Source organism: Sphingopyxis sp. BE235 (assembly GCF_031457175.1).
GTDB lineage: Bacteria > Pseudomonadota > Alphaproteobacteria > Sphingomonadales > Sphingomonadaceae > Sphingopyxis.
Genome location: NZ_JAVDWC010000005.1, coordinates 336,094 through 386,470, shown reverse-complemented (window position 1 = coordinate 386,470; position 50,377 = coordinate 336,094). Strand labels below are relative to the sequence as shown.

Below are 50,377 nucleotides of genomic sequence, written 5' to 3'. Positions count from 1 at the left end.
GCCACACGCTACGACAAGCTCGCCGCCAACTTCCTGTCAGCCGTCGCGCTGGTCACTACCTTGGCCTTCTGGCTCTGAATGAGTCTCAGCCCTAGAAATATCGAATACGCCCTTGAACGAATCCGAGAATCGTTTGGAATTAAAAACCAATCGGTTGCTGTTTGATAAACGGTGAAAGATAGTGGCTTGCCCCGATAATCCAGCATCAAGGATTTCTTCTTGGACAAGTCAAGTGAACCTGGTGCAGCAATACGATAAAAGCCCGGCAAATTTTTGGCAGCAACAATATCGGTCAGACATTCGCTGGCAGGGTGTGGCAGTCCATCGCCAATGAGGAAGATGTCGCGGTTATTTTCGGAACGGAAGATATTCATTACGCAAAAATGGACGTCTTCATTCCGCAGCGCGATCTCCCATTGAGAGTCATGCCGGTTGCTGATCACAACGACGTCGGGCTGTTTTGCGCGCACCATGTCACCAAGACGATCTCCATCGAGCGACGGGTCCGCCTTCATCATTGCGGCGATATGGGCGCTGCCGTATCGACCCTCGACAAAGGTCCGCACCTGAGGAAGCACATGATGGTTGAGGTTGTGACCGACTAGCTCGACTTCAATCACCCACCAGAAGCGATATTGCGCGTCGATTAATGCGAGATCGGCGCGTCTTGGCGGCAGATCGTCTGCCAGAATCGTCTCACGAAAGGGAATGACCACTGCGTCCGGCCGAAGCAAAGCCGCATTTTGAACAATCAGCGCCTCAAATTCGGCCTCGAAATTCGCATCATCTGAGAGCAGATGGTACCAGTCATTCCGATGTCGTGCCTTGTTCATTGCCCACGAACGATAACTGTCGCCAGCTAATCTGGCTAATGTTTTTAAGGCGGCCAGCTTCCTGCAAGAGGCGGGTCTGCTCGTCGTCCGTCGCGAACAGCGTGTAGACGGTCGCCTTTTCTTTTCCTTTGGCGGGACGCAATATTCTCCCTAGGCGCTGGACGCGTTGGCGATGGCTGGCAGTCGAACTAGCAACCACAGCCACAGCGGTCTCTGGCGCATTCATGCCTTCGTCGAGCGCTCTGCAGCAAACGAGTACATCGTGGACGCCGCGGCGGAATTGGCGCAGATGTTCTCTCCGAACGCTCGGATCAATGGCCGAATGATACAATATGGCATTGTGACCCCGGCGCTTGAGCACCGAATAGATTTCTTCAGCAGCGGTAACTCGCTCATGAAACACGATTGCGCGTTCGCCTTTGTGTCTATCGAGTAGTTTTACCGCCGCGGGGACACGATAGGCCAGTGTGTTTACGACTGCCGCCCGTGCGACAAGCGCACGACGTAAAGCCTCTTCATCCGCATTGATCCGCACCAGCTGGCCAATTCTCTTGCTGAGCTTTGCGTAGTTTTTCTGTTCGCTGTCGATCATCGGAATTCTAACGTTGATCAAATCGAAGTTTGTGATCACCTCATCCGCCGCCGCCTCAACATAGTCGTACCGATAAATGATCGGGCCGAGGGCGGGCTCGAGAATATCTGAAAAGCCGCTGTCGTATTCGCGTTCCGGTGTTGCGGAAAGTCCTAGGGTTGCCGTGAAATCGCCTCTCAACGCCTTCGCGTTCTCAGGGGAACCTGCACGGTGGCATTCATCGACAATCAGCATTGCCGGGCCTCCCGCGGCAAACTGGGTGCTGAATTCTCGAGCGGAGTTGATGACTGCAACGACTATCGGAGGATCGCCGGTCGGACGATCTCCGCCGCCGAGTTGAGCGATTTCTCCCGCTGACACATTTAGTTCGTCCTGAAGTGCGATAACCCACTGGTCGAGGAGCGCTACCGACGGGACGACGATGAGCGTACGTAGGCCCGGACATTCACGGCGTGCGGCAAGCATCGCGATAAATGCGAAAACGGTTTTGCCGCCTCCCGTGACGACTTCAACGATACCACGCTGCGACGTCTGCCACTCGGCCAATGCCGCTACCTGCCATTTTCTAGGCTTGTACGCGAGGCGCCAGGCAAGCTCGCTCTGATTGCCCGAACTGCCGTTCGATTGGGAGCGTTGCGTCATCGAAGCAATGCGCCACACATCTGATTTTACCTTTCTCAACCGTCGCGGTCGCTTGATCAACAGCAACAGCATGCCGTGCAGTTCGATCTGCCGATTACACGTCGCGAAAATAGATGCCAATGCTGCTTGGCTCCAGGTCGGCAATCTCCGACGCAGAGTCGTGCTAGAAGTCGGCGAGGCCTAAGGGCATGTTAAATGCGCAATGTTACGCGCGTTGCCGCGTTATCCGGCTTATCTGCCATGTCAGCACCTATTAGTATGATCCGTTTAGGCCGAATGGTTGCGCCCTGCTTGCGATCATAGCCGAGAGAGCGAACCTAGCCGGCCATCCGAAAAAGAAGCGCGGCCGGAAACCGAAGGTGCTTTCGAGCCCGGCATTGTCATCTCCCTTTTTGCGCAAGGCTTCTGCCACGCTCTTTGTTGCAGAACCAAGTGTGCCCGAGTAACTCTTCGCTGGTTCGGAGTGGCGACGACTTCGTCTTCGACAGGATCATCTCGTCCCCGAGTGGACCGGAGATCAACCCGTTTGCGCGCTCGCGCGTCGCAAATTCCGACAGCATCGTCAGAAGAGATGCCAGATTACCACCAGACGAGTTTTCTACAAAAGCATTGTATGGCACGGCTGCGGAAGGTATAAGATCAAGTGAGATATCGTGTTGATAATTGGTAATCGCATCACTTCATCTCTGAATTTAGGATGTCATCATTGGGGCCATCCTGTATTTTAATAATAGTTTAATTTTTATTATCAAAATCATGGGAGTTTTCTTAGTTTCCTCTTCTGGGCACCATTTTCCCTTCCCGACATCCGGAAACCATCGCCACGGCTAAATGCCGTTGTTGCCGCCTGATCCTTGGCCGCAACGCATCCGGACTGGGCGCGTCAATCGGCCGAGATTTTCGATGTCCTGCAGTCCCGATAGGCTCACGCGCCGTGCGCGGCGCCGCGTCCCATTTGCGCGATCGTGCGAACATATAGGAGTTCGAACAGCAGCTCGAAGAGCGTCTGCGTGACGATGATGGCGGGCAGCACCGGCATGGCACCGGGCACGGCCAACGCCAACGGCAACACGACGAGCGAATTGCGCGTGCCGGCGCTGAACGCGACCGCGCGGCCGCCGGGCGCATCGAGCCGTGCGGCGCGGGCGACGAGCCATCCCGCGACGGGAGCGATCACCGCGAAGGCGATATAGAGCGGCAAGACGCTGAGTGCCGCCGGGATCGCGGCGCCAAGCTGCGGCAGGACCGCGGCGATGACGATCAAGAGCACGAGCGCGGTCGCCGGGACGGGGAGCAGGCCGAGCGCGGCGGCCGCACGCGCGCCCGCGCGGCTGCGCGCCGCCCAGAGCTGGCACAGGATCGCCAGCGCGAGCGGCAGGGCGATGAGCCAGAGGAACGCGTGGATGAACGGGCCGGGGTGGACGAGGCCGGCAGCGGTCTCGCCGAGAAACGCGGCAAGGTAGAGCGGCAGCAAGAGCATCTGCGCAATGAGCAGCGCCGGGGTGGAGGCAAGCAGCAGCCGTGCATCGGCGCGGCCGAGATGCGCGAAGGTCACGACATAGTCGATGCACGGACAAAGCAGCACGATCAGCACCCCGAGGCGGATGAGCGGATCGTCGGGCGCGAACCGGATCAGCGCGGCCACCAGCAGCGGCACGACAAGGAAGTTGACCGACAGCAGCGCGGCGAGGAACCGGAGATCGCGCAGCGCCTGGCCCAGCGCCGCCAGCGGCACCTGGAGAAAGGTCACGAACAGCATGAAGGCGAGCGCGGGGTTGATCGCCGGTTCGAGCGCTTCGGCGCCGGGGAGCAACGCGCCCGCGAGCGCGCCAAGCAGTACGGCGCCGAAGTAGATCGCGACCTGCCGCGTTTCCAAAAGGTCGCGCAGTTCGCCCGGCGTCACCGCCGGCGCCCCGCTTTGCCGATCATCATTTCACTGGCCATAGTGGAGGCTGCATCGCTGTGAAGTCTTTCAGCTGCAAGCCGGAATGGGACCATCAGCGTCTTTGCCATAAAGTTGCGACAAGTTGGTGTTGCTCTCGCCCGCGCTGTACGACGGGGCGGCAGCGCGCAACAATGAATGATCGGCTGGTTTGTATATGGTGCGCCCGTTCCGCGTCTTTCTCTGGGTACTGATCTTCGCCGCAACCGCGCTTGCGCCGGCTTCGGCGCAAACGATGTACTCGGAAAATATCGACGTATCGCTCGTCCCGATGCACCAATGGGCGGCCCCCGGTTCGACCGCGATCGTTGCGGTGCGCCAGGACATCAAACCCGGCTGGCACACCTATTGGCGTAATCCCGGCGATTCGGGCGGCGCAACCGAGCTGACATGGTCGCTGCCGCCGGGGGTTTCGGCGGGCCCGATCCTGTGGCCGCTGCCCGAACGCCAGCCGGTCAAGGGACTGATGAACTACGGCTATTCGCGCCAGGTCTATCTCCCCGTACCGATAGAAATACCCGCGTCGGCCAAGCCGGGATCGACCCTGCCGCTCAGCGTTACCGTGCTCTCGATGGTCTGCAGCGACGAGATGTGCGTCCCCGACGAGCGCGTCGTGAAGCTCGACCTGGCCATCCGCGAAGCCGTGCCGCCGCTGACGGCCGGGGAGGGCGCCGCGATCGAACGCATCGTCGACAGCGCGCCGCGTGCCGCCGACATCGATGCCCGCCTTGTCCGCGACGGTGCGGATCTCGTGCTGACCGTGCGCGGTACGGCGCTGACGCCGGGCGCTGCCGGCGGAGCTTATTTCTTCCCCTTTGACGGCGGCGTTGTCGAACATCCTGCTGCACAGCGCGCCAAATGGACCGGCGCGGATCTGGAGCTGCGAATGAAAGCCGGGGGAGCGATTGTCGCTGCCGGCCTCACCAAACCCGTCAAGGGCGTCCTGTCGACGCCCGGCGGGGCATGGGAAATCACCGCCGATCCGTCGGCCGCCTTTGCAGCGCCGACGGGCGATACGCATATCCTTGTCTTTGCCCAGGCCGCGCTGTTCGCGCTCGTCGGCGGCCTGATCCTGAACCTGATGCCGTGCGTGTTCCCGATCCTGGCGATGAAGGCCGCGTCGCTGGCCGTCTCGGCGCACGCCCCGCGCGAGGCACGGCGCGACGGTATCGCCTTTCTTTGCGGCGTCCTTGCGACCTTTGTCGTTCTGGCCGCCGCCTTGCTCGCTTTTCGCGCCGCGGGCGAAGCGGCGGGCTGGGGTTTTCATCTGCAAAATCCCGCGGTCACCGCCGCGCTCGCGCTGCTCATGCTCGCCGTCGGGCTCAATCTTTCGGGGGTTTTCGAGGTCGCCTTGCCCGCAAGCGGGGCGGGCAGCCGGTTGACGCGGCTTCCGGGCTGGTCGGGAGCCTTCTTCACCGGCGTGCTCGCGGTGGTCGTCGCCGCGCCCTGTACCGCGCCGTTCATGGCCTTCGCCCTCGGCGCCGCGCTGCTGATGCCCGCGCCGATGGCGCTGGCGATTTTCGCCATGCTGGGCTTGGGGCTCGCGCTGCCCTATCTGATCATCAGCCTCTCGCCCGCCTTGCTGCGCCGGTTTCCGAAGCCGGGGCCGTGGATGGAGCGGCTGAAATCGATCCTCGCCTTTCCGATGTACGGCGCCGCGCTCTGGCTCGTCTGGGTGTTCGCGCGCCAGACGGGCAGCGAGGCGCTGGCGCTCATTCTCGCGGCCGGCCTGCTGCTGGCGTTGGGTCTGACGCTGTGGGGCTGGCGCCAGATCGCGAAAATGTCGGGGCGCCGTGCGCTCGGCTCGACGATCGGGGCCGCGCTGTCGCTGTTCGCCGGTCTCGGCGTCGCGGCGTCGGCGACGCTACTCGCCCCCGATGCCGGACCAGAGGCAGGTTCCGAAGAAACCGCGGACACGCCGTGGACCGCTGATGCCGTCGCCGCCGCGCGGGCGCAGGGCAAGGTTGTATTCGTGAACTTCACCGCCGACTGGTGCGTCACCTGCAAGGTGAACGAGCGCGCCGCGCTGGCGAGTGCGGGGACGCGCGCGCTGCTCGCCGAAACGGGCACGCTCTATATGGTCGCCGACTGGACGCGCCGCGATGATAGGATCGCGCGGGAATTGGAGCGCTTCGGCCGCTCCGGCGTTCCGCTCTATCTCGTCTATACGCCCGGCAAGGAGGCACCCGAGATTTTACCCCAGCTGTTGACGCCGGGGATCGTCGCCGACGCGTTGAAGCGCGCGGCGGCGGGGCGCGAAGCATCATAACCGAGAGGAGATTAGCCGTGAAATATCCAGTATTTTCCTTCGCCGCCGCATCGGTCCTGCTGCTCGCCGGATGCGGCCAGCAGGCCGAGCAGAAGGCCGATCAGCCCGCCGCCAAGGAGGCGGCGGCGAACGCCGGGGGCCAGGTGGCACCAGCCTTCGAGCTCGCGAGCGCCGACGGAAAGCAGGTTTCGCTGGCCGATTTCCGCGGCAAGACCGTCGTGCTCGAATGGACGAACGAGGGCTGCCCCTATGTCAAAAAACATTATAGCGGTGCGATGCAGAAGCTGCAGAAAGAGGCGGTGGCCGACGGCGTCGTATGGTTGACAATCGTCTCTTCGGCGCCGGGCGAGCAGGGCTTCGTCGAGGGTGAGAGCGCGAAAAACTGGGGCCAGCGGTTCAACGCGGGCTTTACCCATCTGCTGCTCGATCCGACCGGCGCGACCGGCCGGGCCTATGGCGCGAAGACCACGCCCGATATGCGCGTGATCGATGGCGAGGGGCGCATCATCTATACCGGGGGCATCGACGACAAGCCGACGAACAAGGTCGAGGACCTCGCCGGCGCCAGGAATTTCGTGCGCGCCGCGCTCGACGACCATGCCGCGGGGCGTCCGGTCACCACTGCCTTTGCCCAACCATATGGCTGTGCGATCAAATATGCCGATGAGGCGGCTTCGACGAAGACCTGATCGCCGGGCTCCGTTGCCCTCGCCCCGCCGCGGTCTCTACGGATCGCGGCGGGGCGAGGGCATCCCCGCGGCGAAAATTCCCCAAGTCATTCGAGGCTGAGCAGGCGCGCTCGAATAAATATTATCCGAACTTGCGTTGAATATTAGTGGATTAGAATGCGATGAAGATTCGGTTTTGGCGCGTAATCTATTCGTGATATTTGGGCGTTGCTGTTTCTGGTCACCTTTTGGGGAAGGGGATTGTGATGCTTGGCCCATTCAAAGCCGCGGCGATAGTGGGGATCGGGATTTCGCTGACGAGCTTTGCGCCGCCGCCGGCCTTTTCGGCCGCCGCGCTCGAAGCGCTGGATCCGAGCCGTCTTGCGACCCTGTTTTGCGGCGCGAGGCGCGCGGGTTCGTCCTTGGCGCAGAATCTCCTTGTCGCGGCGGCGTTCGCGGCACCCGCCAGCGAAGGCAGGCCGATCCCGCTTTTTCCGGATCTCGCGACCTCGCCGTTTCCGGTCTCGACGAACACGGATCAGGCCCGGCGCTATTTCAGCCAGGGGCTGCTCCTGACCTATGGCTTCAATCATGCGGGCGCGGTGCGCTCGTTTCGCGAAGCGCAGCGGCTCGACCGCGATTGCGCGATGTGCTGGTGGGGCGAAGCCGTCGCGCTCGGCCCGAATATCAACGCGCCGATGGACGAGCGCGATCGCGGTGCCGCGCTGGGCGCAATGGACCGCGCGATGGCACTGCGAAGCGCCGCTACGCCGATGGAGCGGGCGCTGATCGAAGCCGTCGCCAAGCGCTATTCGCGCGATCCGGGAAGCGACCGCGCCGCGCTCGATGCCGGCTATGCCGACGCGATGCTCGATGTCGCGCGCCGGTTTCCGGGCGACGACGATGTGGCGGTGCTCACGGCCGAGGCGGTGATGAATACGAGCCCGTGGAACTATTGGGAGGCCGACAAGAAGACATCGGTCGGCCGGAGCGGCGAGGCCGTGCGGCTTGTCGAGACGGTGCTGAAGCGCAATCCCGGCCATGTCCAGGCGAACCATCTCTATATCCATCTCGTGGAAGCGAGCGACCCGCAGCGCGCCGAGGCGGCGGCCGACCGGCTGGCGAACCCGTCGGCGCCGAGCGCGGCGCATCTCGTCCACATGCCGGGGCATATCTATCAGCTGCGCGGTCGCCACGCCGATTCGATCCGCGTCAACATCGCCGCCGCGCGCGCCGACGAGGAATATATCCGCAGCGCCGGCGACAACGGCCTCGTGCGCTACGGCTATTATCCGCACAATATCCACTTCATCGTGACGTCGGCGCAAATGGCGGGTGACATGCCTACCGCTATTCGCGAGGCGCGGCGGCTGCGGACCGTCCTCGACCCGAAGACGTCAGCGCAGATCGCGTGGATCCAGTCGATCGACGCGGCGCCCTATTTTGCGATGGCGCAATTTGCCGATCCAAAAGCCATATTGGCGATGCCGGCGCCCGATCCGAGCCTCGCCTATCCGACGGCAATGCGGCATTTCGCCCGCAGTATCGCCTATGCCGGGCTTCGCGACCGCAAGGCCTTCGATCGCGAACTGGCCGCGATGACCCGGATACGGACGTCGGATGCCATGAAGTCCATGATCGACCAGGGCGTGCCGGCGGGGGATCTGGTCTCGCTGGCCGAGCTGGTGGCGCGCGGCCGGTTCGCAAGCGTGCAGGGCCGCACCGACGACGCCATCGGCTTTTACCGTCAGGCAATCGAGATCGAGGCCAGCCTTCCGTATCAGGAACCGGCCTATTGGTATTATCCGGTGAAGCAGTCGCTCGGCGCGGCGCTGTTCCGGGCGCGGCGCTATGGCGAAGCGAGCGACGCCTTTCGCGCCGCGCTGGCGCAGACGCCGAACAATGGTTGGGCGCTCTACGGGCTCGGCCGCAGCGAGGCGGCGCAGGGGAAAAGGCTGGAGGCCGCGGCTGCCGACAAAGCCTTGTCGAAGGCATGGATCGGCGACAAGGCTTGGCTCCGCATGGATCGACTATAGGTCGGCGCCCGGAAACGCGGCGCAAAGCCCTTTGGCTTTTCTCTGGTGATGTTGGGAAGATGGTGGTGCCGCTTCAGGACTCAAACCTGTGACCCCATCATTACGAATGATGTGCTCTACCAACTGAGCTAAAGCGGCAACGAGGGGCGCCACTAGCAGCGCCTCGGGATGAAAACAAGCATCCTTGCGCAGGATTCGGCGTTCGCATTTGGCACGGGCAAAGCGGGGGCGGTCCGCCGCCTAATCCTGACCCAGCGGCAGCTCGGTCGTCGCCTTGATTTCGGACAGCGCCACCGTCGAATTGATTTCCTGTATCCCCGGCAATTTGCTCAGCTGGTCGAAGAAGAAGCGTTCATAGGCGTCGATGTCCTTCGCGACGATCCGCAGCATGAAATCGGTCGTGCCCATCAGCACATAGGCGTCGAGCACCTCGGGAAATCCCTGTATCGCGGCGCTGAATTCGTCGAGGTTGGCGCGGCCATGGGCGTTGAGCTTGACCTGCGCGAACACATGCGCGTTGAGCCCGACCTTGCGCCGGTCGATGATCGCGACGCGCTTCTTGATGAAGCCCTCGCGCTCGAGCCGGTCGATGCGGCGCCAGCACGGCGAGACCGACAGCCCGACGCGCTCGGCGATCTCGGCCGTCGTTTGATTCGCGTCGCGCTGCAATTCGCGGAGAATCTTTATCTCGAATGGGTCAGGATCGGTCATTTCATTCTCATATCGTAATTATTCGGATCATAACATGCAAAATTCGGCATGGGTGGCCGATAATCGATCAAGAATGCCCAAGGCGGAAATGCGACAAGGCACGCTCAATCAAGGGAGTATGTTTCATGGTCGTCCGTCTTGCCCGTCTGGCCCCGCCGCTCGAATGCGTGCGGCTCTATGATCTCGAAGCGGGGCTCGACGGATTTATTGCGATTCACTCGACCGCCTTGGGGCCGGGGGCGGGCGGATGCCGCCTGTGGTCCTACCCCGATATGAAGCAGGCGCTGGGCGATGCCGTGCGGCTTGCCGAAGGCATGAGCTACAAGAATGCGCTCGCCGGGCTGCCGCTCGGCGGCGCGAAGGCGGTGCTGCGGCGTCCCGAAGGCGAATTCGATCGCGTGGCCCTGTTCCGCGCGTTCGGCCGCGCGGTCGAAAATCTGGGCGGGATGTATGTGACCGCTGAGGATGTCGGCACGTCGGTCGAGGACATGCAGGAGGTCGCCTCGGTCTCGCGCCATGTCGCCGGACTGCCCGCGGTGGCGGGACGCGCGGGCGGCGATCCGTCGCCGTGGACCGCCAGGGGCGTCTTCGAATCGATGCAGGTCGCCGCCGAGTTCGCACTGGGGCGCGATCTGGCGGGGCTGACGGTGGCGGTGCAGGGCACCGGCAATGTCGGCGCCGACCTGTGTCGCCGCCTCGCCGACGCCGGTGCGCGGTTGGTGATCGCCGACGTCAATCCGGCGCGCCGCGATCGGCTGAAGGCGGTGCACGGCGCCGAAGTCGTCGACGTGTCCGAGATCGCGTCGGTCGAGGCCGACATCTTTGCGCCCTGCGCGCTCGGCGGCGCGCTCGACCGCGAGACGGTCGCCCGGCTGAAGGCGAAGCTCGTCTGCGGCGCGGCGAACAACCAGCTTGCGACCCCCGACGTCGCCGCGCTGCTGCTCGAACGCGGCATCGCCTATGCCCCCGACTATGTCGTCAACGCCGGAGGTATCATCAATGTGTCGGCCGAATATCTGGGCGAGGACGAAAGCGATGTGAAACTGCGCGTCGCCGAGATCGCCCCGCGCGTCGGCGCGCTGCTCGAACGCGCCGCGCGCGAAGGGCGCTCGCCTGCGCTCGTCGCCGACGAGATGGCCGAAGAGGTGATCGCGGGCGCGCAGCGCGAGGCGGCGTGATGCATCGCTTCCGCGTCGACGCGATCCTCGACCCGCAATCGCTGCCGCGCGTCGCCAATTATTTCGCGCAGCGGTCGATCGTGCCGAGCGCGATGGCGATGCAGGTCCTGCCGACGCATATGCGGATCGAAGTGACAGTCGCGGGGCTTCCGCCCGGACAGGCGGCGATCATCGCGGCGAAGCTGGGCGAAGTCGTCGCCGTCACGGGGTCGGAGCTGGAAGAGCTTGTCGCCGAGCTGGCCTGACGAGCCAATGGCGGCCCGTAGCGAACGGAGCCAAGCTCAGCTACGGGCCGCAACAGTATCTCTACTGCTTTGGTAGAGTGACATCGGGGCGATGACTTGGCTAGACAGGGTGCGTTCGAAACAGCGCAGCAACCACTCGATTCATCGCCCGAAATGTCACCGCAGCAAAAGACCAGAACCGGACTCATCATCCGCCACGTCCCGCACGAAGGGATCGCCGGATATCGCGAACCGATCGAGGCCGCGGGATATGCGCTGGCGCGTATCGACGTTTCCGATACGAATTTCGGCACCGTCGACTTGGGCGAGCCCGACCTGCTCATCATGATGGGCGGTCCGATGGGGGTTTATGAGCAGGACGCGCATCCGTGGATCGCCTGCCAGCTCCGCCGGCTTGCGCGCCGGCTCGACGCGGGGCGGCCGACGCTCGGGGTGTGCTTCGGGGCGCAGATGATCGCCGCGGCGATGGGCGCGCGTGTCTATCCGGGGCCGGCGAAGGAGGTTGGATTTCACCCGCTGAGCTTTGTCGACACGGCCTCGCCGCTGCGCCACCTTGCCGATGTGCCCGTGCTCCATTGGCACGGCGACACCTTCGACCTTCCCGATGACGTCGAATTGCTGGCATCGACGCCCGCCTATCCGCATCAGGCATTTCGGCGCGGCAACAATATCCTCGCGCTGCAGTTTCACGGCGAAATGGGGCTCGATCCGCGGTTCGATGAATGGCTGCGCCAATGGCCCGATGCGTTGGGCGAAACCGGTGGAAGCGTGGAAGGGATGCGAGACCTCCACCGGCAGCACGGTCCGTCCGCCGTGGCGGCGGGGCGCGCGATGATCGTCGAATGGCTCGCCGGGCTGACCGACTGACCGGCCTTCGACCTTCAAGATTTTCTTTCGCCATCGCGAGGCCGCGGCGGCTTGCCTCGCCCGCGGACGCGTGCGAGGGGCACCGGCGAGCAGTCGGAGACGAAGACGATGCAGTTCGACGTGGTGATAGTGGGCGCGGGTCATGGCGGGGCGCAGGTGGCGATCATGCTGCGTACGCAGAAATTTGCAGGGACCATCGCGATCATCGGCGAAGAGCCCGAACTTCCCTACGAACGCCCGCCGCTGTCGAAAGAATATTTCGCGGGCGAGAAGGAATTCGAACGCATCCAGCTGCGCCCCGCCAAATATTGGGACGAGCGCGAAGTCACGATGCTGCTCGGCAAACGCGTCGCGCGCGTCGATCCCGCCGCGCACACCGTCACCACCGATGGCGGCGAGACGATCGGCTATGGCAAGCTTGTCTGGGCGACCGGGGGATCTCCGCGCATGCTCCCGATCCCCGGCGGCGACTTGCCCGGCGTGCAGGGCGTGCGCACGCGCGCCGATGCCGACGCGATGAAGGCGGCGTCGGAAACCGCGGGCCAGATCGTCGTGATCGGCGGCGGCTATATCGGGCTCGAAGCCGCGGCGGTGCTGAGCAAGGCGGGCAAGAAGGTCGTGCTCCTGGAAGCGCTCGACCGCGTGCTCGCGCGCGTCGCGGGCGAAGAGCTGTCGCGCTTCTACGAAAAGGAACACCGCGACCATGGCGTCGACCTCAGGCTCGGCGTGTGCGTCGATGCGATCGAGGGTGAGACGAAGGTCACCGGCGTCCGCCTCGCCGACGGCGAGGTGATCCCCGCCGATCTCGTCATCGTCGGTATCGGTATCGTGCCCGCGGTCGAGCCGTTGATCGCCGCGGGGGCCGACTGCGCCAACGGCGTGCGCGTCGACCGCCTCTGCAAGACGAGCCTGCCCGATGTCTATGCAATCGGCGACTGCGCATCGCATGCGAACGACTTCGCCGAGGGCGCCGAGATCCGGCTGGAATCGGTGCAGAATGCCAATGACCAGGCGAATGTCGTCGCAAAGGGTATCGTCGGCGACGAAGCACCCTATCATGCGATCCCCTGGTTCTGGTCGAACCAGTACGACCTCAAGCTCCAGACCGCGGGCCTCTCGACCGGCCATGACCAGGCGGTGCTGCGCGGCGATCCCGCCACGCGCAGCTTCTCGGTCATTTACCTCAAGGCGGGCAAGGTCATCGCGCTCGACTGCGTCAATGCGACCAGGGACTATGTCCAGGGCCGCATGATCGTCACCGCGGGGCTGGTGGCGACGGCCGGGCAGCTCGCCGACACCGAAACCCCGCTGAAAGCTCTGCTCCCCGCCTGACCGCTACCAGCGGATCGTCACTCCGACCGTGCCGCCGTAACGCCGGCTGCGCGGCCCGTCGGCGTCGAACGCATAATCGCCCTTCACATGCACCGCGACGCTTGTCCCGAGGCGTGCGATCAGCCCGGCGCCGACCTCCGCCTCGGTGCGGCCGAGGTCGGTGCGGATCGGATCGGTGCCGAAGCGCGTTGACTGGTCGCCCGAAAAGCCGTGCCACAGGCTGGCGTGGAGATAGGGCTGGAAGCTGCCATATTCGCCCTGGAGGCGCAGCCCGGCGCGCCCCGTAAGCGAATCGCCCGTGGCGAAATCGATCGTCGAGAAGGCGTCGGCGCGGTCGTCGAGCTTGACCTGCTGCCACAAGAGCTGCGCCTGCGGTTCGAGCGTCCACTTGCCCGAGAGCGCGATCGGATATCCGGCCTCGAGCGATGCGGTCCAGCCGGTGCCGTCGACGTCGATCGCCATGCCCGAACTGGCGGCGGCGGTGCCGTCGAACCAGCTGTGCATCGCGACCAGGTCGACGTACCAGCCGCTTGTCCCGACCAAAGTCGCATAACCGGCAAGGCTCGTCGCCTTGACGTCGATCTGGCCGACGGTCAGGTCGTTCCAGCCGAGCGCGCCGCCGCGGACGGTGCCGTCGGTCGACGATCGCCCGACAAAGGCGCCAAGGCGGATGTTCGTCCCGCCATCCTCGCCCCAGCCGGCAAAATCCTGCCCGATCTGGAAACCCGAGAGGTCGCCGTCGAGCGAGGGCGCGACGTCGCCGTCCCATTTGATGTCGCTATTCTCGGCAAAGACGCGGCCCCATGTCGCGGGCAGCACCCCGCCGCCGCGCAGCAGCGCCTGCTCGCCGCGGCGCTCGTGGAAGGTGCCGAGCGTCGCCGACGCCAGATGATGCGCGACGGGCACCGCCGCGACAAAGGCTGCGACCTCGGGGCGGAAGAGCGGAACGACTTCGCCGGCCTCGGCGACCACCGGAGTTGCGTCGGGCGTCGGCGGTTCCGCCGCCGGGTCGGGGGTCGGCGGGGGCAGCGGCGCGGGTTCGGCCGGCGGTTCGGGCGGCGGCGGCGGCGCTGCGGGCTCGGGCGCCGGGGGCGGCTCGGGCGTCGGCGGCGGCGGCGGATCGGTAACCGTCACCGGCGGCGCAGGGTCGACCGGGTCGGGATCGACCGGCGTCGGCTCGGGCGGCGGGGGCGGTGGGGGCGGGGCCGGCGGCGGCGGGGGCGCCGGCGGTTCGGGCGGCAGAGGTTCGGGCGCGGGCGCCGGTGGCGGCGGCGTCAGCACCGGCGGCGCGGGCGCGGGCTCGGGCGGCGGCGGGGCCGCGGGTGCCGGCGGGGGCGGCAGCGTCGAGCGCAGATACCAATTGTCCCCCGTGCCGGTGGTCGTGCCGCCGCGGAACAGGAAATATTCATAGGCGCCGACGGCGACGCGCTGGTTGAGCGCAAAAGCGCCGCTCGCGGTCGTTCCGCCATTGATCGCCTCGACGACAAGAATGCCGTTCTGCGCCGTGACGCCCCTGGTTCCGCCGGCGTTGAGCACGGTGATTCCCGTTGTGCCCGACGCGGCGCCCGCGTCGATGACCAGCTTGTCGGATAGCGATGCATCGTCGCCGAGCACGGTATCGATGAGCAGCAGCCCGCCGTCGCCGACATAATTGCCGCGCACGGTGAAGCTGTCGCCCGGCGTATTGCCGCCATTGGTCAGGTCGATCCGTCCGGCGTTCACCAGCGTCGCGCGCTGCCCCGCGGTAAAGGCCGTAATCCCGCCCTGAAGGCCGCCGCCGAAGATCGTGCTCGACGCGTCGAGTTCGAAACGGCCGGTGCCCGTCCCCGCATCGCCGAGCGTCAGGAAACCGTCGAAGGTCAGTTCGCTATCGTTGGTGGCCCGGATCAGTTCCCAGCCGTCGAAGCGCGCGATTCCCCCGCTTGTGACATTGTCGAAGGTGAGCGTGTCGCTGCCTTCGCCGCCGGTGATCCGCGGCGACCGGCCGAGATGCGCCGCCGTCAGGTCCACCAGCCGCGCGCTGTCATTGTCGCCGCCGAGATCGACCGTGCCGTGGACGACGCCGCCGCCGTCCCAGGTGAAGCTGTCGGTGCCGACGCTCAGCAGCACGTCGCCGCCGACCGATCCGCCGGTGATCGTCACGCTGTCGGTGCCGCCCGACACGCTGATATTGCCGCCGATCGTGCCGCCCGACAGGATGATCGTGTCGTTGCCGAAACCGGCGACGAGATTGCGGTCGATGGTGCCGCCCGACATGTCGAACAGATTGTCGGCGAGCTTCATATTCACCCGGCCGATGCGTCCGCCCGTCATCCGTGCGGTGTCGCCGTCGTCGAACGCATCGACGATGCGGCCGCCCGACATCAGGAACGTGTCCATCGAACCGCCCTGGTTGAGCGTGTTGATCTCGCCGCCGGTCATCACGAAATCGTCGATGCCTTCGCCTTGCTGCACCTGTCCGGTGACCGTCCCGGCGCTGATCTGGAAGCGATCGTTGCCGTTGCCCTGATCGACCCCGCCGTTGATACGGCCCGAATCCATCACGACCGCGTCGGTCCCGCCGCCAAAGGTCACATTGCCGGCGATGGTCCCGGTTCCGCCGGTAGGGAGCGTCAGCTGGTTGTTGCCGCCCGGGTCGTTCAGGCCGGCGGGGGAGGTGCCGCTGCTGCAGACGTGGGTGTCATTCCCGGCAGTCGGGGTGAAGACGCATTGCGCAAGCGCCGGCGACGCCTGCGTCAGCGTGAGGGCGGCGGCAGCGGTCGACAGCAGCAAATGCTTCCGGCGCGGGGCGCGTATCGGCTTCGATATGGATTTGGGGGGCATGCGTCCTCATTCCCTTTCGGGTTTGGTATGCCCCCCTGTCCGCGCAGCCTATAAACTGAATGTTGCCAAATTACTAAGCATCAATCGGCGGCGGCGTTTCGTCGCCCAAAGCGCGCTTCAACGTCGCCTTGATATTTCGCAGCAGCCGGCGCAGCGCGATGATGACGATGACCGCGGCAACCGCGAGCAGGATTGCGATGACGATGGCCAGCGGCGGATAGGCGATGGCCAGCGCCAGCAGGCCGCCCGTGGCGACATCTTCGCCGGTCGACACCACGGCGTTGCTGAACGGTTCGGGGCTGACGTTGACGACCGCGCGCGTCGTCGCCTTGGCGCCATGGCTCAGCAAGGCGCCGCCGCCGCCCAGCAGGAAGGCGATGACCTGCCACGCCGGATCCGACGAATCGACCAGCGCCAGCGCCAGCAGCGCGCCGCCGAGCGGGCGGATGATGCTGTGGACCGTATCCCAGATCGAATCGACCCAGGCGATCTTGTCGGCGAGGAACTCGGCGATGGTGCCGACCGCGGCAACGCCCAGCACCCATGGATTGGCGAGCACCTGCAAGGCGGCGAGATGTTCGGGCAGCGGCAGCCAGCCGAAATGCATCGCGGTGCCGGTTGCCAATATGGTGAGGTAGAGCCGCCAGCCGGCAAGGAGGCTGAGGCTGCCCGCGACGCCCAAAATCTCGACGATTCCCAATGCCGTGCTCCCCGTCCCGGATCCCTTGGCCGTGCGTCACCTTGCACCCGTCCGCGTGCCGCCGCAATGCCGGGATGACAAGGGGGTGCAGCACGGTTATCGCTTGCGCCATGACCGATACGCCGACGACCCCGCCCGCCGAACTGTTGCCCGACGGCGCCATTCCCGCCGCGACGCTGGTCATCATGCGGCCGGCGGACGACGGCGGCGCTGACGAGATATTGATGGTCAAGCGGTCGGTCACCATGGCCTTCGCGGCCGGGGCGGTCGTGTTTCCCGGCGGCCGCGTCGACCCCGACGATTATCGGGTGGCGCGCCTTTACGGGCCGGGCATCGACGAAGCCGACGGCGCGGCGCGGGTCGCGGCGCTGCGCGAGACGCTGGAGGAAACGGGTCTCGCGGTCGGTTGGCCGGCGCTGGCCGAAAGCGACGTTGCCGAGGTGCGGCAGGCGTTGCTCGCCGGAACGCTGCTTTCGGACATATTGGCAGCGCGCGGCGACCGAATCGCATTGGAATCCTTCGTCCCCTTCGCGCGGTGGTGCCCCAATTTCAAAGAGGCGCGAACGTTCGACACGCGATTCTATGCCGTCGCCGCGCCGCCGCACAGCCATGAACTCACGGTCGAGGAGGCCGAGCACAGCCATATTTTCTGGGCGAGCGCGAAGGCCACGCTGGCGATGGCCGACCGCGGCGACGTGTCGGTGATCTTTCCCACCCGACGCAATCTCGAACGCCTGGCACAAGTTGCAGATTTCACCAGCTTTTCCGAGCATTCCGGCCAGTTTCCGGTCGAGCTCATCACGCCATGGATCGAGGAGCGTGAGGGGCAGGCCCATCTCTGCATCCCCGGGCATCTTGGCTATCCTGTCACGAGCGAATCCTTCGAGCGTGTACGGCGCGGATAAGTAGCGTTCGATGCAACAACTTTTCCCCTATTTATGATTTACTAAGATTTACCGGGGTAGGGCAAAACGTCGTTGCAATTGCTGAACGCCGTGCCTAATAAGGCCCTGCAGAAGCAGACCGGGGGAAACTTCGCCGGTGTGATTCGACAAAAGTAATCCAGTGGACGGAGAAAATGATGAACCTGCTTAAGAAAGCTGCGATCTCTCTCGCAGCGACCTCGATGATTGCGGCGCCGGTTGCCGCGTCGGCTGCTCCCGCAGCCCGCGCAGCTTCGGCCGTTGACGGCCAGAGCGAACTCGAAGGCAGCACGAGCTGGATCATCGCTGTCCTCGCTCTCGTTGCTGTCGTTGGCGGCATCATCATCGCGTCGGACAACGACGACGACAAGCCGACCAGCCCGTAATAACGGCTGATCTGGCTAGCCAGACTTTCGCAAAGGGCTCCGAGCTTCGCTCGGGGCCCTTTGTTTATTCCGGGTGGTGATACACCCAAGCGTCGCCAGGGCGCGGCGATGCAGGGTCAGAGTGCGATGGTGCGGTTCGTCCGCGATCGCGCGAGCGGGATCGCCTGGCGGGCGCGCCCGGCCGCCGCCGCGTCGATGGGGGCCAGCGTCAGCGCATACGTCTCGGCGTGCGCATCGCCCGGCGTCGCAGCATCGGCCAGAACGATACCCCAGGGATCGACGGCAAGGCTGTGGCCAAAAGTCTGCCGGCCGTCTTCATGCGTGCCGCCCTGCGCCGCCGCCACGACATGACAACCCGTTTCGATCGCCCGCGCGCGCATCAGGACATGCCAATGCGCCTCGCCCGTCGACACGGTGAAGGCGGCGGGGATGGCGATCAATGTCGCGCCGCGATCGACCAGCGCGCGGTACAATTCGGGGAAGCGCAAATCGTAACAGACGCTGAGCCCCAAAAGCCCGAGCGGCGTATCGACCACCGCCACGGCGTCGCCGCCGGCATAGGCGGCCGATTCTTGCCAATTTTCGCCCGACGGCAGCGTGACGTCGAACATGTGGATCTTGTCGTAACGCGCACGGATGCTGCCATCGGCGGCGATGACATGGCTGCGGTTGACGCGCCGTTCGCCATCGTCGGCCAGCAGCGGCATCGATCCCGAGTGCAGCCATATCCCGTGCTTTTGCGCCATCGCCTGCAGCGCCGCGGGCCAGGGGCTGTCGGCTTCGCGGGCCATGTGCGTGCCCGATCGCGCGCGGTCGCGGTCGAGGAGCAGCGACATTTCGGGCAGGAAGACCATCGCGGCGCCGTGCGCGGCGGCTTCGCTCATCGCGCGGTCGATCGTCGCCAGATTGACGGCGGGGTCGATGCCGCTGGTCATCTGGACGAGCGCGGCGAGGGGGGCGGCTGGTGAAGGGATATCCATCGCATCTGGCTAAGCCCGTGGCGTTCGCAGGACAAGCCGCATGACAGTTCAGTGGCCAGCAAGGTTCGAAGGCGATAAGATGGGCCAATGTCCTATTTCTCCCGGCGCGCGCCGCTTCGTTTGACCCGATCCATCCTCCTTGCCGGCGCTGCCGCCGCGCTACTGCTGGCGGGGCCGTCCGTTGGCGCGCAAGGGACGGCGACGAAAACCGCCGGTGCCCAGGCGGAAAGCGGCGACTGGCTTTATGTCGGCAGCGACATTCCGCGCGATACGGCGTGGCAATTCGGCGTGCTTCCCAATGGTGTGCGCTATGCGGTCCGCAACAATGGCGTGCCCCCGGGGCAGGTGTCGATCCGCGTCCGCATGGACGTCGGCTCGATGTTCGAAACCGAACAGGAGCGCGGTTACGCCCATTTGCTCGAACATCTGACCTTCCGTGGGTCGGAGCATATCCCCGACGGCGAAGCCAAGCGCATCTGGCAGCGGTTCGGCGTCACCTTCGGCAGCGATTCGAACGCGCAGACGACCCCGACGCAGACGGTGTATCAACTCGACCTGCCGAGCGTCACGCCCGCCAATCTCGACGAAAGCATGAAATTGCTGTCGGGCATGGTCCGCGAACCGCGCATTTCCGAACTCGCGGTCGCCGCCGAGCGCGGCGTCGTGATGTCCGAGCTTCGCGAAGCCGACGGTCCGCAAAAGCGCATTGCCGACGCGACCAACGCGCATCTGTTCGCAGGGCAATTGCTCGGCGACCGCTCGCCGATCGGCACCACCGCGTCGCTGGGCAAAGCGAGCGCGACCACGGTCGCCGCCTTCCACAATCGCTGGTATCGCCCCGACCGCGCGGTCGTGGTCATCGTCGGCGATGCCGACCCAGCGGTGCTCGCCGGGCTGGTCGCGAAATATTATGGCGACTGGAAAGCCGACGGACCCAATCCCGCCAATCCCGATTTCGGCAAACCCGACCCGGCCAAACCCGCAGCGCGCGAAATCGTCGAGGCGAACCAGCCGCTCGCACTGACGCTCGCGATGGTGCGCCCGTGGAAGAAGCGCATCGACACGGTGGAAAATACGCGGCGGCTCTATCTCGAATTCATCGCGCAGGCGCTCGTCAACCGCCGGCTGGAAAACCGCGCGCGCAGCGGCGGCAGCTATCTGGTCGCGACGGTCGAGCAGCAATATGTCAGCCGCAGCGTCGACGTGACGATGGCGTCGATCGTTCCCCTGAGCGACTGGAAAGCCGCACTCGCCGACGTGCGCGGCGTGATCGCCGACGCGGTGAAAAATCCGCCGTCGCAGGCCGACATCGACCGCGAGGCGAACGAGATTCAGGCGTTCCTGGTCAAGGAACTGGAAAATGCGCGCAACGAGCCCGGCGCGCGGCTCGCCGACGACATGGTCCGCGCGGTCGACATCAACGAAACGGTGACCAGCCCGCAGGGCCAGGTCGACATGTTCAAGGCGATCCGCGCCTCGGCGACGCCGAAGGTGATGCTCGAGATCAGCAAGGCGATCTTCGCCGCGCCGGTAACCCGCGTCGTGCTGACGACGCCGACGGCGGCGGGCGGCGATGCCGCGGTGCTTGCCGCGCTCAAGGCACCGGTGACCGCGCGCGACGACCGGCTGGCGACGGTGAAGGCCGATTTCAAGCAGCTTCCGGCCATCGGCCAGCCGGGCACGATCACCGCGGCCAGCAGCCTTCTCGGGCTGCGCGCCGAGCGGCTCGAATTCGCCAATGGCGTGACCGCGCTGGTGTCGAACAACAAGGTCGAACCGGGCAAAGTGCGCGTCAATGTGCGCTTTGGCACCGGCAACCGCAGCGTTGCCGCCGACGCGCCGAACCTGCTCTGGACCGGCGATTACGCGCTGGTCGCCAGCGGGATCGGCCCGTGGGGGCAGAACGAGATCGACCAGCTGACCAACGGCCGGCAGATCCAGATGAATTTCGCGATCGACGACGATGCGTTCGAACTGTCGGCCGAAAGCCGGCCGGCCGACCTCGCCGACCAGATGCGGTTGATCGCGGGCAAACTCGCGCAGCCGCGCTGGGATGCCGCGCCGGTCGAACGGCTGCGCATCGGTTTCCTCACCGGATATGACCTCAACGACGCGACCCCCAACGCGGTGCTCGACCGCAATTTGCGCGGCTGGCTGACGAACAATGACGCGCGCTGGGCCGCGCCCGACAAGGCGCAGATCGAGGCGCTGACCCCCGCCGCCTTCCGCGCCTTCTGGGAACCGCGCCTCGCCAGCGGGCCGATCGAGGTGCAGATTTTCGGCGACCTCGAAACCGTCGACTACAAGAAGATCCTCGCCGAGACGCTCGGTGCGCTGTCGCCGCGCCAGACCCTCGCGCCGCCCGCCGGCCAGCGCGTCGATTTCGCGAAACATGTCACCGTGCCCGAGATCGCCTATCATCGCGGCGAGCAGGGGCAGGCGGCGGCGATGACCGCTTGGCCGACCGGCGGCGGCCTTGCCAGCCCGCGCGATGCGCGCGGGCTCGAAGTGCTTGCGGCGATCTTCAACGACCGCCTGTTCGACCGCCTGCGCGCCGAACAGGGGGCAAGCTATGGTCCGGTGGTCGACAGCCACTGGCCGACGGGCTTCGACACCGGCGGCTATCTGCTCGTCGGCAGCCTGCTCGCGCCGAAGGATCTCGATCGTTTCTATGGCATCGCCCGCGACATCGCCGCCGACCTCGTCGCAAAGCCGATCACCGCCGACGAGCTGGCGCGCAACGCGGGGCCGATCCGCGAACAGGTCGCGCGCGCGTCGACGGGCAACGTCTATTGGATGTTCCTGCTCGAAGGCGCGACGCGCGACCCGCGTGTCACCGCGGCCGCGCTGTCGATCCAGGACGATATTTCGGCGGTCACCGCCGCCGATATCCAGCGGCTGGCGCGGCAATATCTGACACCCGCGCGCCAATGGTCGCTGGCGATCCTGCCCAAGGGGATGACGCTGGCCGATGCATCGGCCCTGGGTGCGGCGCCTGTCCCGGCACCCGCGGCGGGCGGGCGTTAAGCCTTCTTGCTGCTCTCGATGGGGCGGCGGGTCTTGCGGATGCGCGGCTCGCGTTCCAGCTGGCCCTTGGCCATGATGTCGTGCCGCATTTTGGCACGCACGTCGTGGATCGACGCGATCACCGGCCCCATCGCGACGCCGAGGTCGATAAGCACCGCTTCGGCGAGTTGCAGCGAGCTTTCGAGCGTCTCGGGCACCGCGTCGCTCGCGCCTGCCTGATAGAGGGCGGCGGCATGGTCGGCGTCGCGCGCGCGGCTGATGATCGGCAGGTCGGGATATTTCTGGCGAAGCTGGCGCGTCATGCGCAGTTGCTGCACCGGGTCGTCCATCGTCAGCACGATCGCCAGCGCATTTTCGATGCCCAGCTTGTCGAGGCTGCCCGGCCGCGCGACGTCGGCAAAGCGGACGCTGAATCCATCGCGCCGCGCCGCGGCGACCGTATCGATGTCGGCGTCGATCGCCACATAGGGACGATCATGCTCGCGCAGCAGTTCGGCGACGGTGTGCCCGACGCGGCCGAAGCCGACGACGACGGTGCGGCCTTCGGGCGTTTCGTCGGCTTGCGCGTCGCCCGTGCGCATCTCGATCCGCCGCGCGATATCGTGGCCCACACGCGCGAGCAACGGCGTGATCGTCAGCCCGATCGCGGTGACGAGCTGCCAGAATTCGGCGGTGCTCCGGCTGATGAGCTGCGCCTGCAAGGCGGTCGTCAGCACGATCAGGGTGGTTTCCGACGGGCTCGCCATCAGTAAGCCGACCTCGGCGGCGGTGCCGCGCCGGGCCGCGCCCGAAAAGCGCAGAAGCGCGGCGGTGACGAACGCTTTGACGAGCACGACACCGACGACCGCGACGGCAAGCGCTGGCCATTGTTCGGCGATTGTCTTGAGGTTGAGTCCCATGCCGACGCTGATCAGGAACACCCCGAGCGCAAGTCCCTTGAACGGCGCAGTGATCGCTTCGACCTCGTTATGATATTCGGTTTCGGCAATCATCAGGCCCGCGAGCAGCGCCCCGACGATCGGTGACAGCCCGACCGCGGCGGTCGCGAGCGCGGCGACGATGACGACGAGCAGGCTCGCGGCAAGGAACAGCTCGGGATCCTTCGCGCGCGCGGCTTGCGCGAAGATCTTTGGCAGCAGGAACCAGCCGCCGATCGCGAGCGCGGCGACGACCACCGCGCCTTGCCACAAGGTCGTCAGCAATAGTTCTGCGCTGTCGCCCGATGCCGCGGGCGATAGCGCGGCAAGGATGAAGATGATCGGGACGAGCGCCAGATCCTCGAACAACAGCATCGAAAAGGATGCGCGGCCGACCGCGGATTTGGTGCCCGCTATCGGCAGCACCAGTGCCGTCGATGACAACGCCAGCGCGATGCCGAGGCCGTAGGCGGCGGCGGTCGAAAGATTTCCGGCGAAGAGCAGGGCGGTGCCGAGGATCGCACCGGCGAGCAGCAGCTCGGCGGCGCCGATCCCGAACACGAGCTTGCGGAGCTGCCACAGGCGGCGGAACGACAGCTCGAGCCCGATCGAGAAGAGCAGCAGGATGATCCCGAGCTCGCCGAAAAGCGCGATATCCTCGGTCGATCCGATCGTGACATGTTTCAGCCACGGGTAATCGGCCGCGAGCGCGCCGAGCCCCGACGGCCCGACGAGCAGCCCGACGAGAATGAACCCGATCACGGGCGGCAGGCGGAAGCGCGCGAACGCCGGGATCACGATGCCCGCGGCGCCGAGGACCACCAGCGCGTTGCCGATGGCGGAGGTTTCTGTTTCCGATACCATAAGGGCCGACCTTATGCAGGCCGGCCCCGATTGGCTAGAGGACTATCCCAACCTTTTTGGTTGTTATGCGCCCATCTTGGCTTCGAGGTTCTCGACGATCGCCTCGAAGAAACCTTCAGTGGTCAGCCAGTTCTGGTCGGGACCGATCAGCAGCGCCAGATCCTTGGTCATCTTGCCGCTCTCGACCGTCGCGACGCAGACCTTTTCGAGGTCGTCGGCAAATTTGATCAGCTCGGCGTTGCCGTCGAGCTTGCCGCGGTGCTTGAGCCCGCCGGTCCACGCAAAGATCGACGCGATCGGGTTGGTCGACGTCGCCTTGCCCTGCTGGTGCATGCGGTAGTGGCGCGTGACGGTGCCGTGCGCGGCTTCGGATTCGACCGTCTGGCCGTCGGGGGTCATCAGCACGCTGGTCATCAGGCCGAGCGAGCCGAAGCCCTGCGCGACGGTATCCGACTGGACGTCGCCGTCGTAATTCTTGCAGGCCCAGACGAACTTGCCGCTCCACTTGAGCGCCGAGGCGACCATGTCGTCGATCAGGCGATGTTCGTACACGATGCCGATCTCGTCGAACTGCGCCTTGAATTCGGCGTTGAACACTTCCTCGAACAGGTCCTTGAAGCGGCCGTCATAGGCTTTCAGGATCGTGTTCTTGGTCGACAGATACACGGGCCACTGGCGCGCGAGGCCATAGTTCAGGCTGGCGCGTGCGAAGTCGCGGATCGAATCGTCGAGATTGTACATGCCCATCGCGACGCCCGACGAGGGGAACTGGAACACTTCTTCGTCGATCAGCGTGCCGTCCTCGCCTTCGAACACGAGGCGCAGCTTGCCGGGGCCGGGGACGCGGAAGTCGGTCGCCTTATACTGGTCGCCGAACGCGTGGCGGCCGACGACGATCGGGTCGGTCCAGCCGGGAACGAGGCGGGGGACGTTCTTCATCACGATCGGTTCGCGGAAGACGACGCCGCCCAGGATATTGCGGATCGTGCCGTTCGGCGACTTCCACATCTTTTTCAGGCCGAACTCCTCGACGCGCGCTTCGTCGGGGGTGATCGTCGCGCACTTCACGCCGACGCCATATTTCTTGATCGCGTTCGCGGCCTCGACGGTGATCTTGTCGTCGGTCTCGTCGCGCTTCTCGATGCCGAGGTCGTAATAATGAAGGTCGATGTCGAGATAGGGGAGGATCAGCCGCTCGCGGATCCACTGCCAGATGATCCGGGTCATTTCGTCGCCGTCGAGTTCGACGACCGGGTTGGCTACCTTGATCTTGCCCATGCGTTCAGCCTTTTTCCTTGGGGAGTCGGAGTTGCGAGCGCCTTAGGCAAAGCGGGGCGATTGATCAACTGCCGGTGGAACTGGCCCTGCGCCTTATCCATTGTCAGTATAGAAGCTGCCCCCTAGAAGAACGGCCATGTCCAATATCATATCCTCGAACCGCCCCGGCGGCGGTATCAAATGGCACTGGCCGTCGATCCATCCCGAAGGCCGCAAATTCCTTTTGATCGCCGGTATCGTGACCCTCTGTTTCTGGCTGCTTGGCTGGGAAATCATCGGCTGGCTGATGCTGGGCGTGACCTTGTGGGTCGGTGCCTTCTTTCGCGACCCGGTGCGCGTGACCCCGGTGGGGAGCGATGTCATCATCGCGCCCGCCGACGGACTGATCACCCAGATCGCCGAAGTGCCGCCGCCGCCCGAAATCTCCGGCCCCGACGGGCTGGGCGCCGCGCCGATGCTGCGCGTGTCGATTTTCATGAGCGTCTTCGACGTCCATATCAACCGCACCCCCGTCGCAGGAACGCTGCGCAAGCTCGTCTATATTCCCGGTAAATTCGTGAACGCCGACCTCGACAAGGCGAGCGAGGAGAATGAGCGCCAGCATTTCGTCGTCGAGCGCGCCGATGGCGTGCGCATCGGCTTTACGCAGATCGCCGGCCTCGTCGCGCGGCGCATCATGCCCTTCGTCACGATGGGCAATGAACTCACCACCGGCCAGCGCGTCGGCCTCATTCGTTTCGGCAGCCGCGTCGATGTTTATCTGCCTGCGGGCACGACGCCGCAGGTGCTGCTCGGGCAGCGCACCCTCGCCGGCGAGACGGTCGTCGCGCGGATCGGCACCGCCGAGACGATCGACGGGATCGGTCAATAAAATGACCGAGGACGAGCAGGTCATTCCCGATGCCGCGGGTCGCCGCATCGCCGGGGTCAGCCTGCGCGCCTTTGCGCCCAATGCGATCACCATCCTCGCGCTCTGTTCGGGGCTGACGGGCGTCCGCTTCGCGATCGGCGGCGAATGGGCCGCGGCGGTGACGATGATCATCGTCGCCGGGGTGCTCGACGGCATGGACGGGCGCATCGCGCGGCTGCTGCGCGCGCAGAGCAAGTTCGGCGCCGAGCTCGATTCGCTGTCCGACGTGATCGCGTTCGGCGTCGCGCCGGCGATGATCCTGTTCCTCTGGTCGCTGGCCGACGCGCCCAAATTCGGCTGGACCGCGGCGCTGGCGCTCGCGGTGTGCTGCGCGCTGCGCCTCGCGCGCTTCAATTCGCGCATGGATGCCGATTTCCAGCCGCACAAATCGGCGGGCTTCATGACCGGCATTCCCGCGCCCGCTGGCGCGGGGCTGTCGTTCGTTCCCGTCTATCTGTGGCTGGTCACCGGGAACGACATGTTCCGCGAATGGTATGTCGTGATGCCGTGGGCGCTCGCCATCGCGATGCTGATGATCTCGGCGATCCCGACCTACAGCTGGTCGTCGATCCGCCTTCGCCGGTCGTGGCGCCTGTTCGCGCTGGCGGGGGTGGGCCTGCTCGGCGCCGCGCTTGTCACCGCGCCCTGGCAGACTTTGCTCGCGGTGTGCGCGCTCTATCTGCTGATGCTGCCCTTCGGGCTTGCCAGCTACGCGAAGGTCAAGCGGCGCGGCTGAGCGCCGGCTGCATGCGCGCCGCGGCACGGATCGGGCGCGGGGCATCGCGGCGCGCCGGCGAGCGGCGCAGCGTCATCTTCTGCTCAAGCGGGCCCGACTGCGGTGCGGTTTCGGCCGGGAAGGCGCCTTCGCCGAGCAGCGCCGAGAGAATCGCATTCTCGTTATTCTTGAGCATGGCCAGGATCACCGTGACGCCGAGACCGGCGGCGAGGGCGAAGAGGAGAGCGGCAGCGACCTGAACCATGATCTTGTCCTTTCGGCTTCTGTGTGCGAAACCTTTTGTTAACCAGCGACGGTTTCGTTGGACTTTTCGTTCCATGTTCCCGTTTTGTTCTCAACACTTTTGCGACGAACGGAGTCGCTTTGTCGCCGAGTTGAGGCTGGAGCGCCTGGCTCCTTGAGCCTCCACTGAACGCGAAAAGCCACGCAGACCCCTTGCTTTTGGCGGCCAAGGCGGCTAACGGCCCGCCCATTCCACATGGAAGGCGCACATAAACCGGTGCCGGATCGTCCGCTTGCGGGCCTTCGGTTCTTGCTTTCCAGAGGACCAACCGGAAGGAGAAAGACTATGGCGGCACCTGTCGTCACGATGCAGAATCTTATCGAAGCTGGCGCCCACTTCGGCCACCAGACCCACCGTTGGAACCCGCGCATGAAGCCGTATATCTTCGGCGCGCGCAACGGCATCCACATTCTCGACCTGTCGCAGACCGTGCCGCTCTTCGCGCGCGCCCTCGACTTCATCGCGTCCTCGTCGGCCGCCGGTGGCAAGGTCCTGTTCGTCGGCACCAAGCGCCAGGCACAGGGTCCGATCGCGGACGCCGCACGCGCTTCGGGTCAGCACTTCGTCAACCACCGCTGGCTGGGCGGCATGCTCACCAACTGGAAGACGATCTCGGGTTCGATCAAGCGTCTCAAGACGCTCGAAGAGCAGCTCTCGGGCGACACCTCGGGCCTCACCAAGAAGGAAGTGCTCAACAAGACGCGCGAACGCGACAAGCTCGAAATGAGCCTTGGCGGCATCCGCGACATGGGCGGCATTCCCGACGTGATGTTCGTGATCGACGCGAACAAGGAAGAGCTGGCGATCAAGGAAGCCAACGTCCTTGGCATCCCCGTCGTCGCGATCCTCGATTCGAACGTCTCGCCCGACGGCATCGCCTTCCCGGTTCCGGCGAACGATGACGCTGCGCGCGCCATCCGCCTCTACTGCGATGCGGTTGCTCAGGCGGCGACCCGTGGCGGCCAGCAGGCCCGCGCGAACCGCGGCGAAGATCTCGGCGCCGCTGTCGAGCCCGCCGCCGAAGCCGTGCTGGCCGAAGAAGCGACCGCTCCGGTTGCTGAAGAAGTTGCCGCTCCGGTGACTGAAGACGAACAGGTCCCGGCCGAAGCAGCCGCCGAAACCGAACGTCAGAGCGACGCCTAGTCGCTCTCGGGCATGACGGGACGGCGCGGGCAAGGCTCACGCCGTCCCTGTCATCCCTTTGACTTATCGCCCCGCCATGCGCGCGGGCGTCCCGCGGGCCAGTTGGGCTCGCCCCTTTTGAAAGGATTTTTCCATGGCTGAAATTACGGCCGCTCTCGTCAAGGAACTGCGCGACCGCACGGGCGCAGGCATGATGGACTGCAAAAAGGCGCTCGCCGAAAACAACGGTGACATCGAAGCGTCGATCGACTGGCTGCGCACCAAGGGCCTCGCCGCCGCCGCCAAGAAGGCCGGCCGCGTTGCCGCCGAAGGTCTCGTCGGCGTTGCCACCGACGGCACCCGCGGCGCGATGGTCGAAGTGAACAGCGAAACCGACTTCGTCGGCAAGAACGAGCAGTTCCAGGCATTCGTGCGCGACGTGACGCAGGTCGCGCTCGCCGGCAATATCTCGGACATCGAGGCGCTCGCCGCTGCCGCCTATCCGGGCGGCGAAACCGTCGCCGAAAAGCTGACCAGCAACATCGCGACGATCGGTGAAAACCAGTCGCTGCGCCGCAGCGTCATCGTCTCGGTGAACTCGGGCGTCGTCACGGGCTATGTCCACAACGCCGCCGCACCCGGCATGGGCAAGATCGGCGTGCTCGTCGCGCTCGAATCGACCGCCGGTGCCGACGTTCTCGAACCGCTGGGCAAGCAGTTGGCGATGCACGTCGCCGCCGCGAACCCGCTGGCGCTGAACGGCGACGATCTCGACGCCGACCTCGTCGCCCGCGAACGCGCGATCGCCGAGGAAAAGGCCGCCCAGTCGGGCAAGCCCGCCGATATCGTCTCGAAGATGGTCGACGGTTCGATCGCGAAGTTCCGCAAGGAAAACGCGCTGCTGTCGCAGCTGTTCGTGATGGACGGCAAGACTCCGGTCGCCGAAGTCGTCGCCGCCGCCGGCAAGGATGTCGGCGCCGACGTGACGCTCAAGGGCTTCGTCCGCTTCCAGCTCGGTGAAGGCATCGAGAAGGAAGAAAGCGATTTCGCGGCGGAAGTCGCAGCCGTCGCCGGCGTCTAAAAAAGAAGATTCGGATTGCCGCATTCGTCGCGGTAGTCCGCTTGGCAATGGCGCGTGCCCGAAGAGCCAGTCCCTGCCAATTGGAAGTGTCGTGACGGAGTCGAATTTGCTTCAGCGCTAGGCGCGAGGAGGGAGCGATGGAATGCCATCGTGACCGACGAGCAACGAAGCGCTGGAGCAAATTCGGCCCGCCGCTTCGCGGTCGGCGTGAGAAGCGCTCCGGAGGGCGTCGGATCACTTGCACGGGCTACCGGCCCGCGCTGCGCGTTCCTCCTACCCGGAGCGCTTCTCACGCCGATCCCGATACTTCCAATTGGCAGGGACTGGCTCTAGGGTGCGCGCCATTCGCATATTCATCGATTACATAAGGTTCCCCCGATCATGGCTCTGCCCGGCATGAAACGTATTCTGCTGAAACTGTCGGGCGAGGCGCTGATGGGCTCCAGCCCGTTCGGCATCGACCCCGAAACCGTCGCGAGCATGGCGGCCGAGGTCAAGGAAGCCAAAGACCGCGGGCTCGAAATCTGCCTCGTCATCGGCGGCGGCAATATCTTTCGCGGCATGGCGGGCGCCGCGAAGGGCATGGACCGCGCGCAGGCCGACTATATGGGCATGCTCGCCACCGTGATGAACGCGCTCGCAATGCAGAATGCGCTCGAGCAGCTGGGCGTCGAAACGCGCGTCCAGTCGGCGATCGAGATGGACAAGGTGTGCGAGCCGGTGATCCGCCGCCGCGCCGAGCGCCATATGGAAAAGGGCCGCGTCGTGATCTTCGCCGCCGGCGTCGGCGCGCCTTATTTTACCACTGACAGCGGTGCCGCGCTCCGCGCCGCCGAGATGAAGTGCGACGCGCTGCTCAAGGGCACCAGCGTCGACGGCGTCTATAACGCCGATCCCAAGAAGGACCCGACCGCGGTCCGTTACGATACGCTGAGCTATGACCGCGTGCTCGCCGACAATCTGAAGGTGATGGACGCGAGCGCGGTCGCGCTGTGCCGCGACAATCATATCCCGATCGTCGTGTTCAACATTCGCGAACCCGGCAATCTGGCGCGCGTGCTGGCGGGCGAGGGTGTTTCCACCGTCGTCGCCGACGCGGCCTGAAGACATAAGAGAGGAATAAACGATGGCGAAATATGACAAGGCCGATCTCGAACGCCGCATGCACGGCGCGGTCGAAGCGCTGAAGAGCGACCTTTCGGGCCTCCGCACCGGCCGCGCGCACACCGCGCTGCTCGATCCGGTGACGGTCGAGGTCTATGGCAGCCAGATGCCGCTGAACCAGGTCGCCTCGGTCAGTGCGCCCGAACCGCGCATGCTGTCGGTGCAGGTGTGGGACAAATCGAACGTCGGTCCGGTCGACAAGGCGATCCGCTCGGCGGGCCTCGGTCTCAACCCGATCGTCGACGGCCAGATGCTGCGCCTGCCGATCCCCGAAATGACGCAGGAGCGCCGCAAGGAGCTGTCGAAGCTCGCCGGCCAATATGCCGAAAAGGCGCGCATCGCGGTGCGCAACGTCCGCCGCGACGGCATGGACAATCTGAAAGCCGACGAGAATAAGAAGGAAATCAGCGAGGACGAGCGCAAGCGCCACGAGACCGAGGTGCAGAAGCTGACCGACGCGACGATCGCCGAACTCGACGCCGCCGCGACCGCCAAGGAAAAGGAAATCCTGGGCTAGTGGATCGCATGGTCGCATTGCACAATTTTCGTCATCCCAGCGAAAGCTGGGACCGCAGGCGTGCAGGCGCGGCGCTTGGTCGAAAGCGATCCCAGCTTTCGCTGGGATGACGGATAGACGATGACCGAAACCCATCACGGCGCGCGCCATGTCGCCATCATCATGGACGGCAATGGCCGCTGGGCCAAGAAGCGCCTGCTGCCCCGCGTCGCCGGTCACAAGGCCGGGGTCGAGGCGGTGCGCACGATCGTGCGCGCCGCGGGCGACCTCGGCATCGAGGCGATGACGCTCTACGCCTTCAGTTCCGAAAACTGGAAGCGCCCTGAGGAAGAGGTCAGCGACCTGATGGGGCTGATGAAGCGCTTCATTCTGTCCGATCTCGACGAATTCGCTGCGAACGACGTGAAGCTGAAGGTGATCGGCAACTGGCGCGCGCTCGCGCCCGATGTCGTCAAACTGATCGAAAATGCGCTCGAACGCACATCGGGCAACAAACGCACGACGCTCGCGGTCGCGCTCAACTATGGCGCGCAGGACGAGCTGGTTCGCGCCGCGACCGCTGCCGCCGCAGAGGGCCCGATCACCGAGGAGGCGATCGCCGCGCATCTCGACACCGCCGACATGCCCCCGCTCGACCTGCTCATCCGCACCTCGGGCGAGGTCCGGCTGTCGAATTTCCTGCTCTGGCAGTCGGCCTATGCCGAACTCTATTTCACCGATATCTTGTGGCCCGATTTCAAACCGGCCGACCTCAAGGCAGCGCTCGACCAATTTGCGCGGCGTGACCGCCGTTACGGGGGACTATAGGGCATGGCGACAGCGGCTAAATCGGACTTCTGGGCGCGGATCGGGTCGGCGATCGTCCTGTTCGCGATCGCGGGCACCGCGCTGTGGTTCGGCGGGCTTGCTTTCGGTCTGCTGCTGCTCGTCGGCGGGGCGCTTGTCCTCGTCGAATGGTTCGCGCTGGTTCGCGCAATGACCCTCGGCGGCGGCGCCAAGACGGGCCTCAATGTTCTCGGTCCCATTCTCGTTCTCGGCGCGATGGCGGGGCTCTGGTTCATCCGCGACCATCTCGGCATGACCGCCGCGCTGTGGGTCTTCGGCATGGTGTGGGCGACCGACATCGGTGCCTATTTCGCTGGCCGCGCCTTTGGCGGCGCGCGCCTCGCGCCCAAAATCAGCCCGTCGAAGACCTGGTCGGGCCTCATCGGCGGCATGATTGCGGCGCTGATCGCCAGCGCGACGATCGGCGACCGTGCGGGCATTATCGGCGTTCCGTTGTGGATCGGCCTGTTCATGGGCCTGCTCGCACAGCTCGGCGACCTCGCGCAAAGCTGGATGAAGCGCCGCGCGGGGGTCAAGGATTCGGGCAAGCTCATCCCTGGCCACGGCGGCCTGTTCGACCGCGTCGACGGCGTGCTGCCGGTGGCGCTGCTGCTCGGCGCGCTGGCGTTCGCCGGCCAGATCGCCGTCAGAGCCGCCGCATGACGCAGCGCCGCCTCTCGCTGTTCGGCGCCACCGGATCGGTCGGGCAATCGACCCTCGATCTGGTACGGCGCGATGGCGAGGCTTGGGCTGTCGGCGTGCTGACCGCGAACAGCGACGTTGCCGAGCTCGCGAAGCTGGCAAAGGAATTCCGTCCCGACATCGCGGTGATCGCCGACGAAGCCCGCTATGGCGAGCTCGCCGAGGCACTGACTGGCACCGGCATCGAAACCGCCGCAGGCGTCGAGGCGCTCGTCGAAGCGGCGCAGCGCCCCACCGACCTCGTCATGGCGGCGATCGTCGGCACCGCAGGACTCGCGCCGACGATGGCGGCGCTTGCCGCCGGATACGATGTCGCGCTCGCCAACAAGGAAGCCCTCGTATCGTCGGGCGAACTGATGACTGCGGTGGCGCGCACGTCGGGGGCGACGATCCTGCCCGTCGACAGCGAGCATAATGCGATCTTCCAGTGCCTCGCGGGCGGGCGCATCGATCAGGTGCGCCGCATCATCCTGACCGCGAGCGGCGGCCCGTTCCGCACGATGACCGCCGACGATATGGCGCGCGTGACCCCCAAACAGGCGGTAGCGCACCCGAACTGGTCGATGGGCGCGAAAATCAGCGTCGATTCGGCGACGATGATGAACAAGGGGCTCGAACTGATCGAGGCGCATCACCTGTTCCCCGTCGGGCTCGACCGCATCGAAATCCTCGTCCACCCGCAATCGGTGATCCACAGCCTCGTCGAATATATCGACTGTTCAACGCTCGCGCAGCTCGGCTCGCCCGACATGCGCATTCCGATCAGCAGCGCGCTCGCCTGGCCGCAGCGCATGGCGACGCCGTGCGCGCCGCTCGACCTCGCCAGCATCGCGCGGCTCGATTTCGAGGCGCCCGACGAGGTGCGTTTTCCCGCGACCGCGCTCTGCCGCGCCGCGATCGCCGAGGGCGGCGCGCGCCCGGCGCAGCTCAACGCCGCGAACGAAGTGGCGGTCGCCGCCTTCCTCGCGGGGCGCATTGCCTTCCCCGCGATCGTCGATACGGTGCGCCGCGTGATCGATGCCGACGCGCCCGCGGTGCCGACATCGCTTCAGGACATATTCAGCGTCGATGCCGCATCCCGCGCGGCTGCTCAGCGTTTTGTGGACCAATATGAACATGCCTGACATTCCGCTTTGGCTCTATCCGCTCGCGTTCCTCGCGGTGCTGGGGCCGCTCGTCTTCGTGCACGAATATGGCCATTATATCGTCGGCCGCTGGTGCGGGGTGAAGGCCGACACCTTCTCGATCGGCTTCGGGCGCAAGATCCTCGGCTGGACCGACAAGCGCGGCACCGAATGGAAGATCGGCTGGCTGCCGCTCGGCGGCTATGTCCAGTTCGCGGGCGACCGCGATGCGGTCAGCCAGCCCGATGCCGAATGGCAGCAACTGCCAGCCGACCAGAAATCGCACACATTCCCCGCGCAGCCGGTGTGGAAGCGCGCGCTCATCGTTCTCGCAGGGCCGGTGACCAACTTCCTGTTCGCAATTGCGATTTTTGCCGCGTGCAACATGACCTATGGCGTTGCCACGGTTCCGCCTGTGATCGGCGGCGTGCAGGCAGGCAGTGCGGCCGAGGCGGCGGGGCTCCGTATCGGTGACCGTATCACCGGGATCAACGGACAGTTGGTCGACAGCTTCGGCGATATCCCGAAGATTGTGGCCTATGATCTCGGCAGGCCCGCTAGCCTCGATATCGCGCGCGGCGAGCAGCGGCTCGCGATCACCCTGCGCCCGCGGGTCACGACCGAAACCGACGGTTTCGGGAACAAGGCCGAGGTGGCGATCATCGGCATCCAGTCGGGCGCGCTGACCTATGCGCGGGTCGGCCCGTTGGAGGCGGTGAGGGCGAGCGCGGGGCAGACCTGGAACATCGTTCAGCTGACCGGCAAGATATTGGGCCAGTTCGCGACCGGGCAACGTTCGGTCAAGGAAATGGGCGGGCCGATCAAGATCGCGAAGCAGTCGGGCGAACAGGCGACGCTGGGCGTCGCCGCGCTGATCTTCTTCATCGCCTTCGTTTCCATCAATCTGGGGTTCATCAACCTCTTGCCATTGCCGATGCTCGATGGCGGTCATCTGGCCTTTTACGCCTATGAAGCGATCCGGCGCCGCCCCGCGCCGCCGCAGGCGCAGGAATGGGCGTTCCGATTCGGCTTTGCGGCAATCGTGACCCTTATGCTGGTCGTGACTTTCAACGATTTGGGCTCAATTGGCGTGTGGGACAGGATCGCCCGCTTGATTGGCTAGCGAGTCTGGGGCAGGGAGTGGCGCACGAACCCGCGGTCAGGCGGGTTTGTCGCTTTTGAGTTATTTTTTCGGGATGAACAGCGTGGCTTCACACAAATTCTCGGCGCGGACGCAGCTGTCGGTACTTCTTTTGGCCGGCACGATGCTTGGCGCGCCGGTGATGGCGCAACAGGTTGCGCCGCCAGTCGTCCCGGCTCCGGCTCCCGAAGCGGCTCCCACCGCGACGACGGTCAAGTCGATCACCGTCGTCGGCAACCAGCGGCTCGAGGCGCAGACGATCCTGTCGTACCTGCGCCTGCGCGTCGGGCAGCAATATGACCGCTCGATCCTCGACCAGGCGCTGAAGGATCTGGCCGCGACCGAATTGTTCAAGGATTTCCAGATCACCGACAATGCCGGTGCGCTGACGATCCAGGTCACCGAGAACCCCGTGATCAACCGCGTCATCCTGGAGGGCAACAAGCGCCTGAAGGAAGACAAGGTCCGCCCCGAGATCAAGCTCGCGCCGCGTCAGATCTTCACCCGCTCGAAAGTCCGCGCCGACGTCGCGCGCATCATCGAGCTCTACAAGCGTCAGGGCCGCTTTGCCGCGACGGTCGAGCCCAAGATGGTGTCGCTCGACCAGAACCGCGTCGACGTCGTGTTCGAAATCAACGAAGGGCCGAAATCGAAGGTCCGCCAGATCAACATCATCGGCAACGAGAAGTTCAGCGACGGCGATCTCAAGGACGAGATGGCGACGAAGCAGTCGAGCCTGATGACGATCCTGTCGTCGAACACCAGCTACGACCCCGACCGCCTCGCCTATGACCAGCAGAAGCTGCGCCTTTTCTACCTGACCAACGGTTACGCCGATTTCCGCGTGATTTCGGCGGTGGCCGAGCTGACGAGCAACAAGCAGGACTTCATCATCACCTATGTGGTCGAGGAAGGCGAACGCTACAAGTTCGGCGACATCGACGTGAAGAGCGAAATCCGCGACTTCCAGCCCGAAATGCTGAAGAAGCTGCTGCCGATGAAGACCGGCGACTGGTATGACGCCAAGCAGGTCGAGGACACGGTCGAAAGCCTGAGCGAAACCGCGGGTCTGTTCGGCTACGCCTTTGCCGACATCAACCCCGAATTCCGCCGCGACCCCGAAACGCGGACGATGGCGATCACCTTCAACGTCGCCGAAAGCCCGCGTACCTATGTCGAGCGCATCGACGTCAACGGCAACACGCTGACCCACGACAAGGTCGTGCGCCGCGAATTCCGTTTGAACGAAGGCGATGCGTTCAACAGCTTCGGCGTCAAGCGTACCGAAAACCGCATCAATAGCCTCGGCTATTTCCAGGAAAACCTGGAAATCGAACGCAAGGAAGGCAGCGCCCCCGACCGCATCATCCTCGAAACCAACGTCGAGGAAAAGCCGACCGGCGAACTCTCGCTGTCGGCCGGCTTCTCGTCGATCGAGAATTTCCTGCTCCAGGCGTCGATCCGCCAGCGCAACTTCCGCGGTCTCGGCCAGCAGCTTCAGGCGTCGGTCAACTATTCGAGCTATTCGAAGTCGATCGAGCTCGGCTTCACCGAACCCTATCTGTTCGACCGCAACATCTCGGTCGGCGGCAGCATCTATCGCCGCGATTTGAACTCGTTCAACTTCATCAACAACGACCGCCGGACGACGTTCCAGCAGGTCACGACGGGGGCGCAGATCAACGCCGGCGTGCCGCTGACCGAATTCATGTCGTTCTTCGCGCGCTACAGCATCAACTTCGACGATGTGACGCTCGACAAGGGAATCTATTATTTCGGCGGCGAGTGCGACCCGCTCGTGGCCGGCCGTTACCTGTGCGACGCGATCGGCAACCGCACGACCTCGCTGCTCGGCTATACGCTCGCCTATGACGACCGCGACAATCGCATCCGTCCGACGCGCGGCCAGTCGCTGTCGCTCAGCCAGGATTTCGCCGGCCTCGGCGGCAGCGTCAAATATGTCCGCACGCGCTTGAACGGCTCGAAGCACTTCAACCTCGGCAGCCGCTTCATCCTCAATTTGTCGGCCGAAGGCGGGTATATCTATCCGTTCGGTGGCCGTCCGACCCCGACGAGCGACAAGGTCCGCCTGACCGACCGCTTCTTCCTTGGCGAACCGCAGATGCGCGGTTTCGACATTCGCGGCGTCGGCCCGCGTGTTATCCGCTACTCGGTCGACAATACCGATCCGGCGAACCCCATTGTCGTCACCGACGCCAACGGTGAGCGCGGCCAGATCGACGACGCGCTTGGCGGCCGCGCCTATTATCAGGGCCGGATCGAACTCGATATTCCGCTCGGCACCGGCGCAAAGGAAATGGGGCTTCGCCCGTCGATCTTCGTCGACGTCGGATCGGTGTTCAGCGTCCGCCGCCCGACGCTGACAACGCTTGCCAATTTCAGGGAAACCGACCCCAACGCGCCCGGTTTCGGTCTCACCAAGTCGCTTTGCCGCAACGCGACCACGGGTGTCACCCAGTTCGCGACGGAAACGGTAACGACGCCGACGGGCGGCGTCCCGACGGGCACCGGTCAATACACGACCTGCCCGACCGATTTCTCGCGCCTCGATCCGTTCGAGGAACGCTTCTTCGGCGACACGTGGATGCCGCGCGTGTCGATCGGTGCCGGGGTGAACTGGAACTCTCCCTTCGGTCCCTTCCGGATCGACTTCGCTTACGCCCTTCGCAAAGAAGAGGGCGATGATACCAAACGCTTCTCATTCAATGTAGGAACCCAATTCTGATGAAGAAAATCCTTGCCGCCTCGGCGCTGGCGATTGCCACGCTGTCGGTCTCGCCCCTCCTGTCGGCCCCCGCCATTGCCCAGGCAAAGGGTGTCGGCGTTGCCGACGTCCGCGTCGCCGCCGCCCGCTCGAACGCCTTCCAGACTGCCTCGAAGCAGATCGAAACGACCTACAAGGCGCAGATCGACCAGCAGCAGTCGCGCGGCCAGACGCTGCAGGCCGAAATCAACGTCCTGATCGCGAAATATAACGAAGAAGCGAAGAAGACGCCGGTCAACCAGGCCTCGCTGCAGGCTGCCGCCAAGGCCGTCCAGGACAAGCGCCAGGCCGCGCAGGCCGAGCTCGGTCAGATCGGTGCGCCCGTCGACCTCGCGATCGCTTATGTCGAAGACCAGATCAGCGTTCGCATGAACGAAGCGATCAAGGCCGGGATGACCGCGAAAAAGGTCGACCTGCTCGTCAACCCCGAGGCGGTGATCGCGCGCGAAAACAATGTCGACATCACCGACGCGGTGGTTGCCGAACTCAACCGCATCCTGCCCAACGTGTCGACTGCGGTTCCCGCCGGTTACCAGCCGGGCCAGCTTGTCCAGCAGCGCAACCAGCAGCTGATGGACCAGGCACGCGCCGCGCAGGGCGGAACGCGTCCGGCGACCCCGGCTCCGGCACCGACCGGCACCGCACCGACGACCCGCTAAGATCGATGACGGACGGGGAAAAGCCGGACGGCGCCTTGGGCCCGGTGGATATCCGCCGGATCCTGACGCTGCTGCCGCATCGTTATCCGATGCTGCTCGTCGACCGGGTGGAATCGATGGTGAAGGACACCTCGATCCACGCGGTCAAGGCGGTGACGATGAACGAGCCCTTTTTCCAAGGGCATTTCCCCGGCCGGCCGATCATGCCCGGCGTCCTCATCGTCGAGGCGCTGGCGCAGGCCGGCGGCATATTGGCGATCGAATCGCTCGGCCTCGGCGGCTCGGGCAAGCTCGTCTATTTCATGGCGATCGATGGGGTGAAGTTCAGGAAACCGGTCGAACCCGGCGTCCTGCTAGACCTCCACGTCACCATCGTTCAGGCAAAGCGGAACATCTGCAAGTTCGAGGGCAGGGCGATGCTGGGTGACAGCCTGGCGGCCGAGTGCCAGTTCACCGCGATGATCGCCGACCCGCCGAGCGACTAACCACCACTTGCCAAATCCGGCATTCGCCGTTAGGGGACGCCGCTTCGCGTCCCCGGACGCACAGACTCACGCTGCTGGTCGGTAACCAGCGGCACAGGAGCCAAGAGACATGAAAAACGACATTCACCCCGACTATCACATGATCACGGTCAAGATGACCGATGGCACCGAATATCAGACGCGCTCGACCTGGGGCAAAGAGGGCGACACGATGACGCTCGAAATCGACCCCACTGCGCACCCGGCCTGGACCGGCGGCACCGGACGTATGCTCGACGCTGCGGGTCAGGTCGCCAAGTTCAACAAGCGTTTCGGTGGTCTCACCCTCAAGCGCTAATGGTGCCCACCTCCGCGAATGCGGGGGTGTCAGCTCAGAACCTTTGCAAGCGCGCTTTGCCAGCCGGCAAGGCGCGTTTTGCGTTTCCCGGCATCCAGCGCCGGCGTGAAGCGCGTCGCGGTGCCGCGCATCGCCTTGGCCGCGCTCGCGAGGTCTGGATAAAGCCCCGCGCCGGTGGCAGCGAGCATCGCGGCGCCAAGCGCGGTGCTTTCGACGAAATCGGGCCGTTCGACGGTGATGCCCAGCATGTCGGCAAGGTCCTGCGCCATCCAGTCGTTCGCCGCCATGCCGCCGTCGATCCGCACCTCGGCCCAGTCGACCCCGTCGGCGGCGAAGGCCGATTTCAGATCATGCGCCTGATAGGCTTGCGCTTCCAGCGCGGCGCGCGCGACATGCGCCTTCGTCGTCGCGAAGTTCAGGCCCGATATGGCCGCAAGCGCATCGGGGCGCCAGTGCGGCGCGCCGAGCCCGGTGAGGGCGGGGACCAGATAGACGCCGCCATTGTCGCTCACCGAGCGCGCGAGCCCTTCGCTCTCGCCCGCATTGGCGAGCAGGCCCAGCCCGTCGCGCAGCCATTTGATCAGGCTGCCCGCGACGAACACCGATCCTTCGAGCGCATAGGAGCGCACGTCGCCCTCCTGCACCAATATTGTCGCGAGCAGACGATGGTTCGACACGGGGCGCACCGTGCCGCTGGCAGACAGGATGAAGGCGCCGGTGCCGAAGGTCGCCTTGGTCTGTCCCGGCGACAGGCACGCCTGCCCGATCGTTGCCGCCTGCTGGTCTCCCGCCATGCCGCAGATCGCGATCGCGCCGCCGAACAGCGCCGGATCGGTCGTGCCGACGCGCGTCGTGCAGCCGGTGATTTCGGGGAGCAGGTCCATCGGCACGCCGAGCAGGTCGCACAATTCGCTATCCCAGCCGCCCTGGCCGTTGATGTCCATCAGCAAGGTGCGCGATGCGTTGCTCGCATCGGTGACATGAACGCCGCCGGTCAGGCGATAGACGAGATAGGATTCGACCGTCCCGACCGCGAGCCGGTCGCCGGCTTCCTTCAGCTGCGGCCAGTGCTTCAGCGCCCAGCCGATCTTGGTTCCCGAAAAATAGGGATCGAGCAGCAACCCGCTCTTCGCCTGCGCTTGTGGCTCATGGCCGGCGTCTTTCAGCGCCGCGCAATCGGCGGCCGAGCGACGGTCCTGCCACACGATTGCGCGCGCGAGCGGCTCGCCGGTGGTGCGGTCCCAGAACACCACCGTCTCGCGCTGGTTGGTGATCCCGATCGCGGCGACATGGTCGGCGCCGCCCGCCTGCGCGATCATTTCGCGCGTGCAGGCGAGGGTGGCCTCCCAGATTTCGGCGGCGTCATGTTCGACCAGGCCGGGGCCGGGATAATGTTGCCGGATCTCGCGCTGCGCGCTGCCGAGCGGGGTGCCGTCGGCGCCGAAAAGCATCGTCCGCGTCGACGTCGTGCCCTCGTCGATGACGATGATTTTCTCGGCCATTTATCCCACCCTGTTCCAATCCGTCGCCCCCGCGAAGGCGGGGGCCGCTGGCATTTCTAAAGCAACGTCGCTTGACGTCGATAGCGGCCCCCGCCTTCGCGGGGGCGACGATTATCTTGAAGAAGGAACAGCGTCTTCACAAGCTCAGGGCAAACGGAATAGGTAAGCGCGCAATTATCTTGCAAAACTGCGCAACCCATGCCATATGTTGTGCAGCGCAGCATGGCGGGACCTCCCGCCGTAACCACCGGCAGCGTGATTTTCCCGCCCGAAACAGGCGCGGGACGAGCCGGACCAGCGCTTTGTCCCCAGAGGCACCCTTTCACGCGGGTCGTTTCGAACCCGCGGCCGTGCGCCGTCCGTTCGGACCGAACGGATGCGCCTGCGCGTCGCCCTATGTGAGTATTTTATGACGACTTTTAACGACTTTGGCCTGCACGCCGACATCAATCGCGCGCTTGCCGCCAAGGATTATACCACCCCGACCCCGATTCAGACGCAGGCGATCCCGCCGCTGATGAAGGGCCGCGACCTGTGCGGTATCGCGCAGACGGGCACCGGCAAGACCGCCGGTTTCTCGCTGCCGTCGATCCATCATCTTTTGACCTATCCGCACCGCCCGACCCCGCGCGGCTGCCGCATGCTCGTCCTCGCGCCGACGCGTGAGCTGGCCGCGCAGATCGCGCAAAGCTGCCGCGACTATGGCCGCTTCACCAAGCTCAGCGTCACGACGGTGTTCGGCGGCGTGCCGATCAACAAGCAGATCCGCGACCTGTCGGGCGGCGTCGATATCCTCGTCGCGACCCCGGGCCGCCTGCTCGACCTGATCGACCAGCGCGCGCTGCGCCTCGACGACGTCGAGATCTTCGTCCTCGACGAAGCCGACCAGATGATGGACATGGGCTTCATCCACTCGCTGCGCCGCATCGCCAAGCTGCTCCCGTCGCGCCGCCAGAACCTTTTCTTCTCGGCGACGATGCCCAAGGAAATCGCCCACCTCGCCGAACAGTTCCTCGAGGATCCGGTGACCGTGTCGGTCACCCCGGCCGCGACCACGGTCGAAAAGATCAGCCAATATTCGACCTTCGTCGAACAGAAGGAAAAGCAGGCGCTGCTGCACTCGGTCATTGCCAGCGAAGACATCGACCGCGCGCTGATCTTCACCCGCACCAAGCATGGCGCCGACCGCGTCGTGCGTCACCTCGCGGGCGCGAACATCAAGGCGATGGCGATCCATGGCAACAAGAGCCAGTCGCAGCGCACCCACGCGCTGCAGGCGTTCCGCTCGGGCGACATCAAGCTGCTCGTCGCGACCGACATTGCTGCACGCGGCATCGACGTGTCGGGGGTCAGCCATGTGATCAACTTCGAGATCCCGAACGTGCCCGAACAATATGTCCACCGCATCGGCCGCACCGCGCGCGCCGGCGCCGAGGGCAAGGCGATCAGCTTCATCGCGCCCGATGAGCGTCCGTACATGCGCGATATCGAGCGCGTGACGCGGAGCAAGTCCGAACCGATGCCGCTGCCCGAGAATTTCAACGAGCTGGTGCGCAATCTGCCCAAGCCGGCACAGCCGCCGCGCGACACGGGCAGCCAGGGCCGCGACCCCAATCGCCAGCGTCAGGACGCGCATCGTCAGCGCGATGGCGGCCAGCCGCGCGGCGAACGCGGTCCGCGCCGCGATGGTGCGGCAGCCGGCGAGGGTGCCGAAGGCCAGCGCAAGCGCCGTTTCCGCCCGCGCAACAAGAGCGTCGGCGCACACAAAGGTGCGGTCAAGCGCGTCGGTTGACGCACGCTACCCGTCCGCTAGACCCTTCGCCCACAAGATAATGGGCGAAGGGGTAGCGGATGACGAACGGTGACGGCGCGGCGGCACTCGAAACCCGGCAGAGCGAACGCAAGGTCATCCTGGCCTCGTCGCTCGGCACGGTGTTCGAATGGTATGATTTCTACCTCTACGGCCTGCTCGCGACGATTATTTCGGCGCAATTCTTTTCGGGCGTCAACGAAACCACCGGCTTCATCTTTGCGCTCGGCGCCTTCGCCGCGGGCTTTGCGGTAAGGCCGTTCGGCGCGCTCGTGTTCGGGCGCATCGGCGACCTTGTCGGGCGCAAGAACACCTTTCTCGTCACCATGGGGCTGATGGGCGCGTCGACCTTCCTCGTCGGTGTCCTGCCCAGCTATGCGTCGATCGGCGTCGCGGCGCCGATCCTCCTCGTGCTGCTCCGTCTCGTCCAGGGGCTCGCGCTCGGCGGCGAATATGGCGGCGCCGCGACATATGTCGCCGAACATGCGCCCGAGGGCAAACGCGGGCTCTTCACCAGCTTCATCCAGACCACCGCGACGCTCGGCCTGTTCGCGGCGCTCGGCGTCGTCATCGTCATCCGCTCGGTCATGGGCGAGGCGGCGTTCGCCGACTGGGGCTGGCGCATTCCCTTCCTCATCTCGGTAATCCTGCTCGGCGTGTCGCTGTGGATCCGCCTCCAGCTCGAGGAAAGCCCGGTCTTCAAGCAGATGAAGGAAGAGGGCACGACCTCGAAGGCGCCGCTCACCGAGGCGTTCGGCCGCTGGGAGAATCTCAAATGGGTGATCGTCGCGCTGTTCGGCGCGGTCGCGGGGCAGGCGGTCGTCTGGTATTCGGGGCAATTTTACGCGCTCTTCTTCCTCGAAAAGACGCTGAAGGTCGACGGCGCCACCGCGAACATATTGATCGCCATCGCGCTCGCGCTCGGCACGCCCTTCTTCATCTTCTTCGGCTGGCTCAGCGACAAGGTCGGGCGAAAGCCGATCATCCTCGCGGGCTGCGCGCTCGCCGCGCTCACCTATTTCCCGGCGTTCCAGATGCTCACCGCCGCCGCCAATCCCGCGATGGCCAAGGCACAGCAGAACGCCGCCGTCATCATGGCGGCCGATCCCGGGTCCTGCTCGTTCCAGTTCGATCCGATCGGCGGCAACAAGTTCGAAGGCAGCGGCTGCGACATTATCAAGTCGACGCTGGCAAAGGCGGGTGCGAGCTACACGTCTTTCACGCGCGAACGCATGACGGGCGAGCCCGCGCGCGTGCGCATCGGCTCGCGCGTCCTCGCCGCGCCCGATCCCTGGCGCCTTGCCGAAGAGGATCGCGCCGGCGCGATCGCCGCGTTCCGCTCCGAACTCCAGAATGCGCTGACCGACGCCGGCTATCCGGCAAAGGCCGATCCGGCGGCGATCAACAAGCCGCTCGTCGTCGCGATCCTCTTCTACCTCGTGCTGCTGGTGACGATGGTCTACGGCCCGATCGCGGCATTGCTCGTCGAACTCTTCCCCAGCCGCATCCGCTACACCGCGATGTCGCTGCCCTATCATATCGGCAACGGCTGGTTCGGCGGTTTCCTGCCGACGACGGCGTTCGCGATGGTCGCGGCGACGGGCAACATCTATTACGGCCTCTGGTATCCGGTGATCGTCGCGGTGATCACATTGATCGTCGGGCTGTTGTTCCTGCCCGAAACCTTCCGGCGGAAAATTCACGAGTAGACAATATTGACCCTCCCCATGGCTGCGCCACGGGGAGGATCTTCACATTGACGGAGCAGCCATGCTCGCTAGGTTCGCGCGGAGCCTTGAGGGGGGCATGATGATTGCCGACGACATAGATTTCGATCCGCCGCCGCCACCGCGGCGTCCGTTCTTTCGGCGCAAGCGGGTGCTGATCCCGCTCGCGTTGTTGCTCGCGATCGTGGTCGGTTTCCTCCTGCTCCTGACGCCTGATACCGACCGCGACGCGATGATCGCCAAATATGGCGGCCCGAACGCGGCATTCGTCGCGGGGCCGGCGGGGCAGCGGATTCACTATCGCGATCAGGGCAAGGCGGGCGGCCCCGCGATCATCCTCGTCCATGGCGCCAATGCCAGCCTTCATACGTGGGAACCGCTGGTGAAGCGGCTCGGCGCCACCTACCGGATCGTCACGCTCGACCTGCCGGGACACGGGCTGACCGGTGCGACCCCCGACACCGATTATTCGGCCGAGGGCATGATGAACGCGGTCGACGTCGTCGCGGCGAAGCTCGGGCTCGATCATTTCATCCTCGGCGGCAATTCGATGGGCGGCTGGGTCAGCTGGCGCTACGCGCTCGCGCAGCCTTCGCGCGTCGATGCGCTGTTGCTGATCGACGCCGCGGGCATGCCGCTGCGGCCGGGCGAAAAGAGGCCCGAATCGAATGTCGGTTTCCGCGTCCTCGAATATCCCTTCGGCCGCTGGCTGGCGACGCGCGTCACGCCGCGGATGCTCGTCGAACAGTCGCTGCGCGGGTCGCTCGAGAAACAGGAGATCGTCGATGACGCGATGATCGACCGCTATTGGGAGCTGCTGCGCTTTCCGGGCAATCGCGAAGCGACGGTGCTGCGCGCGCGGATGGACCGCGAGCCCAGGGTGGCGGCGCGTGTCGGCGAGATCGAGGTGCCGACGCTGATTCTGTTCGGCGACAAGGACCGGATCATCAACCCCAGCGCCGCGAAAACGTTCAACGAACGCATCGCGGGGTCCGAGGTCGTGATGTTGCCCGGCATCGGTCATCTGCCGATGGAGGAAGCCCCCGATGCGACCGCGAAGGCGATCGCCGACTTCCTTACGCGGCGGCTTGTTGCCCCGCCGCCGGCGAATCCAGAAACGCGCTGATCCGCGCCGAGATGGCCGCGGCATGCGTGAAAGGGAAGAGGTGCGATCCCGGCACCATTTCCAGCACCGCGCCATCGATCTGGTCGGCGAGCATCTCGCCATAGCAGGCGGGCATCACGCCATCCTGCTCGCCCATCAGCACCAGCGCCGGAAGCTCTTTCAGCCCCGACAGGAAACCCATGCTGCTCCATCCGATCATCGCGGCACTCTGGTAGGCGATGCCGAGCGGGGTCGCGGTCTGGATCTTGAGCCCGCTCGCCAGCATGTCGTCGTCGAACATCGCGGCCCAGCCGATCCCCGGCGCGCCCATGACCGGGGTCGTCGCCATCAGCACAAGACGGCGCACGCGCCCCGGAAACTGGATCGCGATCTGCTGTGCCAGCGCGCCGCCCCAGCTGAACCCGGCGACGTCGATCATCTTGTGCCCAAGGCGGTCGGCGATCTCCATCACCACCGCCGCGATCGTCGGCGCGCCATAGGGCAGCAGCGCGTCGGGCGAACCGCCGACGCCGGGCATGTCGAGCGTCCACACTTCGCGGTCATGGATCTGCGCGAGCAGCGGCGCAGCGGCGACCAGATCGGCACCGATGCCATTGAGGAACAGCAAGGGCGTGCCGGGCGTGCCCGCACGCCAGCGCGCGACGCGGAGGCTCAGGCCGTATATATGCTCGTTGCTGATGGCCGGCCGGCCGCTGATCCTGCTCATGGGCACGCCTTCGCATATCTGGATGACGTGGGGAAGGCGGGGGCTGTATATTCCGTCGCCCCTGCGAAGGCAGGGCCCGCTGGCAGCCTTGCCCCGCCCGTGCCGTGTAAACCGATTGCGGCCCCTGCCTTCGCAGGGGCGACGTCGTTGCTATTCCGTCGTCTGCCGCGCGGCCTCCGCCGCCTGCTCGAAGCGCAGGCAATCGAAAATCTTCGCGCCCGCAAGGAACACCGATCCGGTGCAGGCCAGCAGCAACAGTTTGCCGCCGGTCCCCGGATATTCGTGCAGATAGGCGGCGCCGCGCGCCATCGCCCCGACGGCGAGCGCATAGATGATGAGGCACGCTTCGAAGCGGGTCTTGATGACGAACAGGCGTCCGATTTTTTTCAGCATCACCATAGCCTAAGCAAGCGCCGTGCCACTGGCGCAAATGCGGGATTCGGCGCGCCGGGCTTATGGTAAACTGTAAGTTAATCCGACAGATGGGGGCAAGCCACCAGGGCATCCGTTCGGCGAACAGGCGGTTCAATTCGTCTCGCGAACCCGCGCCGGCGCGCCCAGCGGGCACTCCAGCGCGGCGCGGTCCCAGGCCGCGGCGTCGGCCGCGGCGCCATAGCTGCGCTCAAGGAAATCGAGCAGCAGCGCATCGGGCGACGCCGCCGTCCGCACCGCGTCATAAGGCAGGATATATTCGCCCATGCCGGCGTCGAAGCGCGCCGCGTCGGGCACCGGATAGTCCCGAAACCCGGCCGGTTCGGGATAGGCGTAGGAATAAAAGGCTGGCTCGGGAAAAGCGTCGCCGCCCGGCCAGAAGCCGGCGCTGCTGACCTCGTGCGAATAGGCCTCGCGCGTCACCGGGTCGGGCAGGCCCGGCACGCCGCCGGGGTGCGGCGGCGCCGCGCGGCCCGAAAAGCGCGTGACGGCCAGGTCGAAGCTGCCCCAGAAGAAATGCACCGGGCTCGCCTTGCCCAGAAACCCGCTGCGGAACAGCTTGAACACGCGGTCGACCTGCATCAGCGCGCGCCAGAAACGATGCGCGGCCTCGGCGTCATAGCTTTTGTGGCTCTCGTCGCGCGCGAACGGGATCGGGTCGGGCACCTCGTTCGGCACGCCATGGATGCGCACCGCGATGCCAAGGTCGGCGAGCAATCCCAACAGCCGATCGTGGAAATCGGCGACGCTGCGCGGTTCGAGCACGAGCTCGCGGGTCTGCCCCTGGCTCGTGCGGCAGATCAGCCGGTGGACGATGAAGTCGAATTCGATTTCGAGCAGTTCGTGCCCGACCGGGATCGGCGATGTGGTGAGGCCGCGCGCGCTGACATAGAGCGGCACCTGCCAGCCATGGTTGAGCCAGGGTGTCAGCGACAGGCGGATCTTGCCGACGATCTGCGTCCACAGCTGCAGCGTGATCGCGGTATCGCGCCAGTCGGCCCAGCGCAGTTCGGGCCAGATCGCGGATTGCTCGGTCGGTGACATCGCGGCTTTCCTTCGCCAAATATCGTACGCCGCCCCGCCTGAAGTGTAGCCGTTTCTGTGCCTAAAAATAGCGCGGAATCGGTCCGGCCTACGGCGTCTGGTCGAAAAGGCGGCGATGACATCGGGGTGTGAGCGGACGGTGGCGTCCTTACCCTTCGTCATCCCGGACTCTTACCCTTCGTCATCCCGGACTTGATCCGGGATCCCGCTTTGAGAAGGCATCGGCAGGCTGCGACATCAAGCGGGACCCCGGATCAAGTCCGGGGTGACGAGAGTATGGGGGTCTGCAATCGGTCGGGAGCCAAGCGCGACCGCCGCTAGTTCACCCGCGCAAACCAGATGACGTGCCGCGGGCCTTTGCCGTTGCTGCGCGCGCGCACGCCGACCTCTTCGACCTGAAAGCCCGCCGCCGCCAACCGGCGCGTGAAGCGGGCGTCGGGCGCTGCCGACCATATCGCCAAAATGCCGCCGGGGCGCAGCGCCGCCTTGGCCGTGGCGAGGCCCGCCGCCGAATAGAGACCCTCGTTGGCATCGCGCGTCAGGCCATCGGGCCCATTGTCGACGTCGAGCAGGATCGCGTCATAGCGGCGCGTCGCCGCGCCGATCACCTTCGACACATCGCCGAGGACCAGCTCGACGCGCGGATCGTCGAGACAGCCCGCCGCCAGCTCGGCCATCGGGCCGCGCGCCCACTCGATGATGCCCGGCACCAGTTCGGCCACCGCAATCTTTGCATCGGGCCCGAGCGTCGCCAGTGCGGCGCGCAGGGTGAACCCCATGCCATAGCCGCCGATCAGCAGGCTGGCACCCTTCTGGCTGCGCAGCCGGTCGCAGGTCATCGTCGCCAACGCTTCTTCGGAACCGCTCATCCGGCTGCTCATCAATTCATTGCGATCGATCGCGATGATGAAATCGTCACCGCGCCGGTACAGCCGCAGTTCGTCGCCGCCCGGCACCTCGGCGGTGCCGATCAGTTCGCGAATCTTCAACTTACGTCGCCCTTTTTCTTGTCGTCACCCCGGACTTGATCCGGGGTCCAGGCTGCGGGGGCGGCGATGGATGCCGGATCAAGTCCGGCATGACGAAGCGAATATGCCGTCAAACCAGCTCGCCGAGATCGAGCGTTTCGAGCAGCGCCGCGCGCGCCTTGCGCACGTCGCTTGCCAGCGCGGCCGACGCGAGATCGCCCGGCGCGATCGCTTCGGGCCAGTGCTTCGCCACGACGCCCGCAATCCGGTCGAGCTTTGCTTCGTCGGCGATAAAGCGCGGATCGACCGTCGCCGGATCGGCGACGACACGCAGGCGCAGGCATGCCGGCCCGCCGCCGTTCGCCATCGACTGGCGGACGTTCACCGGCAGCAGGCGGCGGATCGGGCCGTTGCCCGCGACATGTGCCTCCAGCCAGTTCCACACCGCGGGCGTGGCCTGCGCCTCGGTCGGCAGCACCAGCCCCATGCCGCCGCCATCGGGCAGGCTGACGAGCTGCGCGTTGAACAGATAGGATTTGATCGCGTCGGGCAGGCTCACCGCGCTCGCGGGCACCTCGACGATCTCGACCGCGGGGAAGGCGGCGCGGATCTCGGCGTGCGCCGCCTCGCGGTCCTCGAACGCGGTTTCGTGGGTGAAGAGCACATGCTCGTTCGCGACCGCGACGACATCGTTGTGGAACGCGCCGCCCTGGATCGCCGTGTCCGACTGACGGATGAACAGCGTACGCGCCGGATCGAGCCCGTGGTTGCGCGCGATCGCCTTCGACGCGTCGAGATGCTGGCGCGCCGGAAAGCGCCCGCCGCCGACGCCATAGACGAAGATCTCGACGCCTTGCCCGTCGTGCCCGCTGCACAGCCGCATATGGTTCGCCGCGCCCTCGTCGCCGAAGGGGGCGGGGACCGGCGCATGCACCGCAAAGGCGGGGTCGGCGAACGCGAGGCGAAGCTGTGCGAGTGTGCCCGGCCATTCGTGGCTGCGGTGCGGCATGGTGACGAGGTTCGCGACGGTCAGATGGCATTTACCGTCGGCGCTGTCGGGCGCGGGGGAGACGGTCGCGGCGTTCGCGGCCCACATCGACGACGCCGACCACGCCTGCGCGCGCAAATGCCCCTCGGCATCTTCGGGGGTCGTGCCGAGCGTCGCAAGCCACGGCGCGTCGGGCCGGTCGAGCGGGGTGAAGAAGCCCTGCGGCAGCCCGAGCGTCAGATTGTGGCGCATCTTCTCGATGCCCTGCAGCGCCGCGGCGCGCGGCTGCGACACGTCGCCGGCATTGCTCGCCGACGCGATATTGCCGCGGCTGAGCCCCGCATAATTGTGGCTCGGGCCGATGATCCCGTCGAAATTGATTTCGGTCAGCATCGTTTAACGTCCGATCCAGCTGATGCCGCTGCCCTTGCCGACACCCAGCAGCTTCGCGGCCTCGCTGTCGAGGGTCGCGCCGTCGCCGATCTTGCCAAAACAACAGCGGAAATCGGCGAGTTGCCCCGTCGCGACCAGCGCGTCCTCTCCCGTTTCGGCGATGGCCGAAATCTCGATATGCTTGGCGTCCTTGATGCTCGCGACCTGATCGGTGCGCGCGGTCATCGTCGGGCCGCCGTCGAAGATGTCGACATAATTTTCGAACGCGAAGCCCTCATTCTCGAGCATGCGCATCGCCGCGCGCCCGGTCGGGTGCGGCACGCCGATGACGCTGCGCGCATGCTCGCCCAGCATCGCGATATAGACGGGATGCTTCGGCATCAGGTCGGCGATGAACTGGTTGCCGTGGACCGCATTGAACTGGTCGGCTTCCTGGAAATTCATGCCAAAGAACTTGCCCGCGACCCCGTCCCAGAAGGGCGATCCGCCCGCCTCGTCGATCACCCCGCGCAGCTCGGCGAGGATGCGGTCGCCGAAGCGCGCGCGGTGCCGCGCGATGAACAGATAGCGCGACCGCGCGAGCAACAGCCCGAGCCC

General features: G+C 65.5%; 44 protein-coding genes and 1 tRNA gene (1 of these 45 cut by a window edge). 27 read left to right on the top strand and 18 right to left on the bottom strand.

Annotation, left to right across the window (positions count from 1 at the left end; all coding sequences use genetic code 11):
- Nucleotides 1-8 precede the first annotated feature (8 nt).
- The 3 genes from J2X38_RS20275 to J2X38_RS20265 all read right to left on the bottom strand — a co-directional run bounded on the left by J2X38_RS20275 (nucleotide 9) and on the right by J2X38_RS20265 (nucleotide 3,970).
- Nucleotides 9-833 carry a hypothetical protein gene (locus tag J2X38_RS20275; protein ID WP_310256814.1) on the bottom strand — a complete coding sequence of 275 codons (825 nt, stop codon included), beginning with the start codon at nucleotides 831-833 and terminating at the stop codon, nucleotides 9-11.
- A complete protein-coding gene (locus J2X38_RS20270) occupies nucleotides 808-2,187 on the bottom strand; it encodes a DEAD/DEAH box helicase (protein WP_310256812.1) in 1,380 nt (459 codons plus the stop codon). The genes J2X38_RS20275 and J2X38_RS20270 overlap by 26 nt, the downstream gene beginning before the upstream one ends.
- 805 nt (nucleotides 2,188-2,992) lie before the next feature.
- Nucleotides 2,993-3,970, bottom strand: coding sequence for an arsenic resistance protein (locus J2X38_RS20265; RefSeq protein WP_310256809.1), 978 nt, complete (start codon nucleotides 3,968-3,970; stop codon nucleotides 2,993-2,995).
- Nucleotides 3,971-4,166: 196 nt separating this feature from the next.
- On the opposite strand from J2X38_RS20265, the gene J2X38_RS20260 reads away from it, so the two are divergent.
- From J2X38_RS20260 to J2X38_RS20250, 3 genes are all read left to right on the top strand, one after another.
- Nucleotides 4,167-6,278 (top strand): protein-disulfide reductase DsbD domain-containing protein, encoded by a 2,112-nt coding sequence (locus tag J2X38_RS20260; protein ID WP_310256807.1) that lies wholly within the window; start codon nucleotides 4,167-4,169, stop codon nucleotides 6,276-6,278.
- A 17-nt stretch (nucleotides 6,279-6,295) separates the two neighbouring features.
- The gene (locus J2X38_RS20255) at nucleotides 6,296-6,967 is read left to right on the top strand and encodes a thioredoxin family protein (RefSeq protein WP_310256805.1); all 672 of its coding nucleotides are present in this window, start codon (nucleotides 6,296-6,298) and stop codon (nucleotides 6,965-6,967) included.
- A 245-nt stretch (nucleotides 6,968-7,212) separates the two neighbouring features.
- Entirely contained in the window at nucleotides 7,213-8,982 is a 1,770-nt protein-coding gene (locus J2X38_RS20250; RefSeq protein WP_310256803.1) for a tetratricopeptide repeat protein, read from the top strand.
- 63 nt (nucleotides 8,983-9,045) lie between these two features.
- On the opposite strand, the gene J2X38_RS20245 is transcribed toward J2X38_RS20250, so the two are convergent.
- Both J2X38_RS20245 and J2X38_RS20240 read right to left on the bottom strand, forming a co-directional pair.
- Nucleotides 9,046-9,120: transfer RNA gene (locus tag J2X38_RS20245), tRNA-Thr, on the bottom strand.
- Nucleotides 9,121-9,222: 102 nt separating this feature from the next.
- Entirely contained in the window at nucleotides 9,223-9,693 is a 471-nt protein-coding gene (locus tag J2X38_RS20240; protein WP_310256799.1) for an Lrp/AsnC family transcriptional regulator, read from the bottom strand.
- A gap of 125 nt (nucleotides 9,694-9,818) precedes the next feature.
- Between J2X38_RS20240 and J2X38_RS20235 the strand changes: the two genes are divergently transcribed.
- The 4 genes from J2X38_RS20235 to J2X38_RS20220 all read left to right on the top strand — a co-directional run bounded on the left by J2X38_RS20235 (nucleotide 9,819) and on the right by J2X38_RS20220 (nucleotide 13,315).
- Nucleotides 9,819-10,871 (top strand): Glu/Leu/Phe/Val dehydrogenase dimerization domain-containing protein, encoded by a 1,053-nt coding sequence (locus tag J2X38_RS20235; RefSeq protein ID WP_310256796.1) that lies wholly within the window; start codon nucleotides 9,819-9,821, stop codon nucleotides 10,869-10,871.
- Complete coding sequence (locus tag J2X38_RS20230) at nucleotides 10,871-11,116, top strand: hypothetical protein (protein WP_058537047.1); 246 nt, start codon at nucleotides 10,871-10,873, stop codon at nucleotides 11,114-11,116. The genes J2X38_RS20235 and J2X38_RS20230 overlap by 1 nt, the downstream gene beginning before the upstream one ends.
- Nucleotides 11,117-11,269: 153 nt before the next feature.
- Nucleotides 11,270-11,983 (top strand): glutamine amidotransferase, encoded by a 714-nt coding sequence (locus J2X38_RS20225; protein WP_310256842.1) that lies wholly within the window; start codon nucleotides 11,270-11,272, stop codon nucleotides 11,981-11,983.
- 108 nt (nucleotides 11,984-12,091) lie between these two features.
- Nucleotides 12,092-13,315, top strand: a complete 1,224-nt coding sequence (locus J2X38_RS20220; protein WP_310256790.1) for an FAD-dependent oxidoreductase — start codon at nucleotides 12,092-12,094, stop codon at nucleotides 13,313-13,315.
- Nucleotides 13,316-13,318: 3 nt separating this feature from the next.
- Here J2X38_RS20220 and J2X38_RS20215 read toward each other — a convergent pair whose 3' ends face one another.
- Together J2X38_RS20215 and J2X38_RS20210 are read right to left on the bottom strand one after the other, a co-directional pair.
- Nucleotides 13,319-16,138 carry an autotransporter outer membrane beta-barrel domain-containing protein gene (locus J2X38_RS20215; RefSeq protein ID WP_310256787.1) on the bottom strand — a complete coding sequence of 940 codons (2,820 nt, stop codon included), beginning with the start codon at nucleotides 16,136-16,138 and terminating at the stop codon, nucleotides 13,319-13,321.
- Nucleotides 16,139-16,211: 73 nt separating this feature from the next.
- Nucleotides 16,212-16,838, bottom strand: a complete 627-nt coding sequence (locus tag J2X38_RS20210) for a DUF4126 domain-containing protein (protein ID WP_310256784.1) — start codon at nucleotides 16,836-16,838, stop codon at nucleotides 16,212-16,214.
- Between the two features lie 110 nt (nucleotides 16,839-16,948).
- Between J2X38_RS20210 and J2X38_RS20205 the strand changes: the two genes are divergently transcribed.
- Complete coding sequence (locus tag J2X38_RS20205; RefSeq protein ID WP_310256781.1) at nucleotides 16,949-17,743, top strand: NUDIX domain-containing protein; 795 nt, start codon at nucleotides 16,949-16,951, stop codon at nucleotides 17,741-17,743.
- Between the two features lie 173 nt (nucleotides 17,744-17,916).
- Nucleotides 17,917-18,147, top strand: a complete 231-nt coding sequence (locus J2X38_RS20200) for a hypothetical protein (RefSeq protein ID WP_231732538.1) — start codon at nucleotides 17,917-17,919, stop codon at nucleotides 18,145-18,147.
- A gap of 116 nt (nucleotides 18,148-18,263) precedes the next feature.
- Here the strand turns inward: J2X38_RS20200 and J2X38_RS20195 are convergent, their stop codons facing one another.
- On the bottom strand, nucleotides 18,264-19,127 hold the full coding sequence (locus tag J2X38_RS20195; RefSeq protein WP_310256778.1) for a carbon-nitrogen hydrolase family protein: 864 nt from the start codon (nucleotides 19,125-19,127) through the stop codon (nucleotides 18,264-18,266).
- Between the two features lie 87 nt (nucleotides 19,128-19,214).
- On the opposite strand from J2X38_RS20195, the gene J2X38_RS20190 reads away from it, so the two are divergent.
- The gene (locus J2X38_RS20190; RefSeq protein ID WP_310256775.1) at nucleotides 19,215-22,154 is read left to right on the top strand and encodes an insulinase family protein; all 2,940 of its coding nucleotides are present in this window, start codon (nucleotides 19,215-19,217) and stop codon (nucleotides 22,152-22,154) included.
- On the opposite strand, the gene J2X38_RS20185 is transcribed toward J2X38_RS20190, so the two are convergent.
- Together J2X38_RS20185 and J2X38_RS20180 are read right to left on the bottom strand one after the other, a co-directional pair.
- Nucleotides 22,151-23,935 carry a cation:proton antiporter gene (locus tag J2X38_RS20185; RefSeq protein WP_310256773.1) on the bottom strand — a complete coding sequence of 595 codons (1,785 nt, stop codon included), beginning with the start codon at nucleotides 23,933-23,935 and terminating at the stop codon, nucleotides 22,151-22,153. The two genes, J2X38_RS20190 and J2X38_RS20185, sit on opposite strands and share 4 nt — an antisense overlap.
- Nucleotides 23,936-23,998: 63 nt before the next feature.
- Nucleotides 23,999-25,213: an NADP-dependent isocitrate dehydrogenase gene (locus J2X38_RS20180; protein ID WP_058535941.1), complete on the bottom strand. Its 1,215-nt coding sequence runs from the start codon at nucleotides 25,211-25,213 to the stop codon at nucleotides 23,999-24,001.
- 136 nt (nucleotides 25,214-25,349) lie between these two features.
- Between J2X38_RS20180 and J2X38_RS20175 the strand changes: the two genes are divergently transcribed.
- Both J2X38_RS20175 and J2X38_RS20170 read left to right on the top strand, forming a co-directional pair.
- Entirely contained in the window at nucleotides 25,350-26,084 is a 735-nt protein-coding gene (locus J2X38_RS20175; RefSeq protein ID WP_310256769.1) for a phosphatidylserine decarboxylase, read from the top strand.
- A 1-nt stretch (nucleotide 26,085) separates the two neighbouring features.
- Nucleotides 26,086-26,859: a phosphatidylcholine/phosphatidylserine synthase gene (locus J2X38_RS20170; protein ID WP_310256766.1), complete on the top strand. Its 774-nt coding sequence runs from the start codon at nucleotides 26,086-26,088 to the stop codon at nucleotides 26,857-26,859.
- On the opposite strand, the gene J2X38_RS20165 is transcribed toward J2X38_RS20170, so the two are convergent.
- Nucleotides 26,843-27,103 (bottom strand): hypothetical protein, encoded by a 261-nt coding sequence (locus J2X38_RS20165; protein ID WP_310256763.1) that lies wholly within the window; start codon nucleotides 27,101-27,103, stop codon nucleotides 26,843-26,845. The two genes, J2X38_RS20170 and J2X38_RS20165, sit on opposite strands and share 17 nt — an antisense overlap.
- Nucleotides 27,104-27,427: 324 nt before the next feature.
- Here J2X38_RS20165 and rpsB point away from each other — a divergent pair, with 324 nt between their 5' ends.
- The 12 genes from rpsB to rpmE all read left to right on the top strand — a co-directional run bounded on the left by rpsB (nucleotide 27,428) and on the right by rpmE (nucleotide 39,084).
- Entirely contained in the window at nucleotides 27,428-28,285 is an 858-nt protein-coding gene (gene rpsB / locus J2X38_RS20160) for a 30S ribosomal protein S2 (RefSeq protein ID WP_058535945.1), read from the top strand.
- Nucleotides 28,286-28,418: 133 nt separating this feature from the next.
- The gene (gene tsf, locus J2X38_RS20155) at nucleotides 28,419-29,345 is read left to right on the top strand and encodes a translation elongation factor Ts (protein ID WP_058535946.1); all 927 of its coding nucleotides are present in this window, start codon (nucleotides 28,419-28,421) and stop codon (nucleotides 29,343-29,345) included.
- 381 nt (nucleotides 29,346-29,726) lie between these two features.
- Nucleotides 29,727-30,449, top strand: coding sequence for a UMP kinase (gene pyrH, locus J2X38_RS20150; RefSeq protein WP_058535947.1), 723 nt, complete (start codon nucleotides 29,727-29,729; stop codon nucleotides 30,447-30,449).
- Nucleotides 30,450-30,471: 22 nt separating this feature from the next.
- Nucleotides 30,472-31,026, top strand: a complete 555-nt coding sequence (gene frr, locus J2X38_RS20145; protein WP_056371461.1) for a ribosome recycling factor — start codon at nucleotides 30,472-30,474, stop codon at nucleotides 31,024-31,026.
- Nucleotides 31,027-31,146: 120 nt separating this feature from the next.
- Nucleotides 31,147-31,833 carry a polyprenyl diphosphate synthase gene (gene uppS, locus J2X38_RS20140; RefSeq protein WP_310256753.1) on the top strand — a complete coding sequence of 229 codons (687 nt, stop codon included), beginning with the start codon at nucleotides 31,147-31,149 and terminating at the stop codon, nucleotides 31,831-31,833.
- A gap of 3 nt (nucleotides 31,834-31,836) precedes the next feature.
- Nucleotides 31,837-32,514: a phosphatidate cytidylyltransferase gene (locus J2X38_RS20135; RefSeq protein ID WP_310256750.1), complete on the top strand. Its 678-nt coding sequence runs from the start codon at nucleotides 31,837-31,839 to the stop codon at nucleotides 32,512-32,514.
- Nucleotides 32,511-33,677 carry a 1-deoxy-D-xylulose-5-phosphate reductoisomerase gene (locus J2X38_RS20130; protein ID WP_310256749.1) on the top strand — a complete coding sequence of 389 codons (1,167 nt, stop codon included), beginning with the start codon at nucleotides 32,511-32,513 and terminating at the stop codon, nucleotides 33,675-33,677. The genes J2X38_RS20135 and J2X38_RS20130 overlap by 4 nt, the downstream gene beginning before the upstream one ends.
- Nucleotides 33,670-34,800 carry an RIP metalloprotease RseP gene (gene rseP, locus J2X38_RS20125; protein WP_310256838.1) on the top strand — a complete coding sequence of 377 codons (1,131 nt, stop codon included), beginning with the start codon at nucleotides 33,670-33,672 and terminating at the stop codon, nucleotides 34,798-34,800. Before J2X38_RS20130 ends, rseP begins: the two co-directional genes overlap by 8 nt.
- Before the next feature lie 73 nt (nucleotides 34,801-34,873).
- Nucleotides 34,874-37,564 (top strand): outer membrane protein assembly factor BamA, encoded by a 2,691-nt coding sequence (bamA, locus tag J2X38_RS20120; protein WP_058536474.1) that lies wholly within the window; start codon nucleotides 34,874-34,876, stop codon nucleotides 37,562-37,564.
- The gene (locus J2X38_RS20115; RefSeq protein ID WP_310256747.1) at nucleotides 37,564-38,262 is read left to right on the top strand and encodes an OmpH family outer membrane protein; all 699 of its coding nucleotides are present in this window, start codon (nucleotides 37,564-37,566) and stop codon (nucleotides 38,260-38,262) included. The genes bamA and J2X38_RS20115 overlap by 1 nt, the downstream gene beginning before the upstream one ends.
- 5 nt (nucleotides 38,263-38,267) lie before the next feature.
- Nucleotides 38,268-38,747, top strand: coding sequence for a 3-hydroxyacyl-ACP dehydratase FabZ (gene fabZ, locus J2X38_RS20110; protein WP_310256744.1), 480 nt, complete (start codon nucleotides 38,268-38,270; stop codon nucleotides 38,745-38,747).
- A 109-nt stretch (nucleotides 38,748-38,856) separates the two neighbouring features.
- Nucleotides 38,857-39,084: a 50S ribosomal protein L31 gene (gene rpmE / locus J2X38_RS20105; RefSeq protein WP_037517493.1), complete on the top strand. Its 228-nt coding sequence runs from the start codon at nucleotides 38,857-38,859 to the stop codon at nucleotides 39,082-39,084.
- A 29-nt stretch (nucleotides 39,085-39,113) separates the two neighbouring features.
- On the opposite strand, the gene J2X38_RS20100 is transcribed toward rpmE, so the two are convergent.
- Nucleotides 39,114-40,586 (bottom strand): glycerol kinase, encoded by a 1,473-nt coding sequence (locus J2X38_RS20100; RefSeq protein WP_310256740.1) that lies wholly within the window; start codon nucleotides 40,584-40,586, stop codon nucleotides 39,114-39,116.
- 409 nt (nucleotides 40,587-40,995) lie between these two features.
- Between J2X38_RS20100 and J2X38_RS20095 the strand changes: the two genes are divergently transcribed.
- From J2X38_RS20095 to J2X38_RS20085, 3 genes are all read left to right on the top strand, one after another.
- Nucleotides 40,996-42,378 carry a DEAD/DEAH box helicase gene (locus J2X38_RS20095; RefSeq protein ID WP_310256737.1) on the top strand — a complete coding sequence of 461 codons (1,383 nt, stop codon included), beginning with the start codon at nucleotides 40,996-40,998 and terminating at the stop codon, nucleotides 42,376-42,378.
- A gap of 59 nt (nucleotides 42,379-42,437) precedes the next feature.
- Complete coding sequence (locus J2X38_RS20090) at nucleotides 42,438-44,105, top strand: MFS transporter (protein ID WP_058535956.1); 1,668 nt, start codon at nucleotides 42,438-42,440, stop codon at nucleotides 44,103-44,105.
- Between the two features lie 97 nt (nucleotides 44,106-44,202).
- Complete coding sequence (locus J2X38_RS20085) at nucleotides 44,203-45,249, top strand: alpha/beta hydrolase (protein ID WP_310256733.1); 1,047 nt, start codon at nucleotides 44,203-44,205, stop codon at nucleotides 45,247-45,249.
- Here J2X38_RS20085 and J2X38_RS20080 read toward each other — a convergent pair.
- From J2X38_RS20080 to J2X38_RS20055, 6 genes are all read right to left on the bottom strand, one after another.
- Complete coding sequence (locus J2X38_RS20080) at nucleotides 45,200-45,955, bottom strand: alpha/beta fold hydrolase (RefSeq protein ID WP_310256730.1); 756 nt, start codon at nucleotides 45,953-45,955, stop codon at nucleotides 45,200-45,202. The genes J2X38_RS20085 and J2X38_RS20080 overlap by 50 nt on opposite strands.
- A gap of 150 nt (nucleotides 45,956-46,105) precedes the next feature.
- Nucleotides 46,106-46,348: a hypothetical protein gene (locus J2X38_RS20075; protein ID WP_058536475.1), complete on the bottom strand. Its 243-nt coding sequence runs from the start codon at nucleotides 46,346-46,348 to the stop codon at nucleotides 46,106-46,108.
- Nucleotides 46,349-46,480: 132 nt separating this feature from the next.
- Complete coding sequence (locus J2X38_RS20070) at nucleotides 46,481-47,431, bottom strand: DUF5996 family protein (protein ID WP_310256727.1); 951 nt, start codon at nucleotides 47,429-47,431, stop codon at nucleotides 46,481-46,483.
- Nucleotides 47,432-47,748: 317 nt separating this feature from the next.
- Entirely contained in the window at nucleotides 47,749-48,420 is a 672-nt protein-coding gene (locus tag J2X38_RS20065) for an MnmC family methyltransferase (protein ID WP_310256724.1), read from the bottom strand.
- 109 nt (nucleotides 48,421-48,529) lie between these two features.
- Nucleotides 48,530-49,780, bottom strand: coding sequence for an N-succinylarginine dihydrolase (locus J2X38_RS20060; RefSeq protein WP_310256721.1), 1,251 nt, complete (start codon nucleotides 49,778-49,780; stop codon nucleotides 48,530-48,532).
- Nucleotides 49,781-49,783: 3 nt separating this feature from the next.
- On the bottom strand, nucleotides 49,784-50,377 hold the 3' portion of the coding sequence (locus J2X38_RS20055) for an arginine N-succinyltransferase (RefSeq protein ID WP_058535962.1). Its footprint extends 408 nt past the window's final position; 594 of the gene's 1,002 nt are visible here — the last part of the coding sequence; its start codon lies beyond the right edge, outside the window; its stop codon occupies nucleotides 49,784-49,786.

What these genes read in the sequence shown, in the direction of transcription:
- J2X38_RS20170 (WP_310256766.1), top strand. Translation starts at nt 26,086, where the DNA reads ATGACCGAGGACGAGCAGGTCATTCCCGATGCCGCGGGTCGCCGCATC.
- J2X38_RS20275 (WP_310256814.1), bottom strand. Translation starts at nt 833, where the DNA reads ATGAACAAGGCACGACATCGGAATGACTGGTACCATCTGCTCTCAGAT.
- rpmE (WP_037517493.1), top strand. Translation starts at nt 38,857, where the DNA reads ATGAAAAACGACATTCACCCCGACTATCACATGATCACGGTCAAGATG.
- J2X38_RS20075 (WP_058536475.1), bottom strand. Translation starts at nt 46,348, where the DNA reads ATGCTGAAAAAAATCGGACGCCTGTTCGTCATCAAGACCCGCTTCGAA.
- J2X38_RS20240 (WP_310256799.1), bottom strand. Translation starts at nt 9,693, where the DNA reads ATGACCGATCCTGACCCATTCGAGATAAAGATTCTCCGCGAATTGCAG.
- J2X38_RS20215 (WP_310256787.1), bottom strand. Translation starts at nt 16,138, where the DNA reads ATGCCCCCCAAATCCATATCGAAGCCGATACGCGCCCCGCGCCGGAAG.
- J2X38_RS20095 (WP_310256737.1), top strand. Translation starts at nt 40,996, where the DNA reads ATGACGACTTTTAACGACTTTGGCCTGCACGCCGACATCAATCGCGCG.
- J2X38_RS20175 (WP_310256769.1), top strand. Translation starts at nt 25,350, where the DNA reads ATGTCCAATATCATATCCTCGAACCGCCCCGGCGGCGGTATCAAATGG.
- J2X38_RS20115 (WP_310256747.1), top strand. Translation starts at nt 37,564, where the DNA reads ATGAAGAAAATCCTTGCCGCCTCGGCGCTGGCGATTGCCACGCTGTCG.
- rpsB (WP_058535945.1), top strand. Translation starts at nt 27,428, where the DNA reads ATGGCGGCACCTGTCGTCACGATGCAGAATCTTATCGAAGCTGGCGCC.
- rseP (WP_310256838.1), top strand. Translation starts at nt 33,670, where the DNA reads ATGCCTGACATTCCGCTTTGGCTCTATCCGCTCGCGTTCCTCGCGGTG.
- J2X38_RS20250 (WP_310256803.1), top strand. Translation starts at nt 7,213, where the DNA reads ATGCTTGGCCCATTCAAAGCCGCGGCGATAGTGGGGATCGGGATTTCG.
- J2X38_RS20235 (WP_310256796.1), top strand. Translation starts at nt 9,819, where the DNA reads ATGGTCGTCCGTCTTGCCCGTCTGGCCCCGCCGCTCGAATGCGTGCGG.
- J2X38_RS20195 (WP_310256778.1), bottom strand. Translation starts at nt 19,127, where the DNA reads ATGGATATCCCTTCACCAGCCGCCCCCCTCGCCGCGCTCGTCCAGATG.
- J2X38_RS20260 (WP_310256807.1), top strand. Translation starts at nt 4,167, where the DNA reads ATGGTGCGCCCGTTCCGCGTCTTTCTCTGGGTACTGATCTTCGCCGCA.
- J2X38_RS20190 (WP_310256775.1), top strand. Translation starts at nt 19,215, where the DNA reads ATGTCCTATTTCTCCCGGCGCGCGCCGCTTCGTTTGACCCGATCCATC.
- tsf (WP_058535946.1), top strand. Translation starts at nt 28,419, where the DNA reads ATGGCTGAAATTACGGCCGCTCTCGTCAAGGAACTGCGCGACCGCACG.
- J2X38_RS20080 (WP_310256730.1), bottom strand. Translation starts at nt 45,955, where the DNA reads ATGAGCAGGATCAGCGGCCGGCCGGCCATCAGCAACGAGCATATATAC.
- pyrH (WP_058535947.1), top strand. Translation starts at nt 29,727, where the DNA reads ATGGCTCTGCCCGGCATGAAACGTATTCTGCTGAAACTGTCGGGCGAG.
- J2X38_RS20200 (WP_231732538.1), top strand. Translation starts at nt 17,917, where the DNA reads ATGATGAACCTGCTTAAGAAAGCTGCGATCTCTCTCGCAGCGACCTCG.
- J2X38_RS20130 (WP_310256749.1), top strand. Translation starts at nt 32,511, where the DNA reads ATGACGCAGCGCCGCCTCTCGCTGTTCGGCGCCACCGGATCGGTCGGG.
- J2X38_RS20230 (WP_058537047.1), top strand. Translation starts at nt 10,871, where the DNA reads ATGCATCGCTTCCGCGTCGACGCGATCCTCGACCCGCAATCGCTGCCG.
- fabZ (WP_310256744.1), top strand. Translation starts at nt 38,268, where the DNA reads ATGACGGACGGGGAAAAGCCGGACGGCGCCTTGGGCCCGGTGGATATC.
- J2X38_RS20060 (WP_310256721.1), bottom strand. Translation starts at nt 49,780, where the DNA reads ATGCTGACCGAAATCAATTTCGACGGGATCATCGGCCCGAGCCACAAT.
- J2X38_RS20185 (WP_310256773.1), bottom strand. Translation starts at nt 23,935, where the DNA reads ATGGTATCGGAAACAGAAACCTCCGCCATCGGCAACGCGCTGGTGGTC.
- frr (WP_056371461.1), top strand. Translation starts at nt 30,472, where the DNA reads ATGGCGAAATATGACAAGGCCGATCTCGAACGCCGCATGCACGGCGCG.
- J2X38_RS20205 (WP_310256781.1), top strand. Translation starts at nt 16,949, where the DNA reads ATGACCGATACGCCGACGACCCCGCCCGCCGAACTGTTGCCCGACGGC.
- J2X38_RS20070 (WP_310256727.1), bottom strand. Translation starts at nt 47,431, where the DNA reads ATGTCACCGACCGAGCAATCCGCGATCTGGCCCGAACTGCGCTGGGCC.
- J2X38_RS20085 (WP_310256733.1), top strand. Translation starts at nt 44,203, where the DNA reads ATGATGATTGCCGACGACATAGATTTCGATCCGCCGCCGCCACCGCGG.
- J2X38_RS20180 (WP_058535941.1), bottom strand. Translation starts at nt 25,213, where the DNA reads ATGGGCAAGATCAAGGTAGCCAACCCGGTCGTCGAACTCGACGGCGAC.
- J2X38_RS20225 (WP_310256842.1), top strand. Translation starts at nt 11,270, where the DNA reads ATGTCACCGCAGCAAAAGACCAGAACCGGACTCATCATCCGCCACGTC.
- uppS (WP_310256753.1), top strand. Translation starts at nt 31,147, where the DNA reads ATGACCGAAACCCATCACGGCGCGCGCCATGTCGCCATCATCATGGAC.
- bamA (WP_058536474.1), top strand. Translation starts at nt 34,874, where the DNA reads ATGAACAGCGTGGCTTCACACAAATTCTCGGCGCGGACGCAGCTGTCG.
- J2X38_RS20100 (WP_310256740.1), bottom strand. Translation starts at nt 40,586, where the DNA reads ATGGCCGAGAAAATCATCGTCATCGACGAGGGCACGACGTCGACGCGG.
- J2X38_RS20090 (WP_058535956.1), top strand. Translation starts at nt 42,438, where the DNA reads ATGACGAACGGTGACGGCGCGGCGGCACTCGAAACCCGGCAGAGCGAA.
- J2X38_RS20135 (WP_310256750.1), top strand. Translation starts at nt 31,837, where the DNA reads ATGGCGACAGCGGCTAAATCGGACTTCTGGGCGCGGATCGGGTCGGCG.
- J2X38_RS20165 (WP_310256763.1), bottom strand. Translation starts at nt 27,103, where the DNA reads ATGGTTCAGGTCGCTGCCGCTCTCCTCTTCGCCCTCGCCGCCGGTCTC.
- J2X38_RS20220 (WP_310256790.1), top strand. Translation starts at nt 12,092, where the DNA reads ATGCAGTTCGACGTGGTGATAGTGGGCGCGGGTCATGGCGGGGCGCAG.